Annotated in this window: 55 protein-coding genes, 1 tRNA gene and 1 other RNA gene (1 of these 57 running past the window's edge); 32 read left to right on the top strand and 25 right to left on the bottom strand. The window is 67.6% G+C overall.

Annotated elements, in window-relative coordinates; all coding sequences use genetic code 11:
* The 4 genes from A5747_RS03560 to A5747_RS03545 all read left to right on the top strand — a co-directional run.
* Positions 1-208, top strand: the end of a protein-coding gene (locus A5747_RS03560; RefSeq protein WP_076061181.1) for a DUF3052 domain-containing protein. 215 nt of this gene lie to the left of the window's left edge; only the last 208 of its 423 coding nucleotides appear in the window; its start codon lies off the left edge, out of view; the stop codon is at positions 206-208.
* Positions 208-669: a peroxiredoxin gene (locus tag A5747_RS03555; protein WP_076122286.1), complete on the top strand. Its 462-nt coding sequence runs from the start codon at positions 208-210 to the stop codon at positions 667-669. The genes A5747_RS03560 and A5747_RS03555 overlap by 1 nt, the downstream gene beginning before the upstream one ends.
* A gap of 58 nt (positions 670-727) precedes the next feature.
* Positions 728-799 (top strand) — tRNA-Val (locus A5747_RS03550).
* A gap of 34 nt (positions 800-833) precedes the next feature.
* On the top strand, positions 834-1,952 hold the full coding sequence (locus A5747_RS03545; protein WP_076122426.1) for an epoxide hydrolase family protein: 1,119 nt from the start codon (positions 834-836) through the stop codon (positions 1,950-1,952).
* A gap of 4 nt (positions 1,953-1,956) precedes the next feature.
* Here A5747_RS03545 and A5747_RS03540 read toward each other — a convergent pair whose 3' ends face one another.
* Both A5747_RS03540 and A5747_RS03535 read right to left on the bottom strand, forming a co-directional pair.
* The gene (locus A5747_RS03540) at positions 1,957-2,352 is read right to left on the bottom strand and encodes a VOC family protein (RefSeq protein ID WP_076122285.1); all 396 of its coding nucleotides are present in this window, start codon (positions 2,350-2,352) and stop codon (positions 1,957-1,959) included.
* A gap of 15 nt (positions 2,353-2,367) precedes the next feature.
* Entirely contained in the window at positions 2,368-3,183 is an 816-nt protein-coding gene (locus A5747_RS03535; protein ID WP_076122284.1) for an oxygenase MpaB family protein, read from the bottom strand.
* 52 nt (positions 3,184-3,235) lie between these two features.
* On the opposite strand from A5747_RS03535, the gene A5747_RS03530 reads away from it, so the two are divergent.
* Positions 3,236-4,201, top strand: a complete 966-nt coding sequence (locus A5747_RS03530; RefSeq protein WP_076122283.1) for a cobalamin biosynthesis protein — start codon at positions 3,236-3,238, stop codon at positions 4,199-4,201.
* A gap of 27 nt (positions 4,202-4,228) precedes the next feature.
* Here the strand turns inward: A5747_RS03530 and A5747_RS03525 are convergent, their stop codons facing one another.
* The 3 genes from A5747_RS03525 to A5747_RS03515 are packed head-to-tail and all read right to left on the bottom strand — an operon-like array spanning position 4,229 to position 6,211.
* Positions 4,229-5,050: an SURF1 family protein gene (locus A5747_RS03525; protein WP_076122282.1), complete on the bottom strand. Its 822-nt coding sequence runs from the start codon at positions 5,048-5,050 to the stop codon at positions 4,229-4,231.
* Complete coding sequence (locus A5747_RS03520; protein ID WP_142245440.1) at positions 5,050-5,541, bottom strand: low molecular weight protein-tyrosine-phosphatase; 492 nt, start codon at positions 5,539-5,541, stop codon at positions 5,050-5,052. The genes A5747_RS03525 and A5747_RS03520 overlap by 1 nt, the downstream gene beginning before the upstream one ends.
* Positions 5,534-6,211: an HAD-IA family hydrolase gene (locus tag A5747_RS03515; protein WP_198938121.1), complete on the bottom strand. Its 678-nt coding sequence runs from the start codon at positions 6,209-6,211 to the stop codon at positions 5,534-5,536. The genes A5747_RS03520 and A5747_RS03515 overlap by 8 nt, the downstream gene beginning before the upstream one ends.
* 82 nt (positions 6,212-6,293) lie before the next feature.
* Here A5747_RS03515 and cobC point away from each other — a divergent pair, with 82 nt between their 5' ends.
* The 5 genes from cobC to A5747_RS03490 are packed head-to-tail and all read left to right on the top strand — an operon-like array spanning position 6,294 to position 10,901.
* Positions 6,294-7,325, top strand: a complete 1,032-nt coding sequence (gene cobC, locus A5747_RS03510) for an Rv2231c family pyridoxal phosphate-dependent protein CobC (protein ID WP_076122280.1) — start codon at positions 6,294-6,296, stop codon at positions 7,323-7,325.
* Positions 7,322-8,449: a Nif3-like dinuclear metal center hexameric protein gene (locus tag A5747_RS03505; RefSeq protein WP_076122279.1), complete on the top strand. Its 1,128-nt coding sequence runs from the start codon at positions 7,322-7,324 to the stop codon at positions 8,447-8,449. Before cobC ends, A5747_RS03505 begins: the two co-directional genes overlap by 4 nt.
* Entirely contained in the window at positions 8,446-9,183 is a 738-nt protein-coding gene (locus tag A5747_RS03500) for a zinc ribbon domain-containing protein (RefSeq protein WP_076122278.1), read from the top strand. The genes A5747_RS03505 and A5747_RS03500 overlap by 4 nt, the downstream gene beginning before the upstream one ends.
* The gene (locus A5747_RS03495) at positions 9,180-10,289 is read left to right on the top strand and encodes a bifunctional RNase H/acid phosphatase (RefSeq protein ID WP_076122277.1); all 1,110 of its coding nucleotides are present in this window, start codon (positions 9,180-9,182) and stop codon (positions 10,287-10,289) included. Before A5747_RS03500 ends, A5747_RS03495 begins: the two co-directional genes overlap by 4 nt.
* Positions 10,290-10,319: 30 nt before the next feature.
* A complete protein-coding gene (locus tag A5747_RS03490; protein ID WP_076122276.1) occupies positions 10,320-10,901 on the top strand; it encodes a TetR-like C-terminal domain-containing protein in 582 nt (193 codons plus the stop codon).
* Here A5747_RS03490 and A5747_RS03485 read toward each other — a convergent pair whose 3' ends face one another.
* Genes A5747_RS03485 through A5747_RS03475 form a run of 3 tightly spaced genes read right to left on the bottom strand, consistent with a single transcriptional unit; the run spans position 10,902 to position 15,043 of the window.
* On the bottom strand, positions 10,902-12,122 hold the full coding sequence (locus A5747_RS03485; RefSeq protein ID WP_076122275.1) for a cytochrome P450: 1,221 nt from the start codon (positions 12,120-12,122) through the stop codon (positions 10,902-10,904). It lies immediately after the preceding gene.
* Positions 12,119-13,840, bottom strand: coding sequence for an amidohydrolase family protein (locus tag A5747_RS03480; protein WP_076122274.1), 1,722 nt, complete (start codon positions 13,838-13,840; stop codon positions 12,119-12,121). The genes A5747_RS03485 and A5747_RS03480 overlap by 4 nt, the downstream gene beginning before the upstream one ends.
* A 9-nt stretch (positions 13,841-13,849) precedes the next feature.
* Positions 13,850-15,043, bottom strand: coding sequence for an amidohydrolase family protein (locus tag A5747_RS03475; RefSeq protein ID WP_076122273.1), 1,194 nt, complete (start codon positions 15,041-15,043; stop codon positions 13,850-13,852).
* A 185-nt stretch (positions 15,044-15,228) separates the two neighbouring features.
* Here A5747_RS03475 and A5747_RS03470 point away from each other — a divergent pair, with 185 nt between their 5' ends.
* Positions 15,229-15,852, top strand: a complete 624-nt coding sequence (locus A5747_RS03470; RefSeq protein ID WP_076122272.1) for an FHA domain-containing protein — start codon at positions 15,229-15,231, stop codon at positions 15,850-15,852.
* A 29-nt stretch (positions 15,853-15,881) separates the two neighbouring features.
* Here the strand turns inward: A5747_RS03470 and A5747_RS03465 are convergent, their stop codons facing one another.
* Positions 15,882-16,643: an RNA polymerase sigma factor gene (locus tag A5747_RS03465; protein ID WP_076122271.1), complete on the bottom strand. Its 762-nt coding sequence runs from the start codon at positions 16,641-16,643 to the stop codon at positions 15,882-15,884.
* A gap of 251 nt (positions 16,644-16,894) precedes the next feature.
* On the opposite strand from A5747_RS03465, the gene A5747_RS03460 reads away from it, so the two are divergent.
* From A5747_RS03460 to A5747_RS03450, 3 genes are all read left to right on the top strand, one after another.
* Positions 16,895-17,455 (top strand): nuclear transport factor 2 family protein, encoded by a 561-nt coding sequence (locus A5747_RS03460; RefSeq protein ID WP_076122270.1) that lies wholly within the window; start codon positions 16,895-16,897, stop codon positions 17,453-17,455.
* A gap of 102 nt (positions 17,456-17,557) precedes the next feature.
* A complete protein-coding gene (locus tag A5747_RS03455) occupies positions 17,558-18,034 on the top strand; it encodes a CAP domain-containing protein (RefSeq protein ID WP_175611185.1) in 477 nt (158 codons plus the stop codon).
* A gap of 22 nt (positions 18,035-18,056) precedes the next feature.
* Entirely contained in the window at positions 18,057-18,257 is a 201-nt protein-coding gene (locus A5747_RS03450) for a hypothetical protein (protein WP_076122269.1), read from the top strand.
* A gap of 3 nt (positions 18,258-18,260) precedes the next feature.
* Here the strand turns inward: A5747_RS03450 and A5747_RS03445 are convergent, their stop codons facing one another.
* The 3 genes from A5747_RS03445 to A5747_RS03435 all read right to left on the bottom strand — a co-directional run bounded on the left by A5747_RS03445 (position 18,261) and on the right by A5747_RS03435 (position 22,341).
* Positions 18,261-19,793, bottom strand: a complete 1,533-nt coding sequence (locus A5747_RS03445; protein WP_233147933.1) for a molybdopterin-dependent oxidoreductase — start codon at positions 19,791-19,793, stop codon at positions 18,261-18,263.
* Positions 19,794-19,854: 61 nt separating this feature from the next.
* On the bottom strand, positions 19,855-21,468 hold the full coding sequence (locus A5747_RS03440) for an LCP family protein (RefSeq protein ID WP_076122268.1): 1,614 nt from the start codon (positions 21,466-21,468) through the stop codon (positions 19,855-19,857).
* A gap of 135 nt (positions 21,469-21,603) precedes the next feature.
* Positions 21,604-22,341, bottom strand: coding sequence for a lysophospholipid acyltransferase family protein (locus A5747_RS03435; protein ID WP_083667163.1), 738 nt, complete (start codon positions 22,339-22,341; stop codon positions 21,604-21,606).
* Between the two features lie 151 nt (positions 22,342-22,492).
* On the opposite strand from A5747_RS03435, the gene A5747_RS03430 reads away from it, so the two are divergent.
* From A5747_RS03430 to A5747_RS03420, 3 genes are read left to right on the top strand one after another with little or no spacing between them, the layout of a single operon-like run.
* Positions 22,493-23,365: an SDR family NAD(P)-dependent oxidoreductase gene (locus tag A5747_RS03430; protein WP_076122266.1), complete on the top strand. Its 873-nt coding sequence runs from the start codon at positions 22,493-22,495 to the stop codon at positions 23,363-23,365.
* Positions 23,366-23,367: 2 nt separating this feature from the next.
* The gene (gene fadD6, locus A5747_RS03425; protein WP_076122265.1) at positions 23,368-25,131 is read left to right on the top strand and encodes a long-chain-acyl-CoA synthetase FadD6; all 1,764 of its coding nucleotides are present in this window, start codon (positions 23,368-23,370) and stop codon (positions 25,129-25,131) included.
* A gap of 35 nt (positions 25,132-25,166) precedes the next feature.
* Positions 25,167-26,105 carry an alpha/beta fold hydrolase gene (locus tag A5747_RS03420; protein ID WP_076122264.1) on the top strand — a complete coding sequence of 313 codons (939 nt, stop codon included), beginning with the start codon at positions 25,167-25,169 and terminating at the stop codon, positions 26,103-26,105.
* Positions 26,106-26,187: 82 nt separating this feature from the next.
* Here A5747_RS03420 and A5747_RS03415 read toward each other — a convergent pair whose 3' ends face one another.
* The gene (locus A5747_RS03415; protein WP_076122263.1) at positions 26,188-27,681 is read right to left on the bottom strand and encodes an aldehyde dehydrogenase family protein; all 1,494 of its coding nucleotides are present in this window, start codon (positions 27,679-27,681) and stop codon (positions 26,188-26,190) included.
* Positions 27,682-27,772: 91 nt separating this feature from the next.
* Between A5747_RS03415 and A5747_RS03410 the strand changes: the two genes are divergently transcribed.
* Entirely contained in the window at positions 27,773-28,855 is a 1,083-nt protein-coding gene (locus tag A5747_RS03410) for a Zn-dependent alcohol dehydrogenase (RefSeq protein ID WP_076122262.1), read from the top strand.
* Between the two features lie 15 nt (positions 28,856-28,870).
* Here A5747_RS03410 and A5747_RS03405 read toward each other — a convergent pair whose 3' ends face one another.
* Both A5747_RS03405 and A5747_RS03400 read right to left on the bottom strand, forming a co-directional pair.
* Positions 28,871-29,065, bottom strand: coding sequence for a ferredoxin (locus tag A5747_RS03405; RefSeq protein WP_076122261.1), 195 nt, complete (start codon positions 29,063-29,065; stop codon positions 28,871-28,873).
* The gene (locus tag A5747_RS03400; RefSeq protein ID WP_076122260.1) at positions 29,062-30,231 is read right to left on the bottom strand and encodes a cytochrome P450; all 1,170 of its coding nucleotides are present in this window, start codon (positions 30,229-30,231) and stop codon (positions 29,062-29,064) included. Before A5747_RS03400 ends, A5747_RS03405 begins: the two co-directional genes overlap by 4 nt.
* 112 nt (positions 30,232-30,343) lie before the next feature.
* Between A5747_RS03400 and rnpB the strand changes: the two genes are divergently transcribed.
* Positions 30,344-30,744: RNase P RNA component class A (gene rnpB / locus A5747_RS03395), an RNA gene on the top strand.
* Positions 30,745-30,762: 18 nt separating this feature from the next.
* Here the strand turns inward: rnpB and A5747_RS03390 are convergent.
* The 3 genes from A5747_RS03390 to panB form a co-directional block, all read right to left on the bottom strand.
* The gene (locus tag A5747_RS03390; RefSeq protein WP_076122259.1) at positions 30,763-32,313 is read right to left on the bottom strand and encodes a CYTH and CHAD domain-containing protein; all 1,551 of its coding nucleotides are present in this window, start codon (positions 32,311-32,313) and stop codon (positions 30,763-30,765) included.
* A 100-nt stretch (positions 32,314-32,413) separates the two neighbouring features.
* The gene (locus A5747_RS03385) at positions 32,414-33,574 is read right to left on the bottom strand and encodes a cellulase family glycosylhydrolase (RefSeq protein ID WP_076122258.1); all 1,161 of its coding nucleotides are present in this window, start codon (positions 33,572-33,574) and stop codon (positions 32,414-32,416) included.
* Between the two features lie 167 nt (positions 33,575-33,741).
* Positions 33,742-34,599 (bottom strand): 3-methyl-2-oxobutanoate hydroxymethyltransferase, encoded by an 858-nt coding sequence (gene panB / locus A5747_RS03380; RefSeq protein WP_076122422.1) that lies wholly within the window; start codon positions 34,597-34,599, stop codon positions 33,742-33,744.
* A 131-nt stretch (positions 34,600-34,730) separates the two neighbouring features.
* Between panB and A5747_RS03375 the strand changes: the two genes are divergently transcribed.
* The 12 genes from A5747_RS03375 (at position 34,731) to A5747_RS24735 (ending at position 48,791) form a co-directional block, all read left to right on the top strand.
* Complete coding sequence (locus A5747_RS03375; protein WP_076122257.1) at positions 34,731-36,122, top strand: wax ester/triacylglycerol synthase family O-acyltransferase; 1,392 nt, start codon at positions 34,731-34,733, stop codon at positions 36,120-36,122.
* Between the two features lie 59 nt (positions 36,123-36,181).
* Entirely contained in the window at positions 36,182-37,738 is a 1,557-nt protein-coding gene (locus tag A5747_RS03370) for an alpha/beta hydrolase (protein WP_076122256.1), read from the top strand.
* A 130-nt stretch (positions 37,739-37,868) separates the two neighbouring features.
* Complete coding sequence (locus A5747_RS03365) at positions 37,869-39,434, top strand: alpha/beta hydrolase (protein ID WP_142245439.1); 1,566 nt, start codon at positions 37,869-37,871, stop codon at positions 39,432-39,434.
* Positions 39,435-39,538: 104 nt separating this feature from the next.
* Complete coding sequence (gene glnA, locus A5747_RS03360) at positions 39,539-40,879, top strand: type I glutamate--ammonia ligase (protein WP_076062263.1); 1,341 nt, start codon at positions 39,539-39,541, stop codon at positions 40,877-40,879.
* 51 nt (positions 40,880-40,930) lie between these two features.
* Entirely contained in the window at positions 40,931-43,927 is a 2,997-nt protein-coding gene (locus tag A5747_RS03355) for a bifunctional [glutamine synthetase] adenylyltransferase/[glutamine synthetase]-adenylyl-L-tyrosine phosphorylase (protein WP_076122254.1), read from the top strand.
* Between the two features lie 35 nt (positions 43,928-43,962).
* A complete protein-coding gene (locus tag A5747_RS03350) occupies positions 43,963-44,577 on the top strand; it encodes a PaaI family thioesterase (protein ID WP_076122421.1) in 615 nt (204 codons plus the stop codon).
* Positions 44,574-45,434 carry a TIGR03619 family F420-dependent LLM class oxidoreductase gene (locus A5747_RS03345; protein ID WP_076122253.1) on the top strand — a complete coding sequence of 287 codons (861 nt, stop codon included), beginning with the start codon at positions 44,574-44,576 and terminating at the stop codon, positions 45,432-45,434. Before A5747_RS03350 ends, A5747_RS03345 begins: the two co-directional genes overlap by 4 nt.
* 33 nt (positions 45,435-45,467) lie before the next feature.
* Entirely contained in the window at positions 45,468-45,686 is a 219-nt protein-coding gene (locus A5747_RS03340; protein WP_076062269.1) for a hypothetical protein, read from the top strand.
* Positions 45,687-45,852: 166 nt separating this feature from the next.
* Entirely contained in the window at positions 45,853-46,224 is a 372-nt protein-coding gene (locus tag A5747_RS03335; RefSeq protein WP_233147931.1) for a hypothetical protein, read from the top strand.
* A 178-nt stretch (positions 46,225-46,402) separates the two neighbouring features.
* A complete protein-coding gene (locus tag A5747_RS03330) occupies positions 46,403-47,671 on the top strand; it encodes a hypothetical protein (protein WP_198938120.1) in 1,269 nt (422 codons plus the stop codon).
* A 19-nt stretch (positions 47,672-47,690) separates the two neighbouring features.
* Positions 47,691-48,548: a phytanoyl-CoA dioxygenase family protein gene (locus A5747_RS03325; protein ID WP_076122251.1), complete on the top strand. Its 858-nt coding sequence runs from the start codon at positions 47,691-47,693 to the stop codon at positions 48,546-48,548.
* A gap of 24 nt (positions 48,549-48,572) precedes the next feature.
* The gene (locus A5747_RS24735) at positions 48,573-48,791 is read left to right on the top strand and encodes a hypothetical protein (RefSeq protein ID WP_139333320.1); all 219 of its coding nucleotides are present in this window, start codon (positions 48,573-48,575) and stop codon (positions 48,789-48,791) included.
* Between the two features lie 16 nt (positions 48,792-48,807).
* On the opposite strand, the gene A5747_RS03320 is transcribed toward A5747_RS24735, so the two are convergent.
* Both A5747_RS03320 and glnA (A5747_RS03315) read right to left on the bottom strand, forming a co-directional pair.
* A complete protein-coding gene (locus A5747_RS03320) occupies positions 48,808-49,182 on the bottom strand; it encodes a hypothetical protein (RefSeq protein WP_076122419.1) in 375 nt (124 codons plus the stop codon).
* Positions 49,183-49,416: 234 nt separating this feature from the next.
* On the bottom strand, positions 49,417-50,853 hold the full coding sequence (gene glnA, locus A5747_RS03315) for a type I glutamate--ammonia ligase (RefSeq protein WP_076062279.1): 1,437 nt from the start codon (positions 50,851-50,853) through the stop codon (positions 49,417-49,419).
* Between the two features lie 226 nt (positions 50,854-51,079).
* Between glnA (A5747_RS03315) and A5747_RS03310 the strand changes: the two genes are divergently transcribed.
* Positions 51,080-51,505 carry an RDD family protein gene (locus A5747_RS03310; RefSeq protein WP_076122250.1) on the top strand — a complete coding sequence of 142 codons (426 nt, stop codon included), beginning with the start codon at positions 51,080-51,082 and terminating at the stop codon, positions 51,503-51,505.
* Between the two features lie 15 nt (positions 51,506-51,520).
* Here the strand turns inward: A5747_RS03310 and A5747_RS03305 are convergent, their stop codons facing one another.
* The 5 genes from A5747_RS03305 to sucB form a co-directional block, all read right to left on the bottom strand.
* The gene (locus A5747_RS03305; protein ID WP_076122249.1) at positions 51,521-52,273 is read right to left on the bottom strand and encodes a DUF4191 domain-containing protein; all 753 of its coding nucleotides are present in this window, start codon (positions 52,271-52,273) and stop codon (positions 51,521-51,523) included.
* Positions 52,274-52,304: 31 nt separating this feature from the next.
* Complete coding sequence (lipA, locus tag A5747_RS03300) at positions 52,305-53,258, bottom strand: lipoyl synthase (protein ID WP_076122248.1); 954 nt, start codon at positions 53,256-53,258, stop codon at positions 52,305-52,307.
* Positions 53,258-53,962 carry a lipoyl(octanoyl) transferase LipB gene (gene lipB, locus A5747_RS03295; RefSeq protein ID WP_076122247.1) on the bottom strand — a complete coding sequence of 235 codons (705 nt, stop codon included), beginning with the start codon at positions 53,960-53,962 and terminating at the stop codon, positions 53,258-53,260. Before lipB ends, lipA begins: the two co-directional genes overlap by 1 nt.
* A gap of 61 nt (positions 53,963-54,023) precedes the next feature.
* The gene (locus A5747_RS03290; protein ID WP_076122246.1) at positions 54,024-54,947 is read right to left on the bottom strand and encodes a TIGR01777 family oxidoreductase; all 924 of its coding nucleotides are present in this window, start codon (positions 54,945-54,947) and stop codon (positions 54,024-54,026) included.
* A 4-nt stretch (positions 54,948-54,951) separates the two neighbouring features.
* Positions 54,952-56,027 (bottom strand): 2-oxoglutarate dehydrogenase, E2 component, dihydrolipoamide succinyltransferase (sucB, locus tag A5747_RS03285; protein WP_076122418.1); only part of this gene is annotated, 1,076 nt, incomplete at its 5' end.

The raw sequence follows: 56,027 nt of genomic DNA, 5'->3' as shown, positions 1-56,027 counted from the left end.
CACCCTGATGGACGCGATCAGCCCGCTGGCTGAGGACGGCGTGATCTGGGTGCTGACACCTAAGACGGGCAAGCCCGGTCACGTCCTGCCGGCCGAGATTGCCGAGGCGGCCCCCACCGCCGGCCTGATGCCGACTTCGTCAGTCAATCTCGGCGACTGGAGCGCCAGCCGGTTGGTTCAGCCGAAGTCGCGGGCCGGGAAGCGTTGATGCTGCCGGTCGGAACGCCCGCCCCGGACTTCACCTTGCGCGACCAGAATCAGCAGCGCGTCACCCTGAGCTCCTACCGCGGCGCCAAGAACGTCCTGTTGGTGTTCTTCCCGCTGGCATTCACCGGGATCTGCCAGGGTGAACTCGACTTGCTGCGTGATCACTTGCCCGTTTTCGAAAACGAGGACAGCGCGGTGCTGGCGATCTCGGTGGGCCCGCCGCCGACGCACAAGATTTGGTCCCTCGAGAGCGGTTTCACGTTTCCCGTGCTGTCGGATTTCTGGCCGCACGGCGAGGTCAGCCAGGCCTACGGCGTATTCAACGACGCCGCCGGATACTCCAATCGCGGCACCTTCGTCGTCGATCGGTCGGGAATCATCCAGTTCGCCGAGATGAAGGAGCCGGGCGAGGCCCGGGACCAGAAGCTGTGGACCGACGCGCTGGCGGCGCTCAAGGCCTGATCGTTTTGGCTGCTTAGGCTGTTGACGTGTAGCCTGCGGCGGACCCCCTGGGTTTCAAGGGCGCGTAGCTCAGTGGTAGAGCTCTGGTTTTACACACCAGCGGTCGGCGGTTCGATACCGTCCGCGCCCACCGGCGTTTGGCGAGCGTGCGGCACTATGAACGGGTGAAGCCGTTTCGCATCGACGTTTCCGATGATGTTCTCGACGATCTGCGATCCCGTTTGGCGCGCACCCGGTGGCCCGAAGCCGAGTGCGTGGACGACTGGAGCCAGGGCATCCCGCTGGCCTACACCCGCGAGCTCGCCGGCTACTGGGCCAACGAATACGACTGGCGGTCGCGCGAGGCCGCGCTCAACCGCTTCGACCAGTTCGTCACCGAGATCGACGGGCTGGACATCCATTTCATCCACCAACGGTCCCCGCACGAGGACGCCTTTCCGTTGGTGATCACGCACGGGTGGCCGGGCTCAATTGTGGAGTTTCACAAGGTGATTGAGCCGCTGACGAATCCGGCGTCGGGACGCACCGAGGACGCCTTTCACGTTGTCTGCCCGTCACTTCCGGGATACGGGTTCTCGGGTAAGCCCACCCGCACCGGGTGGGGTGTGGAGAAGATCGCCGCGGCGTGGGAGACGCTGATGGGCACCCTCGGCTACGACCGCTACGGCGCGCAGGGCGGCGACTGGGGTGCGGCCGTCACGAATCAGATCGGCCGAAACGGCGGCCACTGCGTGGCCATTCACCTCAACATGCCGCTCGGAAGGCCCACGGCCGAAGCGATGGCGAACCCCACCGAGGAGGAGAAGGCGGCGATGGCCGCCCTGGCCGAGCACCGCAAGTGGGGCACCGGCTATTCCAAGCAGCAGTCCACCCGGCCGCAGACGCTGGGCTACGGGCTGGTCGATTCGCCGGCGGGGCAGCTGGCGTGGATCGTCGAGAAGTTCTGGGCCTGGTCGGATTGCGACGGGCATCCGGAGAACGCGTTCAGCCGCGACGAGCTACTCGACAACGTGATGGTGTACTGGGTTACCGAAACCGCCGCGTCCTCGGCGCGGCTGTATTGGGAGAGCTTTCGGGTCTGGGGGCAAATAGACCGGGTCGAATTGCCAACCGGCGTAGCGGCTTTCCCGCACGAGCTGCTCAAGGCGCCGCGGAGCTGGTGCGAGCCGGTCTACAACATCACCCACTGGACCGACATGCCGCGCGGCGGGCATTTCGCAGCGTTCGAACAACCGGAGCTGTTCGTCGACGACCTGCGCGCGTTCTTTGCGACGGTGCGCTGACGGGTTACCCCGGAAGCGCGAAGAATTCCAACGCGATGCCGTCGGGGTCGCGGAAACTCAGGCCCGAGCCGTACTCCGCGTCCACGATGCCGCCGTGCTCGATCCCGAGCTCGTCCAGCCGCTTGACCCAGTCCTCGAGCTCGGCGCGATTGGCGCAGCCGAAGGCGACATGGTCGAGGCCGACGCGATGTTCGCTGAACTTCTCGTCGGGGGCCGGGCGGTCGTGCTGGTGGAGGCCGAACCCCGTGCCGCCGTCGAGCAACCACACCTGATGCCGGTAGCCGGCGTCGTCGTGCTCGTCGGTGAGGGGGTCGGAGCCGAGAAGGCGGCGGTACCAGGGACTGCTTACTTCGAGGTCGCGCACCGTGACCGCGACGTGGTTGAGTGCGGGGAAGGCCATGCGCCGACTCTAGTCCTAGACGATGCGCCGGCCGCGACGTGCGCGAGATCGCATGTCCCGCAAGTAGAGCTGGTAGCCGAAGATCCACGCCCGGTGCGGAATCAATCGGTCGGCCAGCCGTAGGGCTGCCAGTAGCCATTCGAATCGGCGCTGCTGGCCCTCCGACCAGTCCAGCTTCATCATCGCCCGAAACTCGGGGGCCAGAAATCCCGTCGTCGCGAACAGATTGAGTGGCCCCGCCAGCGCCCGCACCGGCCAGGGCAGGAAGGCCATCGACGCCACCCCGCGCAGATGCTCGCGCACCGGCGGGTCGATGCGCAGTTCGTCGAGCGAGCGTTTCCAGTACTCGTCGAACGCGACCCGGTCCGGAGGCCACATGCGCTCGGGCACCTGCAGCGTGGTGCCCAGCCGCTTGGCGTCGCGGTAGACGGTGTCGGCGGTGGCGTCGTCGAGCCGGCCGTGCAGAAACTCGTGCTGGTCGATGAAATAGCGGTACAGACACGCCGCCACCCACAGCTGCAACTTGGGGTCAAACGCGTTGTAGGACACCGGGCTTGACGGCGTCGACCGCACTTGCCGGTGTGCGACGTCGACGGCGCCGCGGATCAGCGCCCGGTCGGACTCGGTACCAATGGTCGCCACCGCCAGGTAGGTGCCGGTGGTGCGGGCCCGCTTGAACGGATGCTTGTAGACGTTGCCGCTGTCCACCGGGCTTTCCAGCACGCCGTAACCGACGCCCGGCAGGGCCAGCTGCATGATCACATTGGCGGCCGGTAACAGCATCGCCGCCGGATTCAGTAGGTCGGCGATCCGGGTCGCGGGCCGCTTCATCGCGGAACTCGCCTCATGCAATCGAGTAGACCACGTGTGAGACGCTGCGGGAATGGTTGCGATTCGGACCCGCGTCGCCGGCGTGCTGGCCGGCTACCTGGCCGACCTCGCGCTGAGCGACCCGCAGCGGCGGCATCCGGTCGCGCTGTTCGGCACGGCGGCCGCGCGGGTGGAGCGCCTCACCTACCGCGACGCCAAGCTCGCGGGCGCGCTGCACGTGGGCCTGATGGTCGGCGCCGCAACGCTGCTCGGCGCGACGGTCGAGAGGGCCGCGGTGCGCCTGGGCGGGCCGTGGCCGATCGCCGCCACCGCCGCGGCGACCTGGATATCGCTGGGCGGAACGTCGTTGGCGCGCACCGGCACGGCGATGTCGCGGCTGCTGGAACGCGACGATCTCGAGGGCGCGCGACGGTTGTTGCCGTCGCTGTGCGGGCGCGATCCGGCGGCGCTGGACGGCCCGGGTCTGACGCGCGCGGCGCTGGAATCGGTCGCGGAAAACACGTCCGACGCCGAGGTGGCGCCGCTGCTGTGGGCGACGGCGGGCGGCGTGCCCGCGGTGCTGGCCTACCGCGCCGTCAACACCTTGGATTCGATGATCGGCCACCGCTCCCCGCGCTATATCCGGTTCGGTTGGGCCGCAGCGCGATTGGACGATGTTGCCAACTACGTCGCTGCTCGGGTGACCGCCGCGCTGGTGGCGTTGTGCGCGCCGCTGGTCAGCGGGTCGACGGCGGGTGCGCTGCGGGCCTGGCGCCGCGACGCGGCCCGTCATCCCAGCCCCAACGCCGGCGTGGTCGAGGCGTCGTTCGCCGGGGCGCTGCGCGCGCGGCTCGGCGGGCCCACCCAGTACCGCCATGAGCTGCAGATACGTCCCACCCTGGGCGACGGCCCGCAGCCTACGGTCGCCGACCTGCGGCGCGCGGTGACCCTGTCTCGGGCAGTGCAGACGGTCGCCGCCCTACTCGGATGTCTGTTTTGGGCATCGAGTGTGCATCAGCGGCGTCGAATGTGTACGTAGGGCGCCCTCGGCGCACACTGAAAGTGTTTAGCGCCGGCGGCCGTAGCGGTCGGCGAGTTTTTCCTCGACGGTCGTGGGGCTGTCGGAGCTTTCAGCGACGGGCGCCTGTTTTTCCGCGCGCCGGGCCCGGATCTCGGAATACGCGAAATATCCCAGCCCGATCGGCGCCAGGATGCCGAACAAAATCCATTGAATGCCGTACGACAGAAACGGCCCGGCGTCCAGGCGCGGCACGCCGACCACGCCGAGCCCGCCGGGTTGGTTGTCAACCAATTGCAGATACGAGCCGGCCAGCGGAACTTTGGTCAGGGCCGAAACCTGTTGGGTATTAATCGAATACACCTGCTCGAAGCCGTCTCTGGTGAAGGGGTCTTTGCCCTGCACCAGGGGCTCCGAATCGCGCAGGCGCGCCGTGATGGTCACGGTCTCCGCCGGCGGCCGCGGGATCGGCGGCACATGCGAACCCTCCTCGGGTCGCACATAGCCGCGATCCACCAGGACGGTGGGTCCGTCGTCGACGACGAAGGGCACCAGCACCTCGAATGCCTGCTCGGCCTCGACGACCCGCAGCCGGGCCAGCACCGCAACATCCGCCAGATAGTGGCCGGTTGCCGTCACCCTGCGCCATTGTGCATCCGGGGCCGACGAATCCTGTTGCGGTAACAATGTTTTCAACGGAACGGGGGCGGTGTTGAGGGAATACTCGATTTGGTGGTTTTCCCGCGACGTGCGGGTGTTCTTTCCCAGCTGCCACGGCGCGAGCACCATGAAGCACAGGTAGGTGAAGGCGATCACCACCAGGGCCAGCACAATCCAGCCGGGCCGCAGCAAGAACGCCAAGCGGGGCATCAACCATGCCCGCTTCGCGCCAGTTGCTCGTCGACCCACTCGTGCAGGCCGGGCAGGGCGGCTTCGATGACGGCAAAGACTTCTTCGAAGTCCGCGTGGTCGCCGTAATAGGGATCCTCCACGTCCGGCACATAGGCCCCCGAGCGCGGGTCGAACGACCGCAGCAGTCGGATCCGGCTCTCGTCGACTCCCAGCTGCTGCAGCATCCAGACGTGGTTGCGGCCCAGCGCCACCACCAGGTCGGCCGCCGAGTGGTCGGTGCCGAATTGCGCGGCGCAGTGATCGGTGGAATAGCCGTGCGCCCGCAGCACCCGGGAGGCTCGCTCGTCGGCGCAGCTGCCGATGTGCCAGTCGCCGGTGCCCGCGCTGGTCACCCGCACCGCGTCGCCCAGACCGCGTCGCCGCAGCTGCTCGGCGAACATCTTCTCCGCCATCGGAGAGCGGCAGATGTTGCCGGTGCAGACGAAGGTCACGTGCAGCGGTTTAGACACCCAACGCCCTCCGCAGCTCGGCGATGGTGGCGGCATGCGTCACTCCGACGGCGGGCGCGCCCGTTTCCGCGAAGTCGGCCCGCCCGTAGCCCCAGCCGACCACCACGGCGTCGATCCCGTGTGCGGCCGCCCCGTCCACGTCGTGGCTGCGGTCGCCGACCATCAGCACCCGATCGGGCAGCGGCCGCAGCTGCTCCAGCGCGTGCGCCAGCACCTCCTCCTTCGTCTTGCGGGATCCGTCGGGACTGGCACCGGCGATGACGTCGAAATACCGGTCGAGCTCGAAATGGGCGAGGATGCGCCGCGCCGTCGGTTCCAGCTTCGAGGTGGCCACCGCCAGCCGGACGCCGGCGGCGTGCAGATCGGCCAACAGGGTGGCAATCCCGTCGAACAGCGTGTTCATCGCCCAGCCCCGGGCGCCGTACTCGGCGCGGAAGGCCGCGATCGCCGCGTCGGCGTGCTCGCCGAGCTCCATCGCGTGGAACGTGTCGTCCATCGGCGGCCCGACGATCTGCGCGGCCAGGTCGCCCTCGGGCACCGGGGCGCCGATGTGGCTGAGCGCGTGCAGGAAGCTCGCGACGATCCCTTCGGCGGAGTCGGTGAGGGTGCCGTCGAGATCGAAGATCACCAGCTGCGGCGCCGCGTAATCGGCCGGGACTGTGCCTGTCACGTCACCATTGTCCTAGATAGGCATGCCGTGGTGTGACGGTGTTCCCGCCACGCTCCCGCGGCGGCGCACTAATGTTTCACTGATGGCGAGTCTGGATCCGAGCCCGCTTGGTGCCGGGCGCTACCACGGTGATCAGGCCGTCGCGCCGGGGATGCTGGATTTCGCCGTCAACGTTCGTCACGCGCAACCGCCGGAATGGCTGATACGGCGGCTTACAGCGCGGCTGCCGGATCTGGCGCGCTACCCCGGCATCGAGGACCTGCACGCGGCGCAAGACGCCGTCGCCGAGCGCCATGGCCGGGCCCGCGACGAGGTGCTGCCGCTGGCCGGTGCGGCGGAGGGGTTCGCGTTGCTGCCCAACCTGCGTCCGGCGCGGGCGGTGATCGTCGCGCCGTCGTTCACCGAGCCGGCGATGGCGCTGACCGCGGCCGGGGTGCCGGTGCATCACGTCGTGCTCGATCCGCCGTTCGGCTTGGATGGAGCATTCGTGCCCGACGATGCCGACCTGGTGGTGGTGGGCAATCCGACCAATCCCACCTCGGTGCTGCACACGCGCGAGCGGCTGCTGGCGTTGCGCCGGCCCGGGCGAATTCTGGTGATCGACGAGGCGTTCGCCGACTCGGTTCCGGGCGAGCCGGAATCGCTGGCCGGCGACGCGCTGCCCGACGTGGTGGTGCTGCGCAGCCTGACCAAGTCCTGGGCGCTGGCCGGATTGCGAGTGGGATACGCCGTCGGCCCACCGGAGGTGTTGGCGCGGCTGACCGCCCGGCGTGCGCACTGGCCGGTCGGCACGCTGCAGCTGACCGCCATTGCTGCCTGCTGCGCGGCGGAAGCCGTCGCCGACGCGACCGCCGATGCGCTGCGGCTGGCGCGGCTGCGTTCGCAGATGGTGGCCGGCCTGGCATCGGTGGGCGCCGAGGTGGTCGACGGCCGGGCGCCGTTCGTGCTGTTCCGTCGGCCGGATGCGGTCGCACTGCGAAAGCATCTGCACCACAAGGGGATTGCGATACGCCGCTGCGATACCTTCGTGGGCCTGGGCGAGGAGTATCTGCGGGCGGCGGTGCGTCCCGAATGGCCGCGGTTGGTCGAGACGATCGACGAGGTGCGGCCGTGAGCGTGCGGCTGGCCGATGTTATCGAGGTGCTGGACGAGGCCTACCCGCCGCGGCTTGCCCAGCCGTGGGATTCGGTCGGCCTGGTGTGCGGCGACCCCGACGAGGCGCTGGGCTCGGTGACCGTCGCGGTCGATGCCACGCGAGAGGTGGTCGACGAAGTTCCCGACGCCGGCCTGCTGCTGGCCCATCACCCGCTGCTGTTGCGCGGAGTCGACACGGTCGCGACCAGCACTCCGAAGGGGGCACTGCTGCACCGGCTGATCCGAAGCGGGCGTTCGCTGTTCACCGCGCACACCAATGCCGACTCGGCGTCACCGGGCGTGTCGGACGCGCTGGCCGACGCGCTTGGCCTGACCGTCGAGGGCGTGCTCGAGCCATTGTCGTTGACGGGGGATCTCGACAAGTGGGTCATCTACGTGCCGCGCGAGAACGCGGACGCGGTGCGGGCGGCGGTGTTCGACGCGGGCGCCGGCCACATCGGCGACTACTCGCACTGCAGCTGGAGCGTCAGCGGCATCGGGCAGTTCCTGCCGCACGACGGGGCGACACCCGCCGTGGGCAGCGTCGGCACCGTCGAGCGGGTGGACGAGGACCGGTTCGAGGTCGTCGCGCCCGCGCGTGCCCGCGCGGCGGTGCTGGCGGCGATGCGCGCCGCCCACCCGTACGAGGAGCCCGCGTTCGACATCTTCGCGCTGGTGCCCCCGCCCGGCGACGCCGGGTTGGGCCGCATCGGCACGCTGCCACAACCGGAACCGTTGCGCGCCTTCGTCTCCCGCGTCGCCGGGGCGCTGCCGCAGACGTCCTCGGGTGTGCGCGCCGCGGGGGACCCCGACATGGCGGTGACGCGGGTCGCAGTGTGCGGCGGCGCAGGAGACTCACTGTTGGCGACCGCGGCGGACGCGGGAGTGCAGGCCTATGTCACCGCCGACCTGCGGCATCATCCGGCCGACGAGCATCGCCGGGCCTCGGACGTCGCGCTGATCGACGTCGCGCATTGGGCCAGCGAATTCCCGTGGTGCGAGCAGGCCGCCGACTTGCTGCGGTCCCGTTTCGGTGCGGAGTTGCCGGTGCGGGTGAGCACCCTGCGCACCGACCCGTGGAATCTTGGGGGAGATGGTTCATGAAAGCCGAAGTAGCGCAGCAGCTTTCACTACTCGAGTTGTCGAAGCTGGACGCCGAGCTGTCCCGCATCGCGCACCGTGCGTCCCATCTGCCGCAGCGGGAGGCGTATGCGCGGATGCAGTCCGAGCACGACGCCGCCAGTGACCGGCTGGCCACTATGCGAATCGCGGTGGAGGACTTGGACGCCCAGGTCTCGCGGCTCGAGTCCGAGATCGACGCCGTACGCCAGCGCGAAGACCGCGACCGCGCATTGCTCAAGTCGGGTGCGGCCGACGCGAAGCAATTGTCGGATCTGCAGCACGAATTGGAGACCCTGGTGCGGCGCCAGACCAGCCTGGAGGATTCGCTGCTGGAAGTGATGGAGCGCCGCGAGGAGTTGCAGGCCCAGCTGGCCACCGAGCAGCGGGCGATCGAGGCGTTGCAGGCCGACCTGGTCAGCGTCCAGCGAGAACTGGATGCTGAGCTGGCCGAAATAGACGAGGCCCGCCAACAACATTCGTCGCGGCGCGACACGTTGACCGCGGCGCTGGACCCCGCACTGTCCGCGCTCTACGAGCGACAGCGCGCTGGGGGCGGGCCGGGTGCCGGGCCGTTGCTCGGTCACCGCTGCGGCGCCTGCCGGATCGAGATCGGGCGCGGTGAGCTGTCCCGCATCTCGGCCGCCGCCGAGGACGAACTGGTGCGGTGCCCGGAATGCGGTGCGATCCTGTTGCGGGTCAAGGGATTCGAGCAGTGAAAGTCGTCATCGAAGCCGACGGCGGGTCGCGTGGCAATCCCGGGCCGGCCGGATACGGCGCGGTGGTGCTGGCCGAAGACCGCTCCGCGGTGCTCGCCGAGACCAAGCAGGCCATCGGCCGGGCGACCAACAACGTCGCCGAATACCGGGCCCTGATAGCCGGTTTGGACGACGCCGCGAAGCTGGGGGCCACCGAGGCCGCCGTCTTTATGGATTCCAAGCTGGTGGTCGAACAGATGTCGGGGCGGTGGAAAGTCAAACATCCCGACCTTATCGAGCTGCACGCCCAGGCCCGAAAGCTGGCGACTCGGTTCGAACGGATCAGCTACACGTGGGTCCCGCGCGCCCGCAACACCCATGCGGACCGGTTGGCCAACGAGGCCATGGACGCCGCGGCCGGCATCGAATCCGAAGAGCCGACGCCGCCGGTTGTTGAACCCGCGAAAACCGTTACGGCCCAAGCTCCGACGGCGCCGGGATGGACCGGCGCCCGCGGCACCCCGACCCGCCTGCTGTTGTTGCGGCACGGGCAGACCGAGCTGTCGGTGGAGCGCCGATATTCGGGCCGGGGCAACCCGGCGCTGACCGAGGTGGGGCGGCAGCAGGCGCAGGCCGCGGCGCGATATTTGGCGGAGCGCGGCGGGATAGCCGCCGTGCTGTCGTCCCCGCTGCAACGCGCCTACGACACGGCGGCGACCGCCGCCAAGGCGCTGGGCCTGGATGTCACCGTCGACGACGATTTGATCGAGACCGACTTCGGGGCCTGGGAGGGGCTCACGTTCGCCGAGGCCTCCCAACATGATCCGGAGCTGCATCGGCGCTGGTTGCGTGACACCAGCACTCTGCCCCCAGATGGCGAGAGCTTCGACGGCGTGCTGGATCGGGTGTGCCGGGTGCGGGACCGGATCGTCGCGGCGCACGAGGGCGCGACGGTGCTAGTGGTGTCGCATGTGACGCCTATCAAGATGCTGCTGCGTCTCGCCCTGGACGCGGGGCCCAGCGTTTTGTATCGGCTGCACCTTGACCTGGCGTCGTTGAGCATCGCCGAGTTCTATTCCGATGGCGCATCTTCGGTGCGACTGGTGAACCAGACAGGTTATCTTTAGCGGGGCAACCATCCGGTTAAGGAGACATCGATGGAGCCGTCTCAGCCACCCGACGAACCCGTGCCCGCGGACCTCCGGGCGCGGGTGATGCCGGCGGTGCTCGACGAGATGGCCCGCTGGGGCGTCGAGCGCTTCAGCATCGAGGCTCTCGCCGAGCGTCACCACCTCGACGCGGCGATGATCTATCGCTACTGGGGCGATCGGCAACGACTGATCGTCGATATGGTTCTGGCCGATGTCGAGGGCTTGCGCGCGACGACGGATACCGGCTCGTTGCGCGGAGACCTGATGGCGCTGGCGCAGGCCATGACAACGCAGCTGAATACCGAGGTCGGCCGCACCTTCCTGCGGTCGCTGGTCATGGACCGTCGGGTACATCATGACGGGGATACCCGAGCGATGCTGTGGCGGGAACGTTTCGGCGTGGTACGTGCGGTCGTCGATCGCGCGAAGGAGCGGGGCGAGTTGCGCGGGGGAGTCAACACGCTCGCCGCTGTCCAGATGGTCCTTGCGCCGCTCTACATCGTTGCTCTCTACACCGATGACCCCATCGACGAGCGTTACAGTGCTGCCATTGCCGACACGGCATGGCATGGGCTGGCGCGCAAATAGCTACCTTTTAGCCGGCGTGAACTCGGCGGGCAGCGTCGCCGGCGATCGAAACGCCACCCCCACGACGCGTGGTGTCGGAGCGCTCGAATCGAGCCGCAGGTCCGGCAGCCGATCCAGCAGCGCGTTGATGGCCACAATCGCTTCCATCCGCGCCAGATGCATGCCCAGACACAGATGGGGGCCGCCGCCGAACGTCAGGTGCGCGATGTTCCTGCGGGTGGGATCGAATCGGTCCGGGTCCGGGTAGCGCGCCGGATCCCGATTGGCGGCCGCGACACTGACGCTCACGTGCGTGCCCGCCGGGATCGCGACCCCGCCCAGCTCGCAGTCCCGGATTGCCCGTCGCACCACCGTGGTGATCGGCGGCTCCCAGCGCAACGCTTCCTCGAAAGCGCCGCGGAGCATGCCGCGATCCGCCCGTAGCGCATCCATCAGCGCCGGCTGCGTGAGCAGCGCGACCAGTAGGTTGCCGGACGCCCGGTAGGTGGTCTCGACGCCCGCGGGCAGGATCAGCAGCAGGAACGCGAAGATCTCGTCGTCGGTGAGGCGCGCGCCGTCGATCTCCGACTCCGCCAGCGTGCTGATCAGGTCGTCCTGTGGGCGGCGCCGCCGCGCGGCGAGGACCTCCCCGAAATATGCCTTGAGCGAGGCAGATGCGGCGAGCCCGCGATCCCAGTCGTAGACCACGTTGAGCAACTCGATCGACAGTCGCTGGAATCGCAGGTAGTCCTCCCGCGGCAGGCCCATGATCCGCGCGATGACCTGGACGGGAAAAGCGAAGGTGAATTCGCGGGCCAGCTCGGCCCGCCCGCGCGGCGCGAACCGGTCGATCAGCTCGTGGACCACCACCTCCACCAGCTCGCTGCGCCATCGCTCCAGCAGCACCGTGCGGAACGACGGCGAGACCAGGGCCCGGCTGGCCCGATGCTCGGCTCCCTCGAGTTCGAGCAGGGTGCGGCCCATGACCGGGCCCATGATCTGGTCGTAGATGGACGACGAGAAGGTGCCGGGATGCGTGAGCACGGTCTGGCATTCGTCGTAGCCAAGCACGGTTACCCCGAGCTCGCCAACCTGCCCGGAACTGGTCTCCCCGAAGGGATTTCCGCACATCACGCGGTGCCGCTCACGGGCCTCGCGCAGCCGCTCGTGCACGTTTTCGACCTGCATGAGCAGCCCGGTTTGCAGCTCGGCCGGGTCGAATTCTTCGGTCACGTGGCTCATGAGGCCGTGACCGTCTCGGTGTCACGCCCGGAGCGCAGCACGGTGCCGGGCATGGCACCGGTGGCGGCGCCGTCGTGGCATACCTCGACACCGCCGACGAGCACCGAGCTGATGCCGTGGGCGTCGGCAACGAGCCGGGGCGCTCCCGAGGGCAGGTCGTAACGGGTGCGCTCGGGTCCGTGGTCGACGGTCGCGGGATCGAACATCACCAGGTCGGCGTGCCAGCCGGGCGCGATTCGGCCGCGTTCGGTCAGCCCGTAGAACCGGGCCGGCACGTCGGTGATCAACCGAACGGCTTCCTCGAGCGCCACCACCTGGTGTTCGCGGACGCCGCGGCCCAGCAGCGCCGTCGTGTAGATCGCCCCGCACATCATGTCCAGGTGGGCTCCGGCGTCCGAGCCGCCGATCACCGCACCCGGGTGTCGCCACACCTGGGCGCGCAAGCGCCAGTCCGCCCCGTCGTCGCCCGTCAGCGGCGGGCTGAGGCCGGTGCGAAGCTCGTCGGCGATCACGATGTCCAGCAACGTGTCGAACGGCTCACCACCACGAGCGACGGCCACCTCGCCGACGCTGCGACCCGTCGCGTCGGCGTTCTCGGGGGCGAACGTCTCGACGACGATCAGCCGATCCCATTGCGCCAGGCCGCGCAGCATGCCCGCCTCCTTCGACGCGGCGCCGTCGGCCAGGCGCCGGCGCACCTGCGGATCAGCAAGTGCGGCAAGGCGTTCCGGCACCGGCAGATGCATTGTGTCGCGCCAGCCCGGCAACCCGTCGAGCACGAAGCCGGACAGGAACGACAGCCGGATCTTCATCGCTTGGGGCAGCGTCAGCGCCACTACTCGGCCGCCGCGTTGAGCCGCGGCTTCGTAGGCGCGCAACTGTCTTTCGTGGCCGTCCGGGTTCGCCGCCGACACGCCCAGCAGGTTCCAGTTCAGCGGCCGGTCGGCGGCTTTCGACATGTCGGTGAGCAGCGCGATGTCGTCGTCGGTGAAGCCCGACAGGCAGCCGGCGATGATCGCCTCAAGGGTGGTCCCGGGATGGTCGCGCAGGCCGGCCGCCAGCGCCACCAGCTCGTCGCGCGACGCGCCACGCGACGGCACCGGCTGGCCCGCGCCGTCGTTGTGGGTAGGCGACTGGCTTGTGGACAGCCCGAGCGCGCCGGCGGCCAGCGCGTCGTGCAGCACCGCGACCATGTTCTCGATCTGCTCGGGCGTGGCCTCGCCGCCGACGGCGTCGTCACCCATCGCCGCCAGCCGCAGCGCCGAGTGACCGACCAGAAAGCCGGCGTTGATGGCGATGCGTCCGTCGAGGCGACCGAGCCAGTCGCCGAAAGATGCCCAGCCCCAGTCGAGCCCCGCCCGGAGCGCGTCCAGCGGCATCCCCTCCACCCGCGCGAGCATGCGGGTGAGGTAGTCGTGTTGGTCGGATGCCGCGGGCGCCAGCGTGAATCCGCAGTTGCCGCCGAAGACCGTGGTGACCCCGTGCTGCACCGACGGGCTCGCGGTCGGGTCCCAGAACAGCTGTGCGTCGTAGTGGGTGTGCAGGTCGACGAAGCCCGGCGCGAGCGTCTGCCCTTGGGCGGCAACGGTTTTCGCTGCCAGATCGTCGACCTCACCGACGGCGACGATCCGCCCGTTGCGGACGCCGACGTCGCCGTGGCGGGCCGGTGCGCCGGTGCCGTCGACGATCTCGGCGTCGCGAATCAACAAGTCGAGCATTGGGGCCTCCTACACTGCCGCGGCCAGCCACCCGTCGTCGGGAAGCGGGTGGCGGAACAGCTGTGCCGCGTTGCGATGGGTGATCCGGGCCGCGTCGTCCGCCGAGAGGCCGGCGACGTTGCGCGCCACGACTTGTTGGGTGTCGGGCCAGGTGGAGTCGGCGTGCGGATAGTCGCTTTCGACGAGGATCCGCTCGGTCCCGATCGCGTCGAGCGCGCCGAACGCGTGCGGGTCGTCGATCGAGCAGAACCAGAAGTTGCGGCGCAGCACCTCGCTGGGCAGCAGGTCGCCCTGCCACGCTCCGCCCTCATGTCCCGAAGCCGAGTGCGCCAGAACGTAATCGGCCCGGTCGCCGAGCATGGCCGCCCAGCCCAGTCCGCCCTCGGCCAGCGTGAAGTTCAGTCGCGGATACCGCACCGGGATGCCGGACCAGAGCATGTCGGCGCAGGCGACCAGGCCGTTGACCGGGAAGAGCGTGGTGATGGTCTCGAATGGGGTGTCCGGGGCGGGAATCGGCGCCCATTGTGCCGAACCCGTATGCAGGCATACGACCGTGTTCGTCTCCTCGCAGGCGGCGAAGAAGGGATCCCAGACGCCGCTGTGCAGGCTGGGGATGCCGCATTGCGCGGGCAGCTCGGGGAAGCTCACCGCCTTGAACCCGCGCGCGGCGTTGCGGCGTATCTCCTCGGGCGCCAGCTGCGGGTCGGCGAGCCACGGCAGCTGCAGCGGGATGATCCGCTCGGGGTAGCTGCCGGCCCACACCTCGAGGTGCCAGTCGTTCCAGGCCCGCAGCGTCGCCAGCCCCAGCTCCAGATCGTCACTCTTCCAGAACACCGTCCCGGCGAACCCCGCGATCAGGGACGGGAAGTTCAACGACGCCCAGATGCCCGCGAGGTCCATGTCGGCGATGCGGGCGTCGATATCCCAACAGCCGCGCCGCATCTCGTCGAAGCGGGCGGCCTCCATGCTCCACTCTTCGTGGGGCCGCCCGATCACCGCGTTGAGCCCGATGTTCGGGTACTCGCGGTCCTCGTAGCGCCACACCTGGCGCCCGTCGTCGGTCTCGACGACTTGCGGTGCGCGGTCGGCCAACGCGGCGGGAAGCCGGCCCACGAACATATCGGGTGGCTCGATGACGTGGTCGTCGACCGAGATCACCACGTGCTGTCGCCGCCGTGGATCTGGGTCTGGCAGCAGCGCCATACCTGATGACTATGGTCGGTTTTTGCCCGCTGTCAATGCTATCTATGCAATCAATGCAAAGTTGCCGCCGCGGGCGTCGAGGCCTGGGCTTTGCGTGGTCGTCCAGGGCGCGGATTGGGCCATTTTGGCGCCCTTAGCGCATGAGCGAGCTCGTGAGCGTCAGAATGGGCTGATAGGAGGTCTGTATGTCTTCCCATTTGGAAGTCTGGAAACCATCCGGACGGGAGCTCATCGCGCTGAGCGGTCAACGAGTGACCCTCGGCAAGGCCTTAACCAACGCCGTGGCGCTCGAACACGACCCGACGGTGTCGCGCGTACACGCCGTCCTGGAGAATTTCGGGCAGGCTTGGTCCGTGCGGGACCTGGGTAGCCGCAACGGCACCTACGTCAACGGCGAAAAAATCGCCGCGGAACGCATCCTGCGGTCGGGCGACGAACTTCGGCTCGGCAGTTCGCGGTTGGTCTTTTGGATGGGCGCCGAAGCTGACGAAGCACCGCATGATCAAGAAACGGAAACCGGTAAATCCATCCTGCGACCGCCGCGCATGACGCCGCGCGAACTCGAGGTCCTCAAGGTCTTATGTCGTCCCTTCGTCTCCGATGATCCTTTTCCTGAGCCGGCGTCGGTTCGTCGGATGGCTCAGGAGCTATTCGTGACCGAGGCGGCGGTCAAGCAACATCTGCAGCACCTGTACGACAAGTTCGGCATCACCCCCGAGGGGGATCGCCGGGTCCGGCTGGCCAACGCGGCCATCCGGCTGGGGGCCGTAAACCGCACCATGCTGCGTGATCGCCGTCCGCAGCGATAGTGAGCGCGGGAAGCCTGGTCGGGGTGTCATCAGCACACCTTTTCGAGCACCCCGCCGCCCAGCATGGCGACGGCGTTGAGGACACGGCGGCGGTATTCGTCGCATGTGTCGCACGAGTCGACATGGCGCGCAATGCGTTTCCGCATCAGGACCGTGAACTGTTGGTCCCAGCCGGCCAGGTCCGCGGCGAGCTGCGGGCACCCGTTCTGGGCGGCGCGCCGGGCTACCAACAGCGCACCCAATGAGCGTTGGACGGTGTCGCGCAGCCGCTGCAGGAGTTTCTTGGCCGAGTCGTAGCTGATGCCCAGCGTGTGCGCGAGGTCGATGACGGTCATCCCGCGGCGGTAGACAAGCTCCAGCACGTGGCGGTCGCGCTCGGACAGACCCTCGGCCGCACGCGCGACCAGTTGAGCGAGCTCATTCTGGGCCGTCAACGTGAACGGCCCCGGGCCGGTCGCCGCGTCGTCGGGCAACTCGTCGAACGCGCGTTCGCGGCGGCGTTCGGACAACACCCGCAGCGCCCTGCGCCGGGCGATGGCATAGAGCCACGGGCGCAGCTTCTCCGCGTCACGCAGCTTCGGCAACTCAGCCGCGGCGATGCAGAAGACCTCTTGCACGCAGTCGGAGGCCGTGTGGTGATCGCGCAACATCCCGGCGCAATAGGCGTGCAGCGGTCCGGCATAACGGTTGTAGAGACCCGCCAACGCCGCACGATCGCCGGCTGCGGCAGCGCGGGCGAGTTCGGCGTCGCTGAGGATGTCGGTGTTGGGCGGTGCGGTCATCAATGTCATGACTGAAATGCTCGGCGATGCGCGATGGTTTGGTAATCACCCGCAAAGCCAGATTCCACTCCCGAAAGGGAAGGGTTTCCTATCCGTTTGGCAAGGGTCCGGGCGTCGAGTGTGCGGCCTGGGTCTCGGATGTGCGTCTAGGTCGCCCTCAGCGCACACTCGAGCAGCCGCTTCCGCCCAGTGGGACGGAAGCCCCAGCGTCTGGCGCCGGCGTGGAAAAATTCGGCGGGCGGCCCGCGGGAAGGAACGACATGACCGACCTCATCGATCCGACCAAGACTTTCCGGCTTATCGAAGAGCGGATCGCCAAGACGACCAATCCACGGCACCTGCTGATGCTTGAGCGGCTGCTGGATCACGCGAAGGGCGAGGCCGAGCAGGATCTCGACCGCGTGATGTCAACGTTGACCCCGAACCCGCGTTACATCGCGTGGGGCGCACCCGCCGACATGAGCCCGGTGGGGCGACAAGCGGTTCGGACCTTCTACGAGGACACGATCGTGAAAGGCGGCCAGTGGCACCTCGAGTTCGATATGGACCGAATCGTCGTCGACGACGACACGATCGTCACCGAAGGCTGTTTCCGCTCCCTCTACTACGGCGCTGACGCGGCATCGAGGGGCTTTCCCGTCGACGATCCAGACGGTTTCTACGTCCTGACCCTGCGCATGCTGATCGTGTGGCCGTTCGATGCCGAGGGGTTTATCGTCGGCGAGGAAACCTACAGCGCCATTACGACGCCCGACTTCTTGACGAGGGTCGAGGCATCCGCGGTACCGCAGAAGTTCCGGGATTTCGTCGGCGCGCGCTGAAAGCGCCTCTCGAAACTTCGCGCCGATTCTCGACATTTCATTGTCGAAAGTCGATAGCATTTGTTTGCTATACAACGAAGCGAGCGCGTGGCAAGAGGCAACATGACGAGGAAAGTCACGATCGTCGCCGCCTTCTCGATCTGCACTGTCTGCACTACGGCGCTCGGCACAGTTGCTGGTTCTGCCGCGCGCGCGGACGACTCGGGCGCCGCGGTGTACAGCGGCGTCAGCCGGATTCGCCAGACATGCGGGGCGCTCGGTGATGACCCGCGCTTGACGGTCGCGGCGCAGCGGCACGCCGACGACATGCTGAAAAGCGGTGTGGGCGGCCATATCGGATCGGACGGCTCGTCACCGCAGGTGCGTATCACCGACGCGGGCTACCGGCCCACCTACACCGGTGAGATCGTCTACTGGGGCACCGGATCCGCCGCGAACCCGAACCTGGCGCTGGACCTGTGGATGGAAAGTCCCGCGCACCGAGCGATCATCCTGAACTGCGCATTCACCGCGGCCGGCTTCGCCACCGCCTCGGACGGCAACAAGATGACCGCCGTCGGTGACTTCGCGGGCCCTTGAACCGTGGGCTTAGCATCCGTATATGAGAAGGACTTTCGTCGCCACGCTGGCGTTCGGGTTGATCGTCGCGCTGTTCGGGCTGATCTGGGCGCTCCAGGGATTCGGAGTGCTTGGCGGTAGCCCGATGAGCAACACCACGACCTGGTCCATCATCGGCCCGATCACCGTGCTGATCGGCCTCGTGATTGCGTTGTTCAGCTGGCGGAAACTCTCGTCGAAGTAATGCTTATGTCGCCGCCACGGTGAAATCCACCGTGTGCCAGCCGGTCGCGCCGTCCGGGACGGGACTAACCTGGTCCGCCGTCTGGGTAGCTCCGGTGTTGTCGGTGGCGCGCACGGTGATGGTATGTCTCCCAAGGCTTTTCGCCTGCCATGGGAAGCTCCACAGCCGCCACGTGCCGTTGGAATAGCTCGCGCCCTGTTGCGCGGGCTGCCATGCGCCATCGTCGATGCGGACCTCCACGGCCCGCACGCCGCGATTCTGCGCCCACGCGACACCGCCGAAAACCACCGGCCCCATCGGCACCTTCTGGCCGCCTCTCGGCACGTCGATCCGCGACTCGGTTTTGATGGGTGCGCGCGCTGCCCAGCCCTGCCGCGTCCAGTACGCCTGCGCCCTGTCGAAGCGGGTCAGCTCCATCTCGACGACCCACTTGGTCGCCGACACGTACCCGTAGAGCCCGGGTACTACCAGGCGGGCCGGGTAGCCATGCTCGATCGGTAGGGGCTGACCGTTGAGGCCAATCGCCAGCAGCGCGTCGCGGCCATCGGTGAGCGCCTGCACCGGCGTGCCCACGGTGAACCCGTCGATCGACGTCGAAAGCACCATATCGGCGTCCGCGTGCACGCCGGCCACCGCCAGCAGATCGGCCAACCGGTAGCCCGTCCACACGCCCGTCGAAATCAGATCGCCCCCAACGGGATTCGACACGCACGTCAACGTCATCACAGTTTCGACAACGTCGAAGCGGGCGAGGTCGTCGAAACTGTAGGTCGCCTCGTGGTCCACCATGCCGTGGATGTGCAGCCGCCAGTCGCCGTGGCTGAGTTGGGGGACGATGAGCGCGGTGTCCACCCGGTAAAAGTCGGCGCTGGCGGTGATAAAGCTCGGCAGCGCAACGCCGTTCGGTTGCACGTCCGCGGGTATCGGTGGTGACGGTACGCGTGGCCTGGGAAATGCGAAGGTGGTGCGGTCAGCGGCCACCGAATGCACCAACCGCGTGATGATCGCGCCCGCCACGCCACTGACCACTCCGAGTCCGAGAACTCCCAACGTGACGAACCTGCGCCTGCCGGTGTCCGGCTCGTCGCCGCTGTCTTCCGGTTCAGCCCAGAATCGACGGATGAGCAAGCGAAGGGTCGCCACACCGCAGGCGGCGCCCGCGACGGTGGGGATGGTGTCGAGCGCTGTCGCACCCGGGCGCGACAGCACCGCAATGCATCCGAGGACCCCGGCCGCTGCGATCACGGCGCTGCCGAACGGGCGGCGGCGGGTCTCGAGTGTGCCGGCGATTGCGGCGATCGCGGCGATCGCCACAAGCACGACGGCGGCCACGAAGAATTTGTCTTGAGAACCCAGGGCCTGAATGGCCGCCTCTTTGATGGACCCAGGTGTCAGGTCGATGGCCGCGGAGCCGATAGCGGCACGCGCGTCGGCGCGCGCACCGAACGGGATGCCCACCAGCTCGGCCACCCCGAGCGCGACGGACGCGGCGGCGACGCCAGCGAGCATCCGCGCATTGGACGGGCCGACGACCATCGACCCACTGTACTCGCACTCACCTCAACGACCCTGTGGTGAAAGGATCTTGGGGCCCTTGTCATTTCACACAGGGAATGCCATCGGTGGTCATGCGTGTGAGGTTGGTCGCCGCAGGTTCCTGCGTTCCTGTGCCGGTGGCCGGGACAGTGCCGACGGGCGCCGCGGAGGTGGTGGTCGGCGCTGCCGACGTGGGGTGGAAATTGTCAAATCTGGCGAAATCGGTCCCGACGGTCAGCCGCACCGTGTTGCGGGCGACGCCGTCGGATGCGGTGGCAGTTATGCCGAATTCATCGGCCAGCTCGGCGGCGGCGAGTTTCGCTCCCGGCCCGTAGGCGATGGTGCTCGTCTGGCTGGTGGAGTCCGCGGTGCTGACATTTCCCTTGCTGAAGTGCCCTGTGGCCAAGGCTATCTCGAGGTCCGCGGCCTCGCCTTGCCTGCCTGAGGCATTGACCACGTCGAGCGCGACGTCGCCGGCGGCCAGCGACGCGTCGTTGCCCGTTTGCCCCGTTGTGCCGAGGATGCTGGTCGGGGTGGCCGCCGACGGATCGGCGGCGACCAGGTTCTGCACAATGGAGCGCACCGCGGATACGTCAATAAAATTGACGAACGCACCGTTTGAGATTTCGCCGAAACCGGTGACCGGCAGCGTATAGAGCGAGACGGACCGGTTCTGGAACGCGGACGCGTCACGCGCGAGGTCGTCCAGGTCGAGGCCGGCGTCAACGGCGACGTTTTGCTTGGCGACCTCCAGCAGGCCGTGCAGTCGGATGGGGTCCGACAACGCTCCGCCGCGGCGCAGCGCACTGACCAGCGAGGCGATGAAGGCCTGCTGACGGCGGGTTCGATCGAGGTCGGTGAACATCGCGTCGTTGGCGTCGCGGCGTTGCCGGACGAACGCCATTGCCTGGGTCGCGTTGATCTGCTGGATGCCTCGATGAAAGTCCGCGCCGGAGTAATAGCGATCCGCGGTGTCTTCTTTCAGGCACACGGTGAGGGGTTCGACCACCCGCGCGATCTGAAAGAACCCGGCCAACGTGACCTCAATGAAGTGGTCGATCGGAATTTGCAGCAGACGCCTGACCGTGCCGATCTCCGCTTTGCGGCCCGCCTCGCGCGCCGCCTGTTCGTTCGCCGCGGAGTCCTGCCCTGCGGGCGAGGCGGCATCGGATTCCAGCTTGTAGGAGCCGCGCCCCTCCATCACGCGCTCGTAGGCGAGGCTGTAGGCCTCCTTGACCTTGCCGCGGCATTCCGAGGCCGGGCATCCAGCCAGATCGACATAGTCGTCCCGCGGGATTGAGATCGCCGTGGCCGGGCCGTCCCCGGCGGGCAAGTGCACGACGATGAGCGCATCGGCGTCGCCGTCAGCGGAGTCCTCGTTGCCTGCGTGCAGCGCGTCATAGATGTCGGGCGGCAGCGGCCGGCCGTGCTGGTCGCGACGGCTATCCAACCCCATGATCAGGATGTTCTGAGCACTTCCGGTCGACGCGGGTTCACCGGCCAATGCCTCGGATTTGGTGATGCCCGCCGATGCCCTGCGGTAGGTGATCCATCCGATGCCAATGGCGACGACCACGACGACCGCCGTCAGCGCGGCGAGCACCTTGGCGCCCAGGGCCCTCCCGTTTGAGCGATGTCGGCGCTGGTGTGTCGGTGAACGCGCTCGATCTGTCATGACCAGGCGAGAATAGCCAGGTCGCCGGGGTTCAAACCAGCGTTTGCCCAGGTGACGAGGCCGTACGCTCCGTTGACGAGCCATTTCTCACCTTGATCAAGTGGTGTTTACCCGGCCCTCGCCGGTCAGTTGCCTTCAGAAACCCCACGGGCTGAGGCGTTTGAGGAGCGACCGCTCTGGATCTTCTTCGCGTTCGGCGAACAGGAAGTCGAGCCCACCCTCGATCGAAGCGGCCGTGCGGGCCCTCAGGTCCTGTGCGTTGTCCTCGTTGGCGACACCGTCATATTCGCGCGTGGAGATCGGTTCACCGAACCAGAAGTACAGTCGCTCGGGCCGGGGTACGGGTGTCAGTCCGATGCCCCGCACGATCGGCAACGGTTCAACGTTCAGCAGCTTCTCGCACAGTTTGCGCAGCGGAGCCATCAGCGGATGATCGTTGTCCAAGATGATGTCCAACGCGTCTTCAATGCCCAACGAGGCAAACGGGACGATGGGGTAGCGGCCTTCGATCGCCATCTTGGCGAATCCGAGACGGTTCTTCCAGATCAGTTGATACCGTTCGCCTTTGCGTTTGGCGACCTCGCGAGCACCACCCGGAAAAACCAGGATCAAGTCGCGACGGCGCATAAGTTCACGCATGTTGGCTCGGGTTCCCGGGACGATACCGCAGGCTTTCAAGAGCTCACCGCTACCCGGCACCCGGAACAGGACATGCTCTCCGAGCCCGCGAACCATAATTCCCCGCTCAATCAACTCCGCAGTCCACAGCAGCAGGTCGAACACCCCGTACAAGGTGTGGTTGCCTACCAGCAGCGCGCCGCGTTTGGGCACATGTTCGATGCCGTAAACCTTGGGTTTGATGACGCGGCGCAAGGGCGCCAAGGCCTTGACGACCGGCGCGAATGATTTGGCGGACGGGGCGTCGGGGACCGCTTCGCGCGGGTTTGCGGCTTTCGCCACCCGTCGAGTCTAGCGCCGGACATGATCAGAGGAACATCGCGGAGAAACGGGTACTTAGGTGCCAATGAGTCTGGCCAGCAAGGTAATGAATGCACTCGTAAGCCCGCCGCGAGTGGCGGATCAAGGCAGGCTGCGGAGAGCGGTGTCCGGCAAGTGCGTGCTTGTGACAGGCGCTTCATACGGCCTGGGGGAGGCGACTGCCCGCAAACTCGCCGCCGCAGGGGCAACGGTTTTGCTTGTCGCTCGCTCCGCGGGCAAACTCTGCGAGCTTCGCGACTCGATCTCTGCCGACGGTGGGCGCGCAGTCGCCTTCCCGACTGATCTGACCGACGCAGCGGCGATCACCGCGCTGACAACCCAACTGACCGAGACGTACGGGCCGTTGGACATCATTGTGAGTAACGCCGCCAAGTCGATTCGCCGATCGCTGAAGCTGCAGTACGACCGGCCGCACGACTTCGAGCGCACGATCGACACCAACTATCTCGGGCCGATCCGGCTGCTGCTCGGACTACTACCGGCGATGCAGGCGCGGGGAAGCGGCCACATCGTGAATGTGTCCAGCATCGGTGTGCGGATGATGCCAACCCCGCGTTGGGGCACCTACCTGGCATCCAAGGGCGCATTCGACCTGTGGTTGCGCAGCGTCACCCCCGAGCTCCGCGCCGTCGGCATCGATGTCACCTCGGTGTACATGGGGTTGATCCACACCCGAATGAGCGAGCCCACCCCCAGCCTGCGCAGAATGCCCGGCATGCAACCGGATGAGGCTGCTGATGTCGTCGCGAAGGCGATCATCCACCGGCCGCGCAGAGTTCAGCCGCGCTGGACGCTGCCCGGTGAACTCGCATCGGTGCTCTTGGCCCCAGTGTTAGAACGCGGGGCAGGGCTGGTCTACCGGCACTCAGAAGACTCCGATCGGGCGCGGAATGTGTAGCGATGGCTGAAGACACCGTTGGGCTGACCGATATCGCTGCCGGATTACCCGGTCTGATCAAGGATGCGCCCATCATCTTGCGTGGCGCGCTGACCGGCTTCATCGCCCATCGATCGATCAAGACCTCGATCGGCAAGGTCTTCCAGGACCGCGCGGCACGTCACCGCGATCAGGTGTTCATCCGGTTCGACGACGAAAGCTGGACCTATCGCCAGGCCAACGAGACGGTCAACCGCTACGCGGCGGTGCTTGTTGAGCGCGGCGTCGGGCGAGGCGATGTCGTGGGCGTCATGCTGAAGAACTCGCCGCGGATGGTGCTGGTAATGCTCGCGGCGGTCAAACTGGGCGCGATCGCCGGCATGCTGAACTACCACCAGCGCGACCAGGTGCTCGCCCACAGCATCGGCCTGCTTAATGCCAAGGTGTTGATCGGCAGCGACGAGTTGCTCACCGCCGTCAAGGAATCCGGGGCGCGGGTCGCAGAAATGATTTCCGTGGACGAACTGGACCGGCTCGCCGCCGACGCGCCCGCGGACAATCCGGCGGTGACGACATCCGTGCGGGCCAAGGACAACGCCTTCTACATCTTCACCTCCGGAACTACCGGCGCGCCCAAAGCCACTGTGATGACGCATTTCCGGTGGCTGTGGGCACTGGGTGGGTCGGGCGCGTTCGGCATGCGGTTGAAGAGCAGCGACACGCTGTACTGCTGCCTTCCGCTGTATCACAACAACGCGTTGACGGTGGCGTTGTCGGCGGTGGTCGGCGCCGGTGCCACTTTGGCTTTGGGGCGGTCGTTTTCCGCGTCGCGGTTTTGGGATGAGGTGATCCGGTATGACGCGACGGCGTTCGTGTACATCGGCGAGGTCTGCCGCTACTTGCTCAACCAACCGGAGAAGGACACCGACCGCCAGCACAAGGTGCGCGTAATCGCCGGAAACGGGTTACGCGCCGACATCTGGGACGAGTTCATCACCCGGTTCAACATTCCGCGGGTCTTCGAGTTCTACGGAGCCAGCGAGGGCAACACCGGGTTCGTCAACGTGTTCAACATTCCTAGGACCGCCGGGATGTGCCCGACGCCGGTGGCCTTCGTCGAATACGACACCGAAACCGGTGAGCCAGTTCGTGATTCCAAAGGTCGGGTTCGCAAGGTGCGCGGCGGCAAACCGGGGCTACTGCTGAGCAAGGTCACCAGCGTTCAGCCGTTCGAGGGCTACACCGATGCCGAAGCCAGTGAAAAGAAGTTGGTGCGCAACGCTTTCCGCAAGGGCGACGTGTGGCTCAACAGCGGAGACCTGATGCGGCCACAGGGTTGGCGCCACGCCGCGTTTGTCGACCGGCTCGGCGACACCTTCCGGTGGAAGGGTGAAAACGTCGCCACAACCGACGTCGAAGCGGCCGTGTTGGCTGACCCGAACATCGAAGCCGCCACGGTGTTCGGCGTCGAGGTTCCCGGCACCGACGGACGCGCCGGGATGGCCGCCGTGGTGCTGCACGAAGGTAAACAGTTCGACGGTGTGTCGTTGGCCAACACGGTGTCCGAGGGCCTGCCGAGCTACGCTCGCCCGCTGTTTGTGCGGGTGGTCGACTCGCTGGAGCAGACCTCGACGTTCAAGAGCAAGAAGGGTGATCTGCGCAGTCAGGGCTACGAATCCGACGTCTCCGACCCTCTGTACGTGCTGGAAGGTCGCGAAGAGGGCTACGTGCCCTTCTACGACGAATACGCCCAAGAGGTGGCGGCCGGTTCCCGTCCGGCGGGCTGACGGCGCAATCGCGGTTGCTGTGCTGTAATGGCGGTATGGCTGGCTATCGCCGCCTGCTTGGCTTTCAGTGGCAACCGCCTCGGCTGCCCGGGTTTGCTCGGGTCGGTCAGGTTCCCAGCGGCCGGACCGTGGAGTTGCCGGGCCGCGGTTGCACTTATGTAGTCGATTCCGGGCCGGTTGCCGGGGCGCCGACATTCATGCTGCTGCATGGGCTCGCCTGTACCGGGCTGATGATGTGGTATCCGGTCTTGGAGATGATGCGCGGGTTTGGCCGCGTGGTGGTGTTCGATCAACGCTTCCACGGGCATGGCATTTCATCGCCCCGGTTTCTGCTCGAGGACTGCGCCGATGACGTAGCCGCGCTCGCCGATGCGCTCGGCGTGGAGACATTCGTCCCGGTTGGTTATTCGATGGGTTCGGCTGTGGCCCAGCTAGTTTGGCGTCGGCACCCGCAGCGGCTCGACGGGCTGGTGCTGGGGGCGGCGCCAACCGGATGGTGGAATGGGGTGACGTGGGAACGGATGGGAGCCGGCGTGTTGGCGGGGCTGATTGAGGCGTTCAGCCCGCGTCCCGGGCTGCCGCGGCCCGCGGCGGCCGACGCCGAAACCCTCGTCCGCAGTGACGTTAAGTGGCTGCTGGGCCAGTTCCGAAGCACAAGCCCGGGTGGAATCGCCCGTGCGGTTGCCGAGATGACGCGGTTCGACTCGACTTCGTGGGTTGGGCAGATCGATGTTCCGACGGCGGTGCTGATTCCGCTGCGCGACAGGGCGATTCCGCCGCAACAACAGTTCTGGCTGGCCAAGCAGATACCCGGTGCGCACGTGGTGACCGTCGATGCCGGCCATTCATGCAGCGTATTGCAGTCCGGCGATTTCGTGAAGGCGCTGCGCGAGGCCGTTGATTCAGTGCGGCGACGAATCGACCCCAAACCCGACAGCCGGGCGAGCGACCAACTCAGAGCCTCGCACAAATAGACCATATTCGCGTCGGCGTCGCGCGGCCGCCCGGAAATGCGACCGAGCTCAAATCCCTTCCAGGCCAACGCCAGCCGACGAACTAGCCCGGCGCCGGGTGGCGGACGAAGGTGCGCGGCTGGGTGAATGCCCGGATTCCCTCGACGCCGAGTTCCCGCCCGATGCCGGACTGGCCGCAACCGCCGAACGGCAGGCGCGGGTCCTGGGCGGCCAGGCCGTGGCAGTTGACGCTGACCGTGCCCGCCACGAGTTGCCCGGCGACGCGGTCGGCGAGGGCGTCATCACCGGTCCAGACCGACGCGGTGAGGCCGAATTCGGTTGCGTTCGCGGCGGTTACCGCGTCATCGATGCTGTCGTAGCCGAAGATCGGCAGCACCGGACCGAACTGCTCCTCGGTGGCCAGCTTCGAGTCCGGCGCCAGATCGGTGACGACGGTTGGCAGCGCGAAGTATCCGCCCGAGTCGGCGTCCTCGTCGCGGACCCTTCCCGCCGTTCGCACTGTCGCGCCCTGCGCCTCGGCGTCGGCGACCAGCGCGGTGACGCGGTTGCGGCCGGCGGCCGTGTGCAGCGGCCCCAGCGTCACCTCGTCGGCGAGCCCGTCGCCGAGCACCTCCCGCCCGCAGCGCGCCAGCACCGCCTCGGCCAGCTCACCGACGCGTTTGGTGGGCGCATACAGCCGCTTGATCGCCATACACACCTGCCCGCAGGTGGTGTAGGTCGCCGTCACCAGCCGCTCGACCAGCTCGTCGCTGATCGCGATGTCGGGTGCGACGATCGCGGCGTCGTTCCCGCCCAGCTCCAGCAACACCGGGGTGAGCCGGCGCGCGGCGGCCGCCATGACGGCCCGCCCGGTGGCGACGCCGCCGGTCAGCGAGATGAGGTCGATGCCGGGGTGGGTGACCAGCGCCTGGGCGAGCTCGCTCCCGGGGCCCGCGAGCACGTTGACCACACCCGGCGGCAGTGCCTGCGCCAGCGCCCCGGCAAGTTGCAGCGCCGCCAGGGGACAGCTCGGCGGCACCTTCACGACGGCGGTGTTGCCGGCGGTCAGCGCCGACGCCAGCTTCGTCATCGTCAGCGCCAGCGGCCAGTTGAACGGGAGCACGAGCGCGGCCACACCGAACGGCTCGCGGTGCAGCCGTGGGTATTTCGACTGCGGGTCGATCTGCTCGGGCGCTAGCGCGGCCTCGGCCATCGAGCCGATCAGCGCGGCGAGGCCGGGGCCGGTGTCGATCTCGAAATTCGCTTCGGACAGCACCTTGCCGTGCTCGCGGGTGTACAGGCGTGCGCCGTCTCGCGCGGCCAACTGTTCGGCGGCCGTGGTGGCCGCGGCGGTGAAAGCCGCGATGCGTTCGGTGACGCCGAGGGCTCGCCATTCGGGCGCCGCACGACGTGCGGCCGACACCGCGGCGTCGAGCTGGGCCTTGTCGGCGGCGGGTGCGTAGCCGACGATCTCGGCCGGCCGGGCCGGATTGTGTACGGGGTAGGTCCCCGCGGCACCCGGCTGCGTCTGGCCGCCAATCGTCAGCACCGCCTGATCGGCGTGGGTTTCTCGCGTGATCGTCGTTGATCCCGTCATGCCCGTCTCCCTTGACCCGGTGCGGATGTCCCGCCATCGTAAGTCGATATGACGTGGATCACAGCATGGGTTTCATGAAGGCGGCCGTCCCATGAAAGCCGTCGTGCTGCGCGAGGTCGGACAGCCCACCGCGCTGGAGGAACTGTCACTACGGCCCCTCGGCAAGCAGGAGGTGCGGGTGCAACTGCGCGCCAGCGGCGTCTGCCACAGCGACCTGTCGCTGCGCGACGGGTCGATACCGACGCTGCTGCCGTCGACGCTCGGCCATGAGGGCGCCGGAATCGTCGCCGAGGTCGGCGACGACGTCACCACCGTGAGCCCAGGTGACCACGTCGTGCTGACGTGGAACGTACCCTGCCGGGCCTGCCCGCATTGCCTGCGCGGGGAGGCCCAGCTGTGCGCGCACGGCTACGACCACGCCTACGGTGATCCGTACGCGGAGAGCGCCGGCGGGCCGGTGTGGCCTGGCATGGGCGTGGGGTCGCTGGCCGAGCAGACTCTGCTCCCGGCGGCGGCGGTGGTGCCGGTCGACGAGTCGCTGCCGCTCGACCTTGCCGCGCTGCTGGGCTGCGGTGTCACCACCGGGGTCGGCGCGGTGATGCGCACGGCGGCCGTGCGGCCGGGGGAGAGCGTGCTCGTGATCGGTTGCGGCGGTGTGGGTTTGGCCGCGATCCAGGGGGCGCGGCTGGCGGGCGCGTCGCGGATCATCGCCGCCGACCGGGTCGCCGCCCAACTCCCCGCCGCCGTGGCCAACGGCGCGACCGACACCGTCGACGCGAGTGACGTCGACCTGCCCAAGGCGGTGCTCGACCTCACCGGCGGCGCCGGGGTCGATCACGGAATCGAGGTGGTCGGCAAGCCCGCCACGATGCGCGCCGCCTACGAGGCCACCCGCCGCGGCGGCAAGGTCACGTTGGTCGGCGCGGCCGGGATCGCGGAGGAGGTGACGTTTCCCGCGCTGTCGTTGATGGCCGACGGCAAGACGATTCAGGGCAGCGTCTACGGCGCCAGCGATCCGACCCGCGACATCCCGGTGCTCGCCGAGCTCGCCCAGCGTGGCCGCCTCGATCTCGAGGCGCTGGTGACGCGGCGGATCGGCATCGAGGACGTCGAGGCGGCCTTCACCGACATGACCGCAGGGCGCGGGGCGCGCAGCGTCGTCTGCTTCGCCTAAATATCGCTGAAATACTCAGCGAGACAACGTGATTGCCTGCTCCGGGCAGTTCTGCTCGCCGACGGCGGCCTGTGCTTCGAGGTCGCCGGAGACGTCTTCGACGAGCACGACGCAGTGACCTACCTCGTCCGCGTCGTAGACGTCAGGCGCCAACGTGTAACAGCGGCCGTGCCCCGTGCAGCGCTCGGCGTCAACCGACACGCGGGTCATGACACCGGGAATACCAGCGGCAGCGACTCCACCGACCGCAGCGCTGCGGTGTAGGTCAGCTGCGCGCCCGGCCTGATCTCGTAGTCCGGGATGCGCCGGTGGAATTCGCGCAGTGCCACCCGTAGCTCCATGCGGGCCAGGTGCGATCCGAGGCAGCGGTGCGGTCCGCCGCCGAACGCGCGGTGCCGGTTTGGGCTGCGGTTGAAGTCGACGAGCTCCGGGTCGGGGAATTCGGCGGGGTCGGTGTTGGCCGCGCCGAGCAGCGGGCTGATCCGTTCGCCCTTGCTGATCGGGCAACCGCCCACCTCGGTGTCCTGGATGCAGACGCGGGCCACACCCGGCACCGGGGTCTCCCAGCGCAACAACTCCTCGATGGCGCTCGGCAGGATGTCGGGCTGCTCGACGAGCTGACGACGGTGGTCGGGATGGCACGCCAGGTACACGAAAAAGCAGTCGAGCGAGTCGGTCACCGTGTCCAGCCCCGCGATGAGGAACAGGATGCAGATGTCGAGGAGCTCCTCGCGCGTTAGCGGTCTACCTTCCACGTTCGCGGCGATCATGGCGGAGAGCACGTCGTCGCGCGGGCTGGCGATGTGGTCGTCGATGGCGCGGTCGAAATAGTCGTAGATCTGTTGCGCCGTGCCCGCACAGGTGTCGTGGCGGCGGTCGAAGCCCGAGTCGCCCTCCGGCCGGATGATGCCGTCCTTCCACTCCAGGAACTGGTCGAGGTCCTCCAGCGGCAGACCGAGCAATTGCAGGAAGACGGTGCAGGGGAGGGGAACGGCGAACTCTTCGTGGAAGTCGCATTCGCCCCGGCCGGCGAAGCGGTCGATCATCTCGTTGACCAGCTCGCTGACGCGGGGCTCGCGCCGGGCCATTTCTCGCGGGGTGAACAACGGATCGAGGATGCGGCGGTACTTCGCATGGTCGGGCGGGTCGATTTGCAGCGGGATCATCGGTCGGACGTTGCCGAGGTCGACGGCGTCCATGTTCGACGAGAACAGCTCGGTGTGCTTGAGCGCCATCTCGATGTCGGCCAGGCGGCTGAGAACCACCGCCGTCGGGCCTCGGAACACCGGGGTGGATTCGCGCAACGCCTTGTACATCGGCTGGGGCTCGGCGATTCCCATGTACGCCTGATCGACATACCCTTCGGTTTCTGTCATGCGGTCAGCGTGACACCAACGTCGCTAATTAGGCAATGATTGAATAAATGGCGTAATGGACAAACGCCGCTGGCCAGCAGATTCCGCTGCGAGTACCGTGGATCGTCGCGGACGAGTTGGCCGGGCGGCCGCGGACCGTCGCAAGGCGGTTCGAGGAAAGTCCGGACTTCACAGAGCAGGGTGATTGCTAACGGCAATCCGAGGTGACTCGCGGGAAAGTGCCACAGAAAACAGACCGCCACCCTCGCGGTGGTAAGGGTGAAACGGTGCGGTAAGAGCGCACCAGCATTCCGGGTGACCGGGGTGGCTTGGCAAACCCCACCCGAAGCAAGGCCAAGAAGGCCGCACGAAAGTGCGGCCGCGCAGGCGTCCGAGGGTTGCTCGCCCGAGCCTGCGGGTAGGCCGCTCGAGGCACCCGGCAACGGTGTGTCCAGATGGATGGTCGCCGCCGCGTCGCCGTTGCTCAAGCGCGGCGACGGGGAACAGAATCCGGCTTACAGGCCAACTCGTCCGCCCCTTAGGGGCGCGGCCTCATTCGCGGGCTCTGCGCACCGACTTGGCGAGCTTGCGTAGCGCGTCGTCGAGCTGCTGGCGGCAACGCTCGGCCAGCTCGGCCTCCTGCTGATAGAGCAGACCGTAGGTGAAGGTGTCCTCGCCGGCGACGTGTGCGGCGTTGGCTTGTTGGTTCAGATGCTCGCGGCTGACCACGCTGTCCTGGTGATCACCGAGCAGCGTCTGGATGGCCTTGGCCTGCTTGGACACCTCGTCGTCGCCGGTGGCCGCCGCGGTGTAGCGAAGTCGCTTGGCGCGCTTGCGGATCCGGTGCAGCGCCTCGTCGCGATGATGCTCGTACTCCTGGTCGGTCTGATCGACTTGATCCAGTTCGGCCGCGGTGTTGGCCGCCTTCCGCACCTTCTTGTAGGCGCGCTCGATGGTTATCGCATGCGATTCCGCACCGGACGCGGGCGCCGGGACCTCGGCCACCAGCGCATCGAGGGCGTCGAGTAGACGGAAGTATCGCTGCGAGCGCATCGCAATCAACGATCGCCGCAGCCCCGTCTGGTAGCGGCGGCGGGCGCCCTCGACCAGACGTTCCCAAATGGGCCCGCGCACCAGCTCCGGCGCCAACCGGTTCAGCTCCTGCTCGTAGCGCTGCCCGAGCACCTCGGCGTCGCGCGCCACGCCCAGCACACCGGCCAACTCGCGCAGCTCGTCGAGGATCCAGGCGCCGTCGGACAACCCGAAGGACTCCGGCGATTCCCGCAGCAGGCTGCGGATCTTGCGGGTGGTCACCCGCATCTGGTGCACGGCGTCGTCGACGTCGGCGCGCACGGCGCGGTCCCACGCCAACAGCTCGTCAACCTGTTCGGCCACCGCGCGGTGCACGGGGTCGTCGGGCGGCCGGCTGCCGTTGGCCGGCAACGTCGCGCCCAGCACTCGCGCCAACTTCGAGCCGTGGCCGGCCGGCGCGGCACCCGCGTCGAGCAACCGATTGCTCAGCCGGCTCAACAACGAGGCGTCGGCGGCGCCGTTCCCGGCGACGAGTTCGAGTTCCCACTCGCGCCACTCCTGTTCGGCCGGGGCCGAGCCGGCGTCCGCGGCCGCGCCGCCCGACCAGGCCGTGACGTGGTCATTGCTGAACTCCGCCAGCGCGGTGCCGTCGGCGCTGTAGAGCAGCTGGCTTTCCCGCTGGGTGGCGATGCGCGCGACCGGCTCGATCGGGCGGTCGCGAACGATCGCGAGCACAACGTCAACCAACTCGCCCGGCACGGTGTCGGCGGCCGTCGGGTCGGATGTGCCCAGCGGCGCCCGGATCTCGGTGCGCGCATCGGGTCCGGCCGGCAACTTCAGGTGCCAGCCCGCGTCGTGCCCACCGGTGCGGCGCCGCAGCGTGATCTTGTGCCGCGCCAGGTCATGCGACGGGGTGTCGAAGTACACCGCATCCAACGATTGGGTCGGCGATTTCTGGACGTGAGCCACCGCCGCGATGCCCTCGAACGATGGCGACACCGTGGATTCGACGACGTCGAACTTGCGCTCCACCTCCAGATAGCGGGAGGTGTTTTGCGCTTCTGCAGGCATTTTCGGCTCCGTTGCGCGTTGCTGCGCTGTCAAAAGGTCGTCGGCGCTCGCGGCCCGGCACACACAGATTGCCACACCGCGGTGGCGCGCTTACGCGGCCCTAAGGGCGGAGGTGCATCGCCAGGCCGTTGAGCTGACGAATCGCTTGGATTTCGTCGTCCTGAAACGGCCGTCCATCGTGTTGCAGCAGATCGTGAAACCAGACATCCGGAATCGCCGAGTACGGGTGATCCCACGAGTCCCAGGGCAAGTAGGTTTGAGTCTTCCCCGCGACGAGTCCCCAATTGATCGCACCAACCTTGTAGCGTTTGGCGATTGGCAGGATCTCCGCAACGGTGCTGCCCAGGGGCCGGGCCAGGTACTCGGTGCAGAGGATCGGTCGGTCCCCCGAGGCGAGATCGTCGATGCGCCTCTCGAAGTCCACCGGTGCGCCGTAGGAGTGGAATGTGAGGATGTCGGAGTTGTCGAGCTGGATCCGGCTGATGACGTCGGTACTACCGGCGTCCGGCCACTCGCCCTGCCAGACCGCACTCGTCAGCGGTTGAACGGGATCAACCGAACGCGCCCACGCGAAAACCTGCGGAAGCAAGTCCGCGACCAGCTCCACCTTGTCCGGCCTCTCGACGGACCCATAGTGGCGCGAGGGATTGTCGGGCTCATTCCACAGGTCCCAACCCAAAACCCGGTCGTCATTGCGGAATTGGGACAGCACGCCAGTCACATAGGCGCGCAGCGTGTCGAGGTAGGCGCGGTCGCCGAGCCGTTCGGCGCCCGGACTTTGCACCCAGCCCGAGTTGTGGACGCCGGGCGTCGGGGCGCGCTGCGGGCCGGCTTTCGGGAACGGGTCCCAGCAGGAGTCGAGCAAGACGAAGAGCGGTTTGATGCCGTGCTCGGCCGCCATGGCGACGAACTGGGCCAGACGGCCTTGGAACCCCCGCTGATCCTCGGTCCAGAGCTGGTCGTGCAGGAACACCCGCACGGTGTTGAATCCGGCGGCCCGGGCCCAGCCCAGCTCGAGATAGATGCGCAGGGGGTTGAAGGTGTCGGGCTGGAACATCTCCAGCTGGTTGACGGCGTTCGACGTGACGTAGTTGGCGCCGACGAGCCAGCCTTGCGCTCGATACCAGTGGTCGGCGCGGTCGGTTGACCACCGGGCCGAGTCCGGCGGGTCGAGGGGTTGTGCGGTGGCGCGAGGCGCTCGCGCCAGGGCGGTGCCTCCTGCCAGTAGCAGCGGCAACTTCAAGACCGTTCGGCGGTGCACGAAGCAACCACGATTGCCGACTATATGTTCAACCCCCCGCCCACGGAGTCGCGTTTATATATAGGAGAAATCCTACCACCGTTGTCACACAACGATTTTCAGCAGAAGCTGCCGTGACGGGTTCGACGGTTCGGGCGGGCGGAAAGCCCGCGATGGTCAGGCCGATGCTAGAAGCTGTGCTCGTCGGCCGGGAAAACCCCGCTGGCCACCTCTTGGGCGTATTGCGTTGCGGCCCGGCGCAATTCGGCGCCCACGTCGGCGAACCGCTTGACGAACCGAGCGGTCTTGCCGCCGCTCATCCCGGCCATGTCCTGCCAGACCAGGACCTGCGCGTCGCAGTTGGGGCCGGCGCCGATCCCGATCGTCGGGATGGTCAGCTTGCCGGTGATCTGGGTGGCCAGCTCCGCGGGCACCATCTCCATCACTACGGCGAACGCTCCGGCTTCCGCGACGGCGATCGCATCCGCGATGGTTTGTTCGGCGCCGTCACCGCGGCCCTGCACCCGGAAACCGCCGAGGCTGTTCACGCTTTGCGGGGTGAAGCCGATGTGCGCCATCACCGGGATGCCCGCGGCGGTCAGGCAGGCGATCTGTTCGGCTACCCGCTCGCCGCCCTCGAGCTTGACGGCGTGCGCGCCGGCCTCCTTCATGAACCGCGTGGCGGTGGCCAGGGCGGCGTTCGGTCCGGCTTCGTAGCTGCCGAACGGCAGGTCGGCGACGACCAGCGCGTGCGGCGCCCCCCGGACGACGCCGCGAACCAGCGGGATCAGTTCGTCGACCGAGACGGGCACCGTGGTGTCGTAGCCGTACACGACGTTGGCGGCGGAATCCCCGACCAGCAGAACCGGGATGCCGGCCTCGTCGAAGATGCGGGCGGTCGAGTAGTCGTAGGCCGTGAGCATGGCCCACTTGTGGCCCTCGGCCTTCATTTTCTGTAAGTGATGAGTGCGGATTTTGGTCGGCGGCTTGGCGTCGGCGGCCGAGTTTGCGGATGAGTTTGCACCGTAAACGTTGTGCTCAGACATCATTGTCCCTGGTAGTGGTCGGTCGATCCTCGTGGCCCCACAGGGTCCCCGGGTTCGCTTGACGGTGCCATTCTGCCATCTCGGCTGCGCAATTGCACCGCCCCGGCAGTGTGAGACATACCATTCAGGCCATGCAGCGGCTCAGCGGACTCGACGCCAGTTTCTTGTACTTGGAGACCCCCTCTCAGCCCATGCATGTTTGCTCGATCCTCGATCTGGACACCTCGACGATGCCCGGCGGCTACACCTTCGACCGGCTGCGCGACGCGCTGTCGCTGCGCCTGAAAGCGATGCCGCAATTCCGCGAAAAACTCGCCAACAGTCCGTTGAACCTCGATCACCCGGTGTGGGTGGACGACGACACCTTCGACGTCGACCGCCACCTGCACCGGATCGGGCTGCCGCCACCGGGAGGGCGCGACGAGATGTCGCAAATCTGCGGGCACATCGCGTCGCTGCCGCTGGACCGGCAGCGGCCGCTGTGGGAGATGTGGGTCATCGAGGGCGTGGCGGGCACCGATTGCCATCGCGACGGGCGCGTCGCCGTGATGACGAAGGTGCACCACTCCGGAGTCGACGGGGTCACCGGCGCCAACCTCATGTCGCAGCTGTGCGCCACCGAGGCCGACGCGCCCGCGCCGGATCCGGTGGACGGCGTCGGGAGCGCCAGCACCTGGCAGATCGCCGCGGGCGGGTTGTACCGATTCGCCACCCGGCCGTGGCGTCTGGCCAATGCGGTGCCCGACACGGTGTCGTCGCTCGTCTCGACGTTGCGCAAGGCCCGCCAGGGTCAGACGATGGCGCGTCCCTTCGCCGCGCCGCGGACCGTCTTCAACGCCAGCATCAACGGCCGGCGCAACATCGCTTACGCCACATTGGATCTCGACGACATCAAGAAGGTGAAAAACCGATTCGGCGTCAAGGTCAACGACGTGGTGTTGGCGTTGGTTTCCGGGGTGCTTCGGCAATACCTCGCCGAGCGCGGCGACCTGCCCGACGAGTCGCTGGTGGCGATGGTGCCGGTCTCGGTGCACGGCAAGTCCGATCGTCCTGGCCGCAACAAGGTTTCGGGCATGTTTGCCAGTCTGCACACCCAGATCAGCGACCCGGTGCAGCGCCTGAAGGCCATCGCCGAAGCGAATTCGGTTGCCAAGCAACATAGTTCGGCTATCGGCGCTTCGCTGTTGCAGGATTGGTCGCAGTTCGCGGCGCCGGCGGTGTTCGGCGTGGCGATGCGGCTCTATGCCAGTTCCCGACTGACCGAGAGCATGCCGGTGCACAACCTCGTCGTCTCCAACGTGCCGGGTCCGCAGGTTCCGCTGTACCTGCTCGGCTGCGCCGTCAAGGCGATGTACCCGTTGGGGCCGATCTTCCACAGCTCGGGTCTCAACATCACCGTGATGTCGCTGTGCGGAAACTTGGACGTCGGGCTGATCTCGTGCCCGGAGTTACTGCCCGACTTGTGGGAGATGGCCGACGAGTTCGCGGTGGGGATGGAAGAGCTGCTCGAGGCCGCCGGCTAGCGGGCCGACCTCCGGCCGCTGATCAGGCACTCGGTCCTGCTCTGGCAGCATATGTTGGCATGGGTTCGTCTCGCCGCGACATGATCGCGCGCTTGCTGCTGATCTGGACGGCGATTGCTGCCGTGGCGCTGGTCCTCGCGGGCTGCGTCCGCGTCGTGGGCGGGCATCCGCTCATGGCGGGGCCCAAGTTGGGCCAGCCGATCGAATGGACGCCGTGCCGTTCGTCCAACCCGAAAGCCAAGATCCCCACCGGCGCGCTGTGCGGCAAGCTGGCCGTGCCGGTCGACTACAACGATCCCAACGGCGACTTGGCGACCCTGGCGATGATTCGCTTCCCCGCGACGGGGGACAAGCTCGCGTCGCTGGTCATCAATCCCGGCGGCCCGGGCGAGTCGGGCATCGAGGCCGCCCTGGGCCTCGTCCAGACGCTGCCGAAGCGGGTGCGCGAGCGGTTCGACCTGATCGGGTTCGATCCACGCGGGGTGGGCTCGTCGCGACCGGCGTTGTGGTGCAACTCCGACGCCGACAACGACCGGCTGCGCACGGAACCGAACGTCGACTACAGCCCGGCGGGCGTGGCCCACATCGAGGACGAGACCAAGCAGTTCGTCGGCCGGTGCGTGGACAAGATGGGCAAGAGCTTCCTGGCGAACGTCGGCACCGTCAACGTCGCGAAGGATCTCGACGCCATCCGCAAGGCGGTCGGCGACGACAAGCTGACCTATCTCGGATACTCCTACGGCACCCGGATCGGCTCCGCCTACGCGGAAGCCTTCCCGCAGAACGTGCGGGCGATGATCCTCGACGGCGCCGTCGACCCCAACGCCGACCAGATCGAAGCGGACCTGCGTCAGGCCAAGGGATTTCAGGACGCGTTCAACGCGTTCGCCGCGGACTGCGCCAAGCAGCCGACCTGCCCGCTGGGCACCGACCCCGCCAAGGCCGTCGACGTCTACCACAGCCTGATCGACCCGATGGTCGACCCGAACAACCAGCTGATCGGCAGGCCGATGCCCACCAACGACCCGCGCGGGCTGAGCTACAGCGACGCCATCGTGGGCACCATCATGGCGCTGTACTCGCCGACGCTGTGGCATCACCTGACCGACGGCCTGACCGAGCTGGTCAACCACCACGGGGACACCCTGCTCGCGCTTGCCGACATGTACATGCGCCGCGACCCGCACGGCCACTACACCAATGCCACCGACGCGCGCGTGGCGATCAATTGCGTTGACCAACCGCCAATTGCGGACCGCGCCAAGGTGATCGACGAAGACCGTCGTTCCCGGGAGATCGCTCCGTTCATGAGCTACGGGAAGTTCACCGGCGACGCGCCGCTGGGAACGTGCGCGTTCTGGCCGGTGCCCCCCACCACCAAGCCGCATACCGTCACGGCGCCCGGTCTGGCGCCGACCGTCGTGGTGTCGACCACGCACGATCCGGCGACGCCGTACAAGGCCGGGGTGGATCTGGCCAACGAGCTGCGCGGCTCGCTGCTGACCTACGACGGAACCCAGCACACGGTGGTCTTCCAGGGCGACAGCTGCATCGACGACTACGTGACGGCGTATCTGATCGGAGGCGCCACGCCGCCCAGCGGCGCGAAATGCTGACGCGTTTGACGCGGCGCCGAACGTGCACTGGTTGCGAGATTCCGGCGGATTTTTCGCACTGAGTACACGCTCGGCGAAGAGATCAAGGCGTGACCGTTTCGCGCTGCGACGGGTATTCGTGGGTGCAACGATGACAGCCATGTCGCGCCGCAGACCATTGAGCTCGGCGCTGCTGTCGTTGGGGCTGCTGGTCGCGGGGCAATCCGCCCTGCCGCTCGCCGGCGCGACGCCGGAACCCGGTGCGGGACAGACGCCGAGCCCCGCACCGCCGCCGGTCGCCGCGGCGCCGCAGAACTGGGGCGGCTGCGAGCAGTTCGATGTCGACGGCAGCGATCTGCCCACCGCCAGGTGCACGACCGTGTCGGTCCCGGTCGACTACGCCAATCCCGGTGGGGCGCAAGCGAAGCTGGCGGTGATCCGGGTGCCCGCGACGGGCCAGCGGATCGGATCGCTGTTGATCAATCCCGGCGGACCGGGCGCGTCCGCGGTGGACATGGTCGCCGCGATGGCATCCGACCTACAAGGCACCGACATCACCCGCGATTTCGACCTGGTGGGGTTTGACCCTCGAGGGGTGGGTCACTCAACCCCGGCGCTGCGCTGCCGCACCGATGCCGAGTTCGACGCGTTCCGGACCGAACCGATGGTCGACTACAGCCCGGCCGGTGTGGCGCACATCGAGCAGCTCAACCGGCAGTTGGCGCAGCAGTGTGTGACCCGGATGGGCAACGGTTTCCTGGCCAACATCGGCACCGCGTCCGTGGCTCGCGACATGGACATGGTTCGGCAGGCGCTGGGTGAGAATCAGATCAACTACCTCGGCTACAGCTACGGCACCGAACTCGGCACCGCATACCTCGAGAAATTCGGTGACCACGTGCGCACGATGGTGCTCGACGGCGCCATCGATCCGACCGTCGGGCCGGTCCAGGAGAACGTCAACCAAATGGCGGGATTCCAAACCGCTTTCAACGACTACGCCGCGGACTGTGCCCGCTCGAAAGCCTGCCCCCTGGGCACCGACCCGGCGCAATTCGTGAACCGGTACCACGCGCTGGTCGATCCGCTGGTCGCCAAGCCCGGCCACACGTCGGATCCGCGCGGCCTGAGCTACGCCGACGCGACCACCGGCACCATCAACGCGCTGTACACCCCGCAGCACTGGAAGTACCTCACCAGTGGCCTGCTCGGGCTGCAGCGCGGCACCGACGCGGACGACCTCTTGGCCCTCGCCGACGATTACGAAGGCCGTGATAAAAACGGCCACTACAACAACGACCAGGACGTGTTCAACGCGGTCCGATGCGTCGACGCCCCCACGCCGACGGACACCGCGAGCTGGGTGACCGCGGACCGACAGATCCGTCAGGCCGCCCCCTTCCTGAGCTACGGACAGTTCACCGGCAACGCCCCGCGCGACCTGTGCGCGCTGTGGCCGGTGCCGGCGACGTCGACGCCGCACAGCGCGGCGCGGGTCGCGCCGGGCAAGGTCGTCGTGGTGTCGACCACCCACGACCCCGCCACGCCGTATCAGGCCGGGGTAAATCTCGCCAGCCAGCTGGGCGCCCCGCTGATCACCTACGACGGAACTCAGCACACCGCGGTCTTCAACGGCGACCAGTGTGTCGATACCGCGGTGACGCGCTATTTCGTCGCGGGGACGGCCCCGCCCCCATCGTTGCGGTGCAAGTCCTGAGGCTGGCTCCCAGCCGACCCACAGCACCCGTCTGAGCAGTCCGCAATGGTTCTGAGCGGGCATCGGTAACACGGATTTAACAGCTGTTGCCTACTGTTCGGGGTATGGATCGACAGAAGGAATTCGTCCTCCGCACGCTGGAGGAACGGGACATCCGCTTTGTGCGGCTCTGGTTCACCGACGTGCTCGGTTACCTGAAGTCGGTCGCCATCGCCCCGGCGGAACTCGAGGGCGCCTTCGAGGAGGGCATCGGCTTCGACGGATCCTCGATCGAGGGCTTCTCCCGCGTTTCGGAATCCGACACCGTCGCCAACCCCGATCCGTCGACCTTCCAGGTGTTGCCCTGGGCCACCCCCTCCGGCCATCACCACTCGGCGCGGATGTTCTGCGACATCACGATGCCCGACGGTTCGCCGTCCTGGGCCGACCCGCGGCACGTACTGCGGCGCCAGCTGCAGAAGGCCAACGACCTGGGCTTCTCCTGCTACGTGCACCCCGAGATCGAGTTCTTCCTGCTGGAGCCCGGTCCCAACGACGGGTCACGGCCCATCCCCGTGGACAACGCCGGCTACTTCGACCAGGCGGTGCACGACTCCGCGTCCAACTTCCGCAGGGAAGCCATCGACGCCCTCGAATTCATGGGCATCTCGGTGGAGTTCAGCCACCACGAAGGCGCGCCCGGCCAGCAGGAGATCGACCTGCGCTTCGCCGACGCGCTCTCGATGGCCGACAACGTCATGACGTTCCGCTACGTCATCAAGGAAGTCGCGATCGAAAACGGTGCGCGGGCCTCCTTCATGCCCAAACCCTTCGCGGAGCACCCCGGCTCGGCCATGCACACCCACATGAGCCTGTTCGAGGGCGACGTCAACGCCTTCCACAGCGCCGACGATCCCCTGCAGCTGTCGGACGTGGGCAAGTCGTTCATCGCCGGAATCCTCGAGCACGCCTCCGAGATCAGCGCGGTCACCAACCAATGGGTCAACTCCTACAAGCGGCTGGTGGTCGGCGGCGAGGCACCGACCGCCGCGTCGTGGGGCGCGGCCAACCGGTCGGCCCTGGTGCGGGTGCCGATGTACACGCCGCACAAGACGTCGTCGCGACGGGTCGAGGTGCGCAGCCCCGACTCGGCGTGCAACCCGTACCTGACGTTCGCCGTGCTGCTGGCCGCCGGGCTGCGCGGGGTGGAGAAGGGCTACGTGCTGGGGCCGCAGGCGGAGGACAACGTGTGGGACCTCACGCCCGAGGAACGCCGTGCGATGGGCTACCGCGAGCTGCCCACCAGCCTCGACAGCGCCCTTAAAAGCATGGAGGCCTCTGAGCTCGTCGCGGAAGCGTTGGGGGAGCACGTGTTTGACTTCTTCCTGCGCAACAAGCGCACGGAGTGGGCGAACTACCGCAGCCACGTCACGCCGTACGAGTTGAGCACCTACCTGTCGCTGTAGCTCACGGGATCGCCCGGTCGGTCCGAGCGATCGGCGCCTTGCGCTACCGTCTTGATCGTGACCAAACCCGCGACGCAGCGCCCGCGGCTGCCCAGCGTCGGACGGCTCGGGTTGGTCGATCCCGCGGCGGGTGAGCGGCTCGAACGGCTCGGCTGGTACGACCACGACGACCAGGCGCACATCGACCGGCTGTGGGCGTTGTCGCGCGCGCCGGACCCCGACGCCGTGCTGCGCGCCCTCGTCCGAATGTCGGAGCACCCCGACGCCGGCGGGGACGAGCTCAACGCGGCGCTGCTCACCGAGCGCCCGCTGCGCGGGCGCCTGTTCGCCGTCCTCGGTTCGTCGCTGGCCCTGGGCGATCACCTCGCCATCCATCCGCTGTCCTGGAAGCTGCTGCGCGGCAACGCCAAACTGCCCACCCGCGACGAGCTGCAGCGCGCGTTCACCGAATGCGCCGACGAGGCCTTGACGGGACCCGGTTCTGAGCCGGGTTCCGCGGTTTCGCGATTGCGCACCCTCTACCGCGATCAGCTGCTGCTGCTGGCGGCGCTCGACGTGGCCGCGACCGTCGAGGACGAGCCGGTGCTGCCGTTCCCCGTCGTCGGCGCGCAGCTGTCCGACCTCGCCGACGCGGCGCTGGCGGCCGCGCTGCGGGTGGCCGAGGCAACCGTGTGCGGGGACCGCACTCCACCGCGGCTGAGCGTCATCGCGATGGGCAAATGCGGTGCCCGCGAACTGAACTACGTCAGCGACGTCGACGTCATCTTCGTCGCCGAGCAGGCGGATACGCTCAGCACCCGGGTGGCCAGCGAGATGATGCGGGTGGCCTCCGATGCGTTCTTCACCGTCGACGCGGGGCTGCGGCCCGAGGGTCGCAGCGGCGAACTGGTCCGCACCGTCGAGTCGCACCTCGCGTACTACCAGCGCTGGGCGAAGACCTGGGAGTTCCAGGCGCTGCTGAAAGCCCGGGCCGCGGTGGGCGACGCCGAACTAGCCGAGCGGTACCTGACCGCGCTGATGCCGATGGTCTGGGTTGCCTGCGAGCGCGAGGATTTCGTGGTCGAAGTGCAGGCCATGCGGCGGCGGGTAGAGGAGCTGGTGCCCTCCGATGTCCGCGCCCGCGAGCTGAAGCTCGGCAGCGGCGGATTGCGCGACGTGGAGTTCGCCGTGCAGCTGCTGCAGCTGGTGCACGGCCGCAACGACCAGTCGCTACGCGTGGCGTCCACGGTGGACGCCTTGGCCGCGCTGGGCGAGGGCGGCTACGTCGGGCGCGAGGACGCGGCGAACCTGACCGCCTCCTATGAATTTCTGCGCCTGCTCGAGCACCGGCTGCAGCTGCAACGGCTCAAGCGCACCCACCTGCTGCCCGAGTTCGACGACGAGGAGGCGGTGCGCTGGCTGGCCCGCGCGGCGCACATCCGCCCGGACGGCCGCCACGACGCCGCGGGGGTGCTGCGCGAGGAGCTCAAGCACCAGAACGTGCGGGTGTCGCAGCTACACACCAAGCTCTTCTATCAACCGCTGCTCGAGTCGGTCGGTCCGGCCGGCCTGGAGATCTCGCACGGCATGACGCCGGAGGCCGCGGAGCGGCAGCTGGCCGCGCTGGGCTACGAGGGACCGCAGACCGCGCTGAAGCACATGTCGGCGTTGGTCAACCAGAGCGGGCGGCGCGGGCGGGTGCAGTCGGTGCTGTTGCCCCGGCTGCTGAACTGGATGTCGTACGCGCCCGACCCCGACGGCGGGCTGCTGGCCTACCGGCGCCTGTCCGACGCGCTGGCCGCCGAGACTTGGTACCTGTCCACGCTGCGGGACAAGCCCGCGGTCGCCAGGCGGCTCATGCATGTGCTGGGAACTTCTGCGTACGTGCCCGACCTGCTGATGCGTGCGCCGCGGGTGATCCAGGAATACAGCGACGGTCCGGCCGGCCCGAAACTCCTTGAGACCGACGCGGACACGGTGGCCCACGCGCTGGTCGCCTCGGCGGCGCGGCACCCCGACCCGGTGCGGGCGATCGCCGCCGCGCGTTCGCTGCGCCGCCGGGAGTTGGCCCGCATCGGTTCCGCCGACCTGCTCGGCCTGCTCGATGTCACCGACGTGTGCAAGGGACTCACGTCGGTGTGGGTGGCCGTGCTGCAGGCCGCGTTGGACGCGATGATCAAGGCCAACCTGCCCGACGACGGCAAGGCCCCGGCGGCCATCGCCGTCATCGGGATGGGCCGGCTGGGCGGTGCCGAGCTGGGTTACGGGTCGGACGCCGACGTGATGTTCGTCTGCGAGCCGGCTCGCGGTTTCGAGGATTCCGAGGCCGTGAAATGGTCGACGTCGGTCGCCGAGCAGATCCGGGCGTTGTTGGGGACCCCGAGCGTGGACCCGCCGCTGGAAGTCGATGCCAACCTGCGGCCCGAGGGCCGCAACGGCCCGCTGGTCCGCACGTTGGGGTCGTATGCCGCCTACTACGAGCAGTGGGCGCAGGCGTGGGAGATCCAGGCGCTGCTGCGCGCGCACGCCGTCGCCGGCGACGCGGACCTTGGCCAGCGCTTCCTGCTGATGGCCGACCGAACGCGATATCCGTCCGACGGGGTGTCGGCCGAGGCGGTGCGCGAGATCCGCCGCATCAAGGCCCGGGTGGATTCCGAGCGGCTGCCGCGCGGCGCCGATCCCAACACGCACACCAAGCTGGGCCGCGGGGGACTGGCCGACATCGAATGGACCGTGCAGCTACTGCAACTGCAGCACGCGCACCAGGTTCCCGCCCTGCACAACACCTCGACGCTGGAATCCCTGGACGCCGCCGCGGCGGCTGATCTGATGCCCGAGGAGGACGTGGAGCTGCTGCGCCACGCATGGTTGACCGCGACGCGGGCCCGCAACGCGCTGGTGCTGGTACGCGGCAAGCCCACCGACCAGCTGCCGGGGCCCGGACGCCAGCTCAACGCGGTCGCGGTCGCCGCGGGCTGGGGCACCGACGACGGCAGTGAGTTCCTGGACAACTACCTGAGGGTGACGAGGCGCGCAAAAGCCGTGGTACGCAAGGTGTTCGGGAGTTGAGCGACGCCGGCGCGTTCGGGGGCAACTTCGATGCCATGTTCGAGGTGCTCAGCGCGGCGGAGGCCAACCGGGTGACGGCCCTGTATGCGCCGTTGGCCGACGCCGTGCGCGAACTCGTCGACGCCACCATCCGGACCGAGGCCGATGACGACGTCGTCGCCAGCGCGCGGACCGCGATCGAGGCCGTTACCCGGTCGCTGCGGCAACGGACGCGGCCGGTCGGGGTGAGCTACCGCGTCGAGGATCGCCCGCTGCCCTTGGGTAACGCCGCGGTCGGCGTATGCAACCCGATCGCCCCGCCGATCGTCGTCCGTCACGACGGCAACGGGCGCTGCTGGAGCGAGTTCACCCTCGGGTCCGCGTACGAGGGTCCGCCCGGCCGGGTGCACGGTGGCGTCAGCGCCCTGGTGCTCGACCACATGCTCGGCGAGGCGGCCAGCGACGGATTGTCCAAGGCGCGTTTCACCGGCACCATCACCGTCAAGTACCTGCGCGGTACTCCGCTGGGCCCCCTTCGCTGCGACGCGTGGATCGACCGCAGCGAGGGCGTCAAAGTCTTTGCGCGCGGCACCATTTCGGACGCGGAAGGGGTAACGGTGGAGGCGGAAGGCATCTTCATCGAACCGGCGTGGGCACGGGGAACAGAATGAAGTTTTATATCAGCAGTGCCTTCTTGAACACCCGGGAGATCGTCGAGATCGCCAAGGCCGCTGACGAACTCGGCTACGACGGCATCGGCATCCCCGATCACGTCGTCAACCTGGAGACCCTGCAGACCCCGTACCCGTACACCAAAGACGGGCAACGGCGATGGCAGCCCTTCACCGACTGGCCCGATCCATGGGTCCTCGTCGGCGCGCTGGCGCAGGTCACCAACCGGCTTCGGTTCGTCACCACCGTGTACATCCCCGCGATGCGCAATCCGTACTCGGCGGCGAAAGCCATTGGCACGGCCGCGGTTTTGGCGGCCGGTCGGGTGGAGCTCGGCATCGGGGTCGGTTGGTGCAAGGAGGAGTTTGCTTTGATGGGTGAGCAGTTCGCCGCCCGAGGCAAACGCACCGACGAAATAATCGATCTGATGCGGGCGCTGTGGCAGCCGGGCTGGACGGAGTTCGAGGGCCAGTTCTATCCGACGCCGCGGCTGGAGATGCAGCCCACGCCGCCGCCGATACCGGTCTATGTCGGCGGGCTGAGCGAGGCCGCATTGCGCCGCGCCGCACGCAACGACGGCTGGATCGGGGACCTGATCAAGACCGATCGCGCCATCGAGGCGGTGGGCCGGCTGCGCGAGCTGCGCCTCGAAAACGGCTTGTCCATGGACGATTTCACCATCCTGACGCCGCTGACAGACGCATTCACCACCGCCGACTACCGGCGCGCCGCCGATGCCGGTATCACCGGCATCATCACCATGCCGTGGATGTTTTACGCCGGCCCCGACGCGAGCCTGTCCGACAAGATCGACGGGATGCAACGTTTCCGTAAGGATTTGGCGCTGGACGGCTAGACGCGAAGTTTCGACCACGCCATACTCGGACCCATGTCATTCACGGTGGTGTTCAAAAACGGTGTACCGCGGGACTATGGCGTGTTCGACAGCTTCGAGATCACCGATGCGGGCGTGTTACTGATCCGCATGCAGCGCCAGGATGTCAGCAGGCACTATGTAGCTCCCGGCGGTTGGCTAGAGGTCGTCGAGATGGCCGAAGGACAGCCCGTCAAGATGTCACGCGGGATAATGGGCTGCCAAAACCCCTAATTACTTTGCACCACAATCTAATTGGCTTCATCCAAGGACAGGGAACATGAAATATCAAACCGGTGTCGCGGCGATCGCCATGGGTTTGGCCGTGTCGGGGTGTAGCAGTTCGCCGAATTCCAGCACTGACACGACTACGACGGCGTCCAAGACGGCCACGGCCTCAGTGTCACAAGCTACGACGACCGCGAGCACGGGCGGGGATCTGAAATCGCTGATCCCCACACCGGCCAACGCGACGAGGACCGACGGTCCCGACTCGATACACGACAACGGCATCCATCTGCATTTCTTCGTCAACGGATCGCCGAAGGATGTGATGAGTGTGTACAAGGCTGCGCTCGAAGGCATGCAATGGTCAGTGTCCGTGCAGAGTGCGGGTGGGAGCGGCGGAGGCGGAGGCGCGACCATGACCGGCATCAACGGCAACGCCTACGGGGTGTTCACGGGTGGCGGCTACGGTGGCACGACCGACGTCGACGCCTGTGCATGGCCATCGCAGCCCACCAACACCGACTGTGGCCGCGGCGGCCGATGAACTGACGAGACGGCATCCTGTTCGAATCCTCGGGGCATTGCGGCGTGGTCCAGATCAGTTCCGGAAAATAAAAGTGCGACACTGGTTGAAGTAGCGGTAAAACCGCCGCTACCCGTCCGTACCACAACTCGCGGTGGTAGCAGCCCTCCCAGCCGGTGCGGTTCCCGGAAGGTCATACATGAAAGCACTCGGGATTGCGGTGGCAGCCGTCTTGGCGTTCGCCCCGTTCTCGGTGATAACCACCGCGCCAGGTGTGGCGCAGGCGGCGCCGTGCGCCGGCGCCGGGGCGGACCCCGGACGCTGCCAGTACTGCCAGTTTTTGGTCGGCGCGTACCACACGTCGAACGGGGGCGTGTGCAGCGAAGACCCGGCGCCGCGCCCCGCCCAGGCGCCGCCGAGCAGGGTGCCGGTACCGCTTCCGGCGGCCCCGGCCCCGCCGGTGCCGGTGAATGTGCCGTCCGTGCCTACCCCGGAGGTCGTTCCGCCGAGTCCGCCGTCTCCGACGACGGTTGCCGTGCAGACCCCGAAGATCCCGCCCAACACCGGCGTGCCGGGAGGCGCGGCGGTGGTGACACCGCCGAAGGGGCTGGATGCGTCGCCGCAGGCGATCGCCGCCGCCAAGAATGCTCCGGCGACCAGGGTCAATCCAGGTACCGCGCACCAGATGCAACAGCTGGTGGACTTCAACCGCCAGGTCCAAAACGTGGTCAACGCCCACGGCGGCAACGTTGATGTCGTCAAGGCCGACAACCAGACGCTGGCCCGCCCCCGGCACTGGGACTACCTCGACTACGACACCTACCACCGCCCGAGCCTGTACAACCCGCTCAACCAGGCGATGACCTTCCGCTTCACCTACAACGGCGCCGCCCGGGAGGCGTACGTGCCGGCGGGCGGCCGCGTCGTGCTCGACATCGCCACCGCGGGCCTGTTCCCGTTCACCGCGGTCGGCGACAGCTATGTGGCGTCGGGCAGTTTCTACGGCGGGGCCTGGATACCACCGGACGGCTGGAGCGGGCCGCCGCCGCCGAGCTACACGCCGCCGGCGCCGGAGGCGTACCAGGACGTCTCGGTGGCTGTCCCCGCCGCCGCCCAGACCGTGCAGGTCGGCCAGGTGGGACTGGTGGGGCACGACGCCAGCCAACCCGCGGGCAGCCAGGACACGTTCCTGCTCGACGACACCACGTTGGCCTGGGGTCAGATCAACGATCCCGGCAGCAGCGCCCAGATCAAGGTGACCAAGACCCAGTCGCTGCCCGGCGTCGGTCCGACCGACAACGGCAGCTACCTGGTGGCGCTGACCGCTCAACACGACGCACCCGCTCAGCCCAGCGAACCCTGGTGGCCCATTCCGCTGCGGTTCGGGGGCTTCGCGTTGGTCGTGGGCCTCGTCGCCTGGGTCATCAACCGCCGCAGGCGCGCCGCGGAGCCGACCGCCGGCCCCTAGGAAGGAAGGGCCAGGACCGATGAACCTCGACGATGACTCCGTGACAACACTGGAGGATCTCAGGGGCGATCTGGCGCAACGGTACAAGCGGACACCGACCGGCGGCAGCACGGTCGACGGCTCAGTCGCTGACGCCGACATGACCGCGCTCGAGCGCGACGGCTACGTCATCTGGGAGAACCTGCTCAGCGCCGAGGAGTGCGCACAGATTCGGGAGGTCGTGCGCCCGTGGCTCGGGCACACCGGACGCAACTCGTTCGAGGGCCGTCGCACCCAGCGCATCTACAGCGTGCTGAGCAGGACCCGGGTCTGCGATCGCCTCGTCGACCATCCCCGGGTGCTCGCGGTGCTCGACCGGCTGCTGATGCCCAACTACCTGCTTTCGGCCTTGCAGGCCATCAACATTCAGCCCGGCGAGGCCGCGCAGCTGGCTCACCATGACGACGGCTTCTACCCGATTCCGCGGCCACGGGCACCGCTGGCGGCGGCAACGATTTGGGCGATCGACGATTTCACGGCCGACAACGGCGCCACGGTGCTGTACCCCGGCAGCCACCGCTGGGGCAAGCGCCGGCCCGGCTCGCGCGATCACGCGCTACCGGTCGTCATGCCCGCCGGCTCGTGCGTCTTTTTCGTGGGCACCCTCTGGCACGGTGGGGGCGCCAACAACAGTGATCGGGAGCGCCTCGCGGTCACCGCGCAGTACTGCCAACCGTGGCTGCGGCCGATGGAAGCCTTCACGTTGTCCATATCGCGCGAAATCGCTCGCAACGTATCCGATGACATTCGGCGCATGCTGGGCTACAGCATCCACCCGCCATTCGTCGGCGCGGTCGACGGCCTGCACCCGCTACGCCTGTTAGAACAGGGCCCGTAGGCCCCGTGAGAAAAAGGAAGAACCATGAAGAGGGCAATATTGACCGTGTTGGCGGGAGCAACCGTAGTGCTGGCGCCCGTCGGCATTCCGCCACCACAAGCACACGCCGGCGACGACCCCTGTGCCGCCATCACCGATCCCGCTGCCTACCAGGATTGCATCAGCGATTACATCACCAGACGCGAGCAGACCCAGTGCGATGCGAGCTCCAATCACGGCCAGCTGGGCCAACTTTGCGGCTAACAGGGTTCCCGCTAGGTCACGGACACCAAGGCGGGATCGGGCAGAACTTGAGGCCCGGTGGTGCCGGCGGCGGTGGTGGCGGACTGTCGCCCTCGAAAATGTTTTGAGCAACATTTCCCTGCCCGGGCGTGACATACCAGTAGGTGTGGCAGACGTTGTTGTCCCAAATTACTGGGTTCACGCGCTGATTTCCGGTGTGCACCGGTGCCATCCCGGGGCACCAGCGGCATGGCCCCGCGGGGTGGTCATCGGGGCAGCCCGGCCAGGCATGGTTATCCAGCGGCACGGGACCGGGCTGGGCCTGGGCGGTACCGGTGCTCATCGCCACCACGCCCGCGACGCCGCCCCACAGCAGCACAGCCGTTGATAAGCCGACGATTGCTCGCCTCACGAACCTGGGATTATTCTCCGCGGCGGCCAAGCGTGTACAGGGAATACGCGCAAATTGCGGCGTTCGTTTCATGGTGGTGCCTTCGCTTGGTCTCAGCCCCGTAGTGGGACTCGCACCAAGTGGACACCGCCCGCGCTGCTACCGATCCCAAGCTCTTGCCCATCCCTGACCCGTGGCTGGGCCGCGGGTCAGGGGGTTAGCTGGGCGTCGCCGCAGCCCAGAGCGTTAGCCGACCTAGACGTCGAAGTACAGCGAGAACTCGTAGGGGTGCGGCCGGATCTGGACCGGCAGGATCTCGTTCTCGCGCTTGAAGCTGATCCACGTCTCGATCAGGTCGGGCGTGAAAACGCCTCCCTCGGTGAGGTATTCGTGGTCCTCTTCCAGGCGGTCGATCACCGCGGACAGCTGGGTGGGCGCCTGCGGGATGTTGGCGGCTTCTTCGGGCGGCAGCTCGTAGAGGTCCTTGTCGACCGGCGCCTGCGGCTCGATCTTGTTCTTGATGCCGTCCAGGCCGGCCATCAGCATCGCCGAGAACGCCAGGTATGGGTTGCCCGACGAGTCGGGGCAACGGAACTCCAGCCGCTTGGCCTTCGGGTTGCTGCCGGTGATCGGGATGCGGACACATGCCGAACGGTTGCGCTGGCTGTACACCAGGTTGATCGGCGCCTCGAAGCCCGGAACCAGCCGCTTGTAGGAGTTCACCGTCGGGTTGGTGAACGCCAGCAGCGAGGGCGCGTGATGCAGCAGTCCACCGATGTAGTGGCGGGCGGTGTCCGACAGACCGGCGTAGCCCGTTTCGTCGTACATCAGCGGGCTGCCGTCCTTCCACAGCGACTGGTGCGTGTGCATGCCTGAGCCGTTGTCGCCGAACAGCGGCTTCGGCATGAAGGTGACCGTCTTGCCCGCCTGCCACGCGGTGTTCTTGACGATGTACTTGTACAGCTGCATGTCGTCGGCCGCATGCAGCAGCGTGTTGAACTTGTAGTTGATCTCGGCCTGGCCGCCGCTACCCACCTCGTGGTGGCCCTTCTCCAGGCTGAAGCCCGACGCGATCAGGTTGTGCAGCATCCTGCTGCGCAGGTCGACATAGTGGTCGACGGGGGCAACGGGGAAGTACCCACCTTTGGGGCGGACCTTGTAACCGCGGTTGGGGCTCCCGTCGGTTTCGTTGGGGGCGCCGGTGTTCCACCACCCCGAGATCGCGTCCACCTCGTAGAAGGAGCCGTTGGTGCGCGAGTCGAAGCTCACCGAGTCGAAGATGTAGAACTCCGCCTCCGCGCCGAAATACGCGGTGTCGGCGACGCCGGTACTGATCAGGTAGTTCTCCGCCTTACGCGCGATGTTGCGGGGGTCGCGCGAGTAGGGCTCGAGGGTGAACGGGTCGTGGACGAAGAAGTTCAGGTTCAGCGTCTTGGCTTCGGTGAACAGGTCGATGCGCGCGGTCGCCGGATCGGGGAGGAGCAGCATGTCGGATTCGTGGATCGACTGGAACCCGCGAATCGATGAGCCGTCGAAGGCCAAACCGTCCTCGAAGACGCTCTCGTCGAAGAACGAAATCGGAATCGTGAAGTGCTGCATGATGCCGGGCAGGTCACAGAACCGGACGTCGACAAATTCGACGTCCTCGTCCTTGGCGAGTTTGAAGACGTCGTCGGGCGTCTTTTCCGTCACTGAATGCTCCTTTACCTTGGTAATCCGCGGCCTGACGCTATGGAGACGATATTGCCCACCCGTCAACCACGTGTTGCACGGAGGTTACGTGACCACGCGTCCCACGACAGAAAGCGGAGCACAGGTCGGGTTCTATTGTGGGGCCCATGGACCGCAAGATCGTAACTGGTCTCGCCCGGCGGCGCAGCGTCGGGCTGTCCTCTTTTCGGACCGAGACGGCCGGCCGATGACGGCGGGGACACCGGGATCGCGCCCGGCCTATCCCGGCGAGGCGCTCGGGTTGCCCGAACGCGGGCCGGGATCGCTGGCGCCGATGGGAAAACGGCTGGTGGCGTTGCTCATCGACTGGCTGATCTCCTACGGCCTGGCGGCGCTGGCGATGGGTTTCGGTGTCATCTCCAAGGAGATGTTGGCGACCTCGGTGCTGGTTGTTTGGTGGGTGCTCGGTGTCGTCGCCGTCCGCCTGTTTGGTTTCACACCCGGGCAATTGGTGCTGGGGCTGGGTGTGGTGGCGCTCGACGGCCGGCTCGGGCTGGGCCGGCTGGCGGTGCGGGGACTGCTCGTCGGGTTGGTGGTCCCGCCCTTGTTCACCGACTGGGATGGGCGCGGGCTGCAGGACCGGGTGACCGGCACGGCCGTCGTGCGGCGCTGAATTGGATATTGGCCGCTACTTGCGGCGGACGGTGCGCTGCACGCCGCGCATCTTGCCGGCGTTCGGCAGCGGCCCCTTCGGCATGACGGCGGCACCGGCCCGCGTTCCCAGCGCGGCCAACCGCGACTCCAGGTTGTCCATCTGCTTGACGGTGATGTTGGCCGGAAGCCGGGTCAGGTGGCGCTCCAGTTTGCCCAGCGGAATCTCGCCCTCGCCGGTGCCGACGATGATGTCGTAGATCGGCACGTCGCCGACCAGCCGCGCGGTGCGCTTTTTCTCCTGGGCCACGAGCGGTTTGACGCGGGCGGCCGCTCCCTCGCCGACCAAGATGACGCCGGGCCGGCCGAGGACCCGATGCACGGCGTCGAAGTGACCCGTCGCGGCGACGCCGGGGGTCACCCGCCACTTGCCGCGCAGATTGTCCAGCACCCACGCCGCGGCGCCGGTCTGACCTTCGGCTTTGCGGTAGATCGACCGCTGCGCGCGGCGGCTGAAGATGATGAAGGTGACCAAGCCGCCCAGCACCACGCCGAGCAGGATCAGGCTGATCATGGTGAATCCGCCGACCAGGATGCCGGCGGCCACCGAGGCGCCGACGATCAGCACGAACGCGCTGATCATGTACGGCAGCAGGCGCTTGTCCTCCCGGCGCTGAATGTTGAACGCCTGCCACAACTGGGCGCGGCGCTCCCGCGCGGCCGCCTTGCGCGCGGCCTGCGCCTGCGCCCTGGCGGCCTTGTTCTCGGCGGCAGTGCGGGGTTTAGCCATAGTCACCAAGGATACGTACGTGCGGAGTCGGCTAGCGTGCCGAGGCGCCCGAGGCCCGGGTGCGTGCGGCCTGCTCGTAGAGGCGGCCCGCCCGGTACGACGACCGCACCAGGGGCCCGGCCAGCACCCCGGAGAACCCCAGTCCCTCGGCGTGCCCCGCGAACTCAACGAACTCCTCGGGTCGCACCCAGCGCTCGACGGGATGGTGACGCGTCGACGGCCGCAGGTACTGGGTGATGGTGACGATGTCGCAGCCGGCGTCACGCAGGTCGGCCAGGGCGGTGCGCACCTCGTCAGGGGTTTCGCCCAGGCCGAGAATGAGGTTGCTCTTGGTGACCAGGCCGGCGTCGCGCGCCGCGGTGAGCACCGAAAGGCTGCGTTGGTAGGTGAACGCGGGCCGAATCCGTTTGAAGATCCGGGGCACGGTTTCGACGTTGTGCGCCAACACTTCTGGGCGCGACTCGAAGACCTCCGCGAGCCGTGAGGGTTCGCCGTTGAAGTCGGGAATCAACAGCTCGACGCCGGTCGAGGGGTTGAGTTCCTTGATGGCGCGCACGGTCTCGGCGTACAGCCACGCGCCGCCGTCGTCCAAGTCGTCGCGGGCGACACCGGTGACGGTCGCGTAGCGCAGCCCCATGGTGTGCACGCTTTCGGCGACCCGGCGGGGCTCGTCGCGGTCCAGCGGAGCGGGCTTCCCGGTATCGATCTGGCAGAAGTCACACCGGCGGGTGCATTGGTCACCGCCGATCAGGAAGGTGGCCTCGCGGTCCTCCCAGCATTCGAAGATGTTGGGGCAGCCGGCCTCTTCGCAGACCGTGTGCAGGCCCTCCCGCCGGACCAGGCTCTTCAACTCGGTGTACTCCGGCCCCATCCGGGCCCGGGTCTTGATCCACGGCGGTTTGCGCTCGATCGGGGTCTGCGCGTTGCGCACTTCGAGGCGCAGCAACTTGCGCCCTTCGGGCGCCACAGAGTTAGGCGAGCTCACTATGTCGATGCTACGCGGGCGGGGGTCGGTCGCCAGGTAAGGGCGAGGCGCCCGTCCAACGCGTGGCAGACGGCTTCGGCAACCGCGACCCGGACGTCCTCGACGGTGACCGTGCGCCCGAGTTCGGCGGACAGCGACGTCACCCCGGCATCGCTGATGCCGCAGGGCACGATGGCCTTGAACGCGTTGAGATCGCAGTCGCAGTTGAGCGCGAAACCGTGCAGCGTGGTCGCGCGCGCCACCCGCACCCCGATGGCGGCGACCTTGCGTGCGGGCCGGCCGGGGCCGGCGGGCACCCACACCCCGGACCTGCCTTCGATTCGGCTCGTGTCCAGACCGAGGTTGCCGCACACCATGATGAGCGATTCCTCAAGGCGCCGAACGTAATTGACGACATCGAGCGGTTCGGCCAGCTTGATGATCGGGTAGCCGACCAACTGTCCCGGGCCGTGCCAGGTGATCTTGCCGCCGCGGTCGGTATCGACAACATCTATGCCGGGAGTGCCGTCGACCGGTCGTTCGTGCGTTTCGGTGCGCCGCCCGGCGGTATAGACCGACGGGTGCTCGAGAAGCAGCAGCGTGTCCGGCCCGCCGGCGACCCTGGCGTCGGCCAGATCGCGCTGCAGCTGCCAGGCGGTGCGGTAGTCGACCGTGCCCAGCTGGCGGACGTCGATCGCGGTCGGAGTCGACCGGATGGAATCCATCACGTTCGTGACGGTACTCGGGCCCGGTGCGGTTTGCGATGCGACGGTCGGGTGATGTGGCTTAATCGCGCTCACGCCGGGCGGTGGCGTAGCCGAGCGCTTCGCCGATGGTGTTGTGGTGGAACTGGAACCCGGCGCGCTCCAGTGCGGACGGGATGGCCCGCTGACCGATCAGCAGTCCTTCGTCGGCGAATTCGCCCAGCGCGGCCCGCACCGCGAAACCGGGCAACAACAACGGCGTTGGGCGGTTGACCGCTCGGCCGAAGGCGGTGGTGAATTCGGCGTTGGTGACGGGCGCCGGGCCGGTCATGTTCACCGGGCCGGACAGGGTGGGGTTTGAGATTGCGAACAGCAGCGCCCGCACCTCGTCCTCGAGACTGATCCACGACATGTATTGGCGGCCGCTGCCCAGCCGGGCGCCGAGCCCGGCAGAGAACAGTGGCCGCATCCGGCGCAGCGCACCGCCCGCGCGGGCCAGCACCAGGCCGGTGCGGGCCAGCACAACCCGGACGCCGCCGTATTGGGCCGGCAGCGTGGCGGCTTCCCAGTCTTCGCACAGCTGGGCCAGGAAACCCGTTCCGGCTCGGTCGTTTTCGTCGACCACTCGGTCTTTGGTGTCGCCGTAAAAACCGACCGCGCTGGCGTTGATCAGCGTTTCGACCCCGGCGTCGACGACCGCGTTGGCCAGCACCTCGGTGGGGGCGATCCGGCTGTCTCGCAAGCTCTGCTTGAAGGCGCCCGACCACCGACGCTGGCCGACGTTGACACCGCAGAGGTTGACGACGGCGTCGACGTCGGTGAGTGCGTCGACGTCGAACTCGCCGCTTTCCGGATTCCAGTGCAGTTCCTCGGAATTCGCCGGTGTGCGGCGCACGATGCGCAGCACCGTGTGGTCTGCCGCGCGCAGTGCCGCCGCGAGGGCCGAGCCGATCAGGCCGGACGAACCCGCTATCGCGATGACGGCGTGATGACCAGCTCGGGACACGTCATCACAACCCGAGGTCTGCCTCGAACGCTCCCTCTTCGAGCCGGTGTTTGATCGTGGTGAGGAAACGTCCGGCATCCGCGCCGTCGATCAGCCGGTGGTCATAGGTCAACGGGAGATAGCACACCGAGCGCACGCCGATCGACTCGTTGCCGCTTTCATCGACGACCACCCGCGGCCGTTTGACGATGGCGCCGGTGCCCAGCATGGCGGCCTGCGGCGGGACCAGGATCGGGGTATCGAACAAGGCGCCCTGGCTGCCGATGTTGGTGATCGTGAAGGTGCCACCGGACAACTCGTCGGGTTTCAGGTTGCTCGACCGGGCGCGGGCGGCGATGTCGGCGATCGCCCGTGCCAGCCCGGCCAGGGACAGGTCACCGGCGTTGTGGATCACGGGGGAGAGCAGGCCTTGATCGGTGTCGACGGCGAAGCCCAAATGCTCGGCGTCGTAGTAGGTGATCTCCTTGGTGTCCTCGTTGTAGCTGGCGTTGATGTTGGGGTGAATCTTCAACGCATCGATCACGGCCTTGGCGATGAACGGCAGGAACGTCAGGTTCACGCCCTCGCGCTCGGCGAACGCGGCCTTGGCCCTGGCCCGCAACCCGACGATCCTGGTCATGTCGACCTCGTGGGTCTGGGTGAGTTGCGCTGTCGCCTGCAGGGATTCGCGGGTTTTGGCCGCGGTGAGCTGGCGGATCCTGCTGGCCTTCTGCGTGGTGCCGCGCAGGTGTGCCAGCGCGGGCGCCGGAGTGGGTGCGGCCGGTGCGGCGGCGGGGGCCGCCGCGGCCGGGGCGGGCGCCTTCTTGGCCTCTTCTTTCTTCTCGGCGGCGGCCAGCACGTCCTGCTTGCGGATGCGCCCGCCCACACCGGTGCCCGTCACCTCGGCGAGGTCGATGTTGTTCTCGGTGGCCAGTTTTCGCACCAGCGGGGTCACGTATGGGGCGCCGTCGGTTGAGGTCTCCGCCGCCGGCCGCTGGGGTGCGGCGGGCTCGGCTTTCGGCGGCGGCGCGGATGCCGGACGTTTCCTCACCACGATCAAACACCGGCTCGAAGAGGGAGCGTTCGAGGCAGACCTCGGGT

The organism is Mycobacterium sp. IS-836 (assembly GCF_001954275.1).
Taxonomy (GTDB): domain Bacteria; phylum Actinomycetota; class Actinomycetes; order Mycobacteriales; family Mycobacteriaceae; genus Mycobacterium.
The sequence above is the reverse complement of the archived record's forward strand: the minus strand, read 5'-3'. Positions and strand labels throughout refer to the sequence as shown.

Excerpts from the sequence above, each read along its gene's own strand:
- A5747_RS24735 (WP_139333320.1), top strand. The coding sequence starts at position 48,573 with ATGAAGAGGGCAATATTGACCGTGTTGGCGGGAGCAACCGTAGTGCTG.
- A5747_RS03555 (WP_076122286.1), top strand. The coding sequence starts at position 208 with ATGCTGCCGGTCGGAACGCCCGCCCCGGACTTCACCTTGCGCGACCAG.
- A5747_RS03485 (WP_076122275.1), bottom strand. The coding sequence starts at position 12,122 with ATGAGCCACGTGACCGAAGAATTCGACCCGGCCGAGCTGCAAACCGGG.
- A5747_RS03480 (WP_076122274.1), bottom strand. The coding sequence starts at position 13,840 with ATGCTCGACTTGTTGATTCGCGACGCCGAGATCGTCGACGGCACCGGC.
- A5747_RS03440 (WP_076122268.1), bottom strand. The coding sequence starts at position 21,468 with ATGACAGATCGAGCGCGTTCACCGACACACCAGCGCCGACATCGCTCA.
- A5747_RS03365 (WP_142245439.1), top strand. The coding sequence starts at position 37,869 with ATGACAGCCATGTCGCGCCGCAGACCATTGAGCTCGGCGCTGCTGTCG.
- A5747_RS03375 (WP_076122257.1), top strand. The coding sequence starts at position 34,731 with ATGCAGCGGCTCAGCGGACTCGACGCCAGTTTCTTGTACTTGGAGACC.
- A5747_RS03455 (WP_175611185.1), top strand. The coding sequence starts at position 17,558 with ATGACGAGGAAAGTCACGATCGTCGCCGCCTTCTCGATCTGCACTGTC.
- A5747_RS03325 (WP_076122251.1), top strand. The coding sequence starts at position 47,691 with ATGAACCTCGACGATGACTCCGTGACAACACTGGAGGATCTCAGGGGC.
- A5747_RS03475 (WP_076122273.1), bottom strand. The coding sequence starts at position 15,043 with ATGGCGCTGCTGCCAGACCCAGATCCACGGCGGCGACAGCACGTGGTG.
- A5747_RS03350 (WP_076122421.1), top strand. The coding sequence starts at position 43,963 with ATGTTCGAGGTGCTCAGCGCGGCGGAGGCCAACCGGGTGACGGCCCTG.
- A5747_RS03340 (WP_076062269.1), top strand. The coding sequence starts at position 45,468 with ATGTCATTCACGGTGGTGTTCAAAAACGGTGTACCGCGGGACTATGGC.
- A5747_RS03370 (WP_076122256.1), top strand. The coding sequence starts at position 36,182 with ATGGGTTCGTCTCGCCGCGACATGATCGCGCGCTTGCTGCTGATCTGG.
- A5747_RS03470 (WP_076122272.1), top strand. The coding sequence starts at position 15,229 with ATGTCTTCCCATTTGGAAGTCTGGAAACCATCCGGACGGGAGCTCATC.
- fadD6 (WP_076122265.1), top strand. The coding sequence starts at position 23,368 with ATGGCTGAAGACACCGTTGGGCTGACCGATATCGCTGCCGGATTACCC.
- A5747_RS03525 (WP_076122282.1), bottom strand. The coding sequence starts at position 5,050 with ATGCCCCGCTTGGCGTTCTTGCTGCGGCCCGGCTGGATTGTGCTGGCC.
- A5747_RS03460 (WP_076122270.1), top strand. The coding sequence starts at position 16,895 with ATGACCGACCTCATCGATCCGACCAAGACTTTCCGGCTTATCGAAGAG.
- A5747_RS03465 (WP_076122271.1), bottom strand. The coding sequence starts at position 16,643 with ATGACATTGATGACCGCACCGCCCAACACCGACATCCTCAGCGACGCC.
- A5747_RS03445 (WP_233147933.1), bottom strand. The coding sequence starts at position 19,793 with ATGGTCGTCGGCCCGTCCAATGCGCGGATGCTCGCTGGCGTCGCCGCC.
- A5747_RS03535 (WP_076122284.1), bottom strand. The coding sequence starts at position 3,183 with ATGAAGCGGCCCGCGACCCGGATCGCCGACCTACTGAATCCGGCGGCG.
- cobC (WP_076122280.1), top strand. The coding sequence starts at position 6,294 with ATGGCGAGTCTGGATCCGAGCCCGCTTGGTGCCGGGCGCTACCACGGT.
- A5747_RS03330 (WP_198938120.1), top strand. The coding sequence starts at position 46,403 with ATGAAAGCACTCGGGATTGCGGTGGCAGCCGTCTTGGCGTTCGCCCCG.
- A5747_RS03410 (WP_076122262.1), top strand. The coding sequence starts at position 27,773 with ATGAAAGCCGTCGTGCTGCGCGAGGTCGGACAGCCCACCGCGCTGGAG.
- A5747_RS03390 (WP_076122259.1), bottom strand. The coding sequence starts at position 32,313 with ATGCCTGCAGAAGCGCAAAACACCTCCCGCTATCTGGAGGTGGAGCGC.
- A5747_RS03420 (WP_076122264.1), top strand. The coding sequence starts at position 25,167 with ATGGCTGGCTATCGCCGCCTGCTTGGCTTTCAGTGGCAACCGCCTCGG.
- A5747_RS03490 (WP_076122276.1), top strand. The coding sequence starts at position 10,320 with ATGGAGCCGTCTCAGCCACCCGACGAACCCGTGCCCGCGGACCTCCGG.
- lipB (WP_076122247.1), bottom strand. The coding sequence starts at position 53,962 with ATGGATTCCATCCGGTCGACTCCGACCGCGATCGACGTCCGCCAGCTG.
- A5747_RS03415 (WP_076122263.1), bottom strand. The coding sequence starts at position 27,681 with ATGACGGGATCAACGACGATCACGCGAGAAACCCACGCCGATCAGGCG.
- A5747_RS03305 (WP_076122249.1), bottom strand. The coding sequence starts at position 52,273 with ATGGCTAAACCCCGCACTGCCGCCGAGAACAAGGCCGCCAGGGCGCAG.
- A5747_RS03530 (WP_076122283.1), top strand. The coding sequence starts at position 3,236 with ATGGTTGCGATTCGGACCCGCGTCGCCGGCGTGCTGGCCGGCTACCTG.
- A5747_RS03310 (WP_076122250.1), top strand. The coding sequence starts at position 51,080 with ATGACGGCGGGGACACCGGGATCGCGCCCGGCCTATCCCGGCGAGGCG.
- A5747_RS03345 (WP_076122253.1), top strand. The coding sequence starts at position 44,574 with ATGAAGTTTTATATCAGCAGTGCCTTCTTGAACACCCGGGAGATCGTC.
- panB (WP_076122422.1), bottom strand. The coding sequence starts at position 34,599 with ATGTCTGAGCACAACGTTTACGGTGCAAACTCATCCGCAAACTCGGCC.
- A5747_RS03405 (WP_076122261.1), bottom strand. The coding sequence starts at position 29,065 with ATGACCCGCGTGTCGGTTGACGCCGAGCGCTGCACGGGGCACGGCCGC.
- A5747_RS03500 (WP_076122278.1), top strand. The coding sequence starts at position 8,446 with ATGAAAGCCGAAGTAGCGCAGCAGCTTTCACTACTCGAGTTGTCGAAG.
- A5747_RS03540 (WP_076122285.1), bottom strand. The coding sequence starts at position 2,352 with ATGGCCTTCCCCGCACTCAACCACGTCGCGGTCACGGTGCGCGACCTC.
- A5747_RS03400 (WP_076122260.1), bottom strand. The coding sequence starts at position 30,231 with ATGACAGAAACCGAAGGGTATGTCGATCAGGCGTACATGGGAATCGCC.
- A5747_RS03430 (WP_076122266.1), top strand. The coding sequence starts at position 22,493 with ATGAGTCTGGCCAGCAAGGTAATGAATGCACTCGTAAGCCCGCCGCGA.
- A5747_RS03450 (WP_076122269.1), top strand. The coding sequence starts at position 18,057 with ATGAGAAGGACTTTCGTCGCCACGCTGGCGTTCGGGTTGATCGTCGCG.
- glnA (WP_076062263.1), top strand. The coding sequence starts at position 39,539 with ATGGATCGACAGAAGGAATTCGTCCTCCGCACGCTGGAGGAACGGGAC.